The organism is Mycobacterium sp. GA-1841, assembly GCF_001954135.1.
Lineage (GTDB): Bacteria > Actinomycetota > Actinomycetes > Mycobacteriales > Mycobacteriaceae > Mycobacterium.
Genome location: NZ_MBEQ01000074.1, coordinates 1 through 55,338, shown reverse-complemented (window position 1 = coordinate 55,338; position 55,338 = coordinate 1). Strand labels below are relative to the sequence as shown.

Annotated in this window: 47 protein-coding genes and 1 pseudogene; 22 read left to right on the top strand and 26 right to left on the bottom strand. The window is 67.5% G+C overall.

Annotated elements, in window-relative coordinates; genetic code table 11:
* Positions 1–110: 110 nt before the first annotated feature.
* On the top strand, positions 111–953 hold the full coding sequence (locus A5740_RS18610) for a glycine betaine ABC transporter substrate-binding protein (RefSeq protein WP_076196383.1): 843 nt from the start codon (positions 111–113) through the stop codon (positions 951–953).
* Between the two features lie 12 nt (positions 954–965).
* On the opposite strand, the gene A5740_RS18605 is transcribed toward A5740_RS18610, so the two are convergent.
* Together A5740_RS18605 and A5740_RS18600 are read right to left on the bottom strand one after the other, a co-directional pair.
* Positions 966–1,790, bottom strand: coding sequence for an SDR family oxidoreductase (locus tag A5740_RS18605; protein ID WP_076196381.1), 825 nt, complete (start codon positions 1,788–1,790; stop codon positions 966–968).
* 41 nt (positions 1,791–1,831) lie between these two features.
* The gene (locus tag A5740_RS18600; RefSeq protein ID WP_076196379.1) at positions 1,832–2,119 is read right to left on the bottom strand and encodes a helix-turn-helix domain-containing protein; all 288 of its coding nucleotides are present in this window, start codon (positions 2,117–2,119) and stop codon (positions 1,832–1,834) included.
* 67 nt (positions 2,120–2,186) lie between these two features.
* Between A5740_RS18600 and map the strand changes: the two genes are divergently transcribed.
* A complete protein-coding gene (gene map / locus A5740_RS18595) occupies positions 2,187–2,948 on the top strand; it encodes a type I methionyl aminopeptidase (RefSeq protein WP_076196377.1) in 762 nt (253 codons plus the stop codon).
* Here the strand turns inward: map and A5740_RS18590 are convergent.
* The 3 genes from A5740_RS18590 to A5740_RS18580 all read right to left on the bottom strand — a co-directional run bounded on the left by A5740_RS18590 (position 2,914) and on the right by A5740_RS18580 (position 9,018).
* Positions 2,914–4,278: an MFS transporter gene (locus A5740_RS18590; protein WP_371454771.1), complete on the bottom strand. Its 1,365-nt coding sequence runs from the start codon at positions 4,276–4,278 to the stop codon at positions 2,914–2,916. The genes map and A5740_RS18590 overlap by 35 nt on opposite strands.
* Positions 4,279–4,416: 138 nt before the next feature.
* Positions 4,417–8,130, bottom strand: a complete 3,714-nt coding sequence (locus tag A5740_RS18585) for a multifunctional oxoglutarate decarboxylase/oxoglutarate dehydrogenase thiamine pyrophosphate-binding subunit/dihydrolipoyllysine-residue succinyltransferase subunit (RefSeq protein WP_076196374.1) — start codon at positions 8,128–8,130, stop codon at positions 4,417–4,419.
* A 132-nt stretch (positions 8,131–8,262) separates the two neighbouring features.
* Positions 8,263–9,018, bottom strand: a complete 756-nt coding sequence (locus tag A5740_RS18580; RefSeq protein ID WP_175616291.1) for a hypothetical protein — start codon at positions 9,016–9,018, stop codon at positions 8,263–8,265.
* A gap of 119 nt (positions 9,019–9,137) precedes the next feature.
* On the opposite strand from A5740_RS18580, the gene A5740_RS18575 reads away from it, so the two are divergent.
* Positions 9,138–10,361: a multidrug effflux MFS transporter gene (locus tag A5740_RS18575; RefSeq protein ID WP_083654245.1), complete on the top strand. Its 1,224-nt coding sequence runs from the start codon at positions 9,138–9,140 to the stop codon at positions 10,359–10,361.
* Positions 10,362–10,440: 79 nt separating this feature from the next.
* Entirely contained in the window at positions 10,441–12,138 is a 1,698-nt protein-coding gene (locus A5740_RS18570) for an MFS transporter (protein WP_076196370.1), read from the top strand.
* A 4-nt stretch (positions 12,139–12,142) separates the two neighbouring features.
* Here A5740_RS18570 and A5740_RS18565 read toward each other — a convergent pair whose 3' ends face one another.
* From A5740_RS18565 to A5740_RS18550, 3 genes are all read right to left on the bottom strand, one after another.
* Entirely contained in the window at positions 12,143–13,495 is a 1,353-nt protein-coding gene (locus tag A5740_RS18565; RefSeq protein ID WP_076196368.1) for an FAD-binding oxidoreductase, read from the bottom strand.
* Positions 13,488–16,913, bottom strand: coding sequence for a TM0106 family RecB-like putative nuclease (locus A5740_RS18560; protein WP_076196366.1), 3,426 nt, complete (start codon positions 16,911–16,913; stop codon positions 13,488–13,490). Before A5740_RS18560 ends, A5740_RS18565 begins: the two co-directional genes overlap by 8 nt.
* Positions 16,914–17,875: 962 nt before the next feature.
* On the bottom strand, positions 17,876–18,415 hold the full coding sequence (locus A5740_RS18550) for an LppP/LprE family lipoprotein (protein ID WP_076196395.1): 540 nt from the start codon (positions 18,413–18,415) through the stop codon (positions 17,876–17,878).
* Positions 18,416–18,527: 112 nt separating this feature from the next.
* Between A5740_RS18550 and A5740_RS18545 the strand changes: the two genes are divergently transcribed.
* From A5740_RS18545 to A5740_RS18535, 3 genes are read left to right on the top strand one after another with little or no spacing between them, the layout of a single operon-like run.
* On the top strand, positions 18,528–20,261 hold the full coding sequence (locus A5740_RS18545; RefSeq protein WP_076196364.1) for a DEAD/DEAH box helicase: 1,734 nt from the start codon (positions 18,528–18,530) through the stop codon (positions 20,259–20,261).
* Positions 20,258–21,490 (top strand): acyltransferase, encoded by a 1,233-nt coding sequence (locus A5740_RS18540; protein ID WP_076196362.1) that lies wholly within the window; start codon positions 20,258–20,260, stop codon positions 21,488–21,490. The genes A5740_RS18545 and A5740_RS18540 overlap by 4 nt, the downstream gene beginning before the upstream one ends.
* Before the next feature lie 53 nt (positions 21,491–21,543).
* Positions 21,544–22,254: a siderophore-interacting protein gene (locus tag A5740_RS18535; RefSeq protein WP_076196360.1), complete on the top strand. Its 711-nt coding sequence runs from the start codon at positions 21,544–21,546 to the stop codon at positions 22,252–22,254.
* Here the strand turns inward: A5740_RS18535 and A5740_RS18530 are convergent.
* Positions 22,226–22,828, bottom strand: a complete 603-nt coding sequence (locus tag A5740_RS18530) for a TetR/AcrR family transcriptional regulator (RefSeq protein WP_076196358.1) — start codon at positions 22,826–22,828, stop codon at positions 22,226–22,228. The genes A5740_RS18535 and A5740_RS18530 overlap by 29 nt on opposite strands.
* Entirely contained in the window at positions 22,828–24,066 is a 1,239-nt protein-coding gene (locus A5740_RS18525; RefSeq protein WP_076196356.1) for a cytochrome P450, read from the bottom strand. The genes A5740_RS18530 and A5740_RS18525 overlap by 1 nt, the downstream gene beginning before the upstream one ends.
* Before the next feature lie 67 nt (positions 24,067–24,133).
* On the opposite strand from A5740_RS18525, the gene A5740_RS18520 reads away from it, so the two are divergent.
* On the top strand, positions 24,134–24,976 hold the full coding sequence (locus tag A5740_RS18520) for a rhomboid family intramembrane serine protease (RefSeq protein ID WP_175616290.1): 843 nt from the start codon (positions 24,134–24,136) through the stop codon (positions 24,974–24,976).
* Here A5740_RS18520 and A5740_RS18515 read toward each other — a convergent pair.
* Together A5740_RS18515 and A5740_RS18510 are read right to left on the bottom strand one after the other, a co-directional pair.
* A complete protein-coding gene (locus A5740_RS18515) occupies positions 24,973–26,328 on the bottom strand; it encodes an FAD-binding oxidoreductase (protein WP_076196352.1) in 1,356 nt (451 codons plus the stop codon). The genes A5740_RS18520 and A5740_RS18515 overlap by 4 nt on opposite strands.
* A gap of 9 nt (positions 26,329–26,337) precedes the next feature.
* On the bottom strand, positions 26,338–27,582 hold the full coding sequence (locus A5740_RS18510; protein WP_076196350.1) for an MFS transporter: 1,245 nt from the start codon (positions 27,580–27,582) through the stop codon (positions 26,338–26,340).
* A gap of 14 nt (positions 27,583–27,596) precedes the next feature.
* Between A5740_RS18510 and A5740_RS18505 the strand changes: the two genes are divergently transcribed.
* Together A5740_RS18505 and A5740_RS18500 are read left to right on the top strand one after the other, a co-directional pair.
* Positions 27,597–28,442 (top strand): uracil-DNA glycosylase, encoded by an 846-nt coding sequence (locus A5740_RS18505; protein WP_076196393.1) that lies wholly within the window; start codon positions 27,597–27,599, stop codon positions 28,440–28,442.
* A gap of 13 nt (positions 28,443–28,455) precedes the next feature.
* Positions 28,456–29,517: an LLM class flavin-dependent oxidoreductase gene (locus tag A5740_RS18500; protein ID WP_076196348.1), complete on the top strand. Its 1,062-nt coding sequence runs from the start codon at positions 28,456–28,458 to the stop codon at positions 29,515–29,517.
* 11 nt (positions 29,518–29,528) lie between these two features.
* Here A5740_RS18500 and A5740_RS18495 read toward each other — a convergent pair whose 3' ends face one another.
* From A5740_RS18495 to A5740_RS18485, 3 genes are read right to left on the bottom strand one after another with little or no spacing between them, the layout of a single operon-like run.
* Positions 29,529–29,972: a nitroreductase family deazaflavin-dependent oxidoreductase gene (locus A5740_RS18495; RefSeq protein WP_076196346.1), complete on the bottom strand. Its 444-nt coding sequence runs from the start codon at positions 29,970–29,972 to the stop codon at positions 29,529–29,531.
* A gap of 4 nt (positions 29,973–29,976) precedes the next feature.
* A complete protein-coding gene (locus A5740_RS18490; RefSeq protein WP_076196344.1) occupies positions 29,977–30,414 on the bottom strand; it encodes an HIT family protein in 438 nt (145 codons plus the stop codon).
* A gap of 9 nt (positions 30,415–30,423) precedes the next feature.
* Positions 30,424–30,894, bottom strand: coding sequence for a glyoxalase/bleomycin resistance/extradiol dioxygenase family protein (locus A5740_RS18485; protein WP_076196342.1), 471 nt, complete (start codon positions 30,892–30,894; stop codon positions 30,424–30,426).
* 27 nt (positions 30,895–30,921) lie between these two features.
* Here A5740_RS18485 and A5740_RS18480 point away from each other — a divergent pair, with 27 nt between their 5' ends.
* Positions 30,922–31,758 (top strand): helix-turn-helix domain-containing protein, encoded by an 837-nt coding sequence (locus tag A5740_RS18480; RefSeq protein WP_076196340.1) that lies wholly within the window; start codon positions 30,922–30,924, stop codon positions 31,756–31,758.
* On the opposite strand, the gene A5740_RS18475 is transcribed toward A5740_RS18480, so the two are convergent.
* The 3 genes from A5740_RS18475 to A5740_RS18465 all read right to left on the bottom strand — a co-directional run bounded on the left by A5740_RS18475 (position 31,734) and on the right by A5740_RS18465 (position 36,964).
* The gene (locus A5740_RS18475; RefSeq protein WP_139335211.1) at positions 31,734–33,191 is read right to left on the bottom strand and encodes an HNH endonuclease signature motif containing protein; all 1,458 of its coding nucleotides are present in this window, start codon (positions 33,189–33,191) and stop codon (positions 31,734–31,736) included. The two genes, A5740_RS18480 and A5740_RS18475, sit on opposite strands and share 25 nt — an antisense overlap.
* 48 nt (positions 33,192–33,239) lie before the next feature.
* Entirely contained in the window at positions 33,240–36,407 is a 3,168-nt protein-coding gene (locus A5740_RS18470; protein WP_076196338.1) for an adenylate/guanylate cyclase domain-containing protein, read from the bottom strand.
* Between the two features lie 80 nt (positions 36,408–36,487).
* Positions 36,488–36,964: a DNA-deoxyinosine glycosylase gene (locus A5740_RS18465; protein WP_083654247.1), complete on the bottom strand. Its 477-nt coding sequence runs from the start codon at positions 36,962–36,964 to the stop codon at positions 36,488–36,490.
* Positions 36,965–37,234: 270 nt separating this feature from the next.
* On the opposite strand from A5740_RS18465, the gene A5740_RS18460 reads away from it, so the two are divergent.
* The gene (locus tag A5740_RS18460) at positions 37,235–37,849 is read left to right on the top strand and encodes a DUF305 domain-containing protein (protein ID WP_076196334.1); all 615 of its coding nucleotides are present in this window, start codon (positions 37,235–37,237) and stop codon (positions 37,847–37,849) included.
* A gap of 4 nt (positions 37,850–37,853) precedes the next feature.
* On the opposite strand, the gene A5740_RS18455 is transcribed toward A5740_RS18460, so the two are convergent.
* Positions 37,854–38,942 (bottom strand): ATP-binding protein, encoded by a 1,089-nt coding sequence (locus tag A5740_RS18455; RefSeq protein ID WP_076196332.1) that lies wholly within the window; start codon positions 38,940–38,942, stop codon positions 37,854–37,856.
* A complete protein-coding gene (locus A5740_RS18450; RefSeq protein WP_076196330.1) occupies positions 38,939–39,655 on the bottom strand; it encodes a response regulator transcription factor in 717 nt (238 codons plus the stop codon). Before A5740_RS18450 ends, A5740_RS18455 begins: the two co-directional genes overlap by 4 nt.
* A 113-nt stretch (positions 39,656–39,768) precedes the next feature.
* Between A5740_RS18450 and A5740_RS18445 the strand changes: the two genes are divergently transcribed.
* The 6 genes from A5740_RS18445 to A5740_RS18420 all read left to right on the top strand — a co-directional run bounded on the left by A5740_RS18445 (position 39,769) and on the right by A5740_RS18420 (position 45,870).
* On the top strand, positions 39,769–39,975 hold the full coding sequence (locus A5740_RS18445) for a heavy-metal-associated domain-containing protein (RefSeq protein ID WP_076196328.1): 207 nt from the start codon (positions 39,769–39,771) through the stop codon (positions 39,973–39,975).
* Between the two features lie 13 nt (positions 39,976–39,988).
* The gene (locus tag A5740_RS18440) at positions 39,989–40,825 is read left to right on the top strand and encodes a hypothetical protein (protein ID WP_076196326.1); all 837 of its coding nucleotides are present in this window, start codon (positions 39,989–39,991) and stop codon (positions 40,823–40,825) included.
* Positions 40,822–43,038 carry a cation-translocating P-type ATPase gene (locus A5740_RS18435; protein ID WP_076196324.1) on the top strand — a complete coding sequence of 739 codons (2,217 nt, stop codon included), beginning with the start codon at positions 40,822–40,824 and terminating at the stop codon, positions 43,036–43,038. The genes A5740_RS18440 and A5740_RS18435 overlap by 4 nt, the downstream gene beginning before the upstream one ends.
* Complete coding sequence (locus A5740_RS18430; RefSeq protein WP_076196322.1) at positions 43,035–43,421, top strand: hypothetical protein; 387 nt, start codon at positions 43,035–43,037, stop codon at positions 43,419–43,421. Before A5740_RS18435 ends, A5740_RS18430 begins: the two co-directional genes overlap by 4 nt.
* Before the next feature lie 101 nt (positions 43,422–43,522).
* Complete coding sequence (locus tag A5740_RS18425; RefSeq protein ID WP_076196320.1) at positions 43,523–44,611, top strand: PLP-dependent cysteine synthase family protein; 1,089 nt, start codon at positions 43,523–43,525, stop codon at positions 44,609–44,611.
* Positions 44,608–45,870 carry an MFS transporter gene (locus tag A5740_RS18420; protein WP_076196318.1) on the top strand — a complete coding sequence of 421 codons (1,263 nt, stop codon included), beginning with the start codon at positions 44,608–44,610 and terminating at the stop codon, positions 45,868–45,870. The genes A5740_RS18425 and A5740_RS18420 overlap by 4 nt, the downstream gene beginning before the upstream one ends.
* Here A5740_RS18420 and A5740_RS18415 read toward each other — a convergent pair.
* Positions 45,851–46,696 carry an AIM24 family protein gene (locus A5740_RS18415; RefSeq protein ID WP_076196389.1) on the bottom strand — a complete coding sequence of 282 codons (846 nt, stop codon included), beginning with the start codon at positions 46,694–46,696 and terminating at the stop codon, positions 45,851–45,853. The genes A5740_RS18420 and A5740_RS18415 overlap by 20 nt on opposite strands.
* Before the next feature lie 72 nt (positions 46,697–46,768).
* Here A5740_RS18415 and A5740_RS18410 point away from each other — a divergent pair, with 72 nt between their 5' ends.
* Complete coding sequence (locus tag A5740_RS18410; protein ID WP_067769251.1) at positions 46,769–46,972, top strand: hypothetical protein; 204 nt, start codon at positions 46,769–46,771, stop codon at positions 46,970–46,972.
* A gap of 77 nt (positions 46,973–47,049) precedes the next feature.
* Positions 47,050–47,580 (top strand): hypothetical protein, encoded by a 531-nt coding sequence (locus A5740_RS18405; protein WP_076196316.1) that lies wholly within the window; start codon positions 47,050–47,052, stop codon positions 47,578–47,580.
* Here A5740_RS18405 and A5740_RS18400 read toward each other — a convergent pair.
* Genes A5740_RS18400 through A5740_RS18390 form a run of 3 tightly spaced genes read right to left on the bottom strand, consistent with a single transcriptional unit; the run spans position 47,577 to position 53,413 of the window.
* A complete protein-coding gene (locus A5740_RS18400; protein WP_076196314.1) occupies positions 47,577–49,742 on the bottom strand; it encodes a molybdopterin-dependent oxidoreductase in 2,166 nt (721 codons plus the stop codon). The genes A5740_RS18405 and A5740_RS18400 overlap by 4 nt on opposite strands.
* A gap of 36 nt (positions 49,743–49,778) precedes the next feature.
* Complete coding sequence (locus tag A5740_RS18395; RefSeq protein WP_076196312.1) at positions 49,779–51,671, bottom strand: ABC transporter ATP-binding protein; 1,893 nt, start codon at positions 51,669–51,671, stop codon at positions 49,779–49,781.
* A complete protein-coding gene (locus A5740_RS18390) occupies positions 51,668–53,413 on the bottom strand; it encodes an ABC transporter ATP-binding protein (protein ID WP_076196387.1) in 1,746 nt (581 codons plus the stop codon). Before A5740_RS18390 ends, A5740_RS18395 begins: the two co-directional genes overlap by 4 nt.
* 147 nt (positions 53,414–53,560) lie before the next feature.
* Between A5740_RS18390 and A5740_RS18385 the strand changes: the two genes are divergently transcribed.
* The gene (locus tag A5740_RS18385; protein ID WP_076196385.1) at positions 53,561–54,124 is read left to right on the top strand and encodes a DUF3558 domain-containing protein; all 564 of its coding nucleotides are present in this window, start codon (positions 53,561–53,563) and stop codon (positions 54,122–54,124) included.
* The gene (locus A5740_RS18380) at positions 54,121–54,669 is read left to right on the top strand and encodes a DUF3558 domain-containing protein (RefSeq protein ID WP_076196310.1); all 549 of its coding nucleotides are present in this window, start codon (positions 54,121–54,123) and stop codon (positions 54,667–54,669) included. Before A5740_RS18385 ends, A5740_RS18380 begins: the two co-directional genes overlap by 4 nt.
* A gap of 11 nt (positions 54,670–54,680) precedes the next feature.
* On the opposite strand, the gene A5740_RS18375 is transcribed toward A5740_RS18380, so the two are convergent.
* Together A5740_RS18375 and A5740_RS28470 are read right to left on the bottom strand one after the other, a co-directional pair.
* Complete coding sequence (locus tag A5740_RS18375) at positions 54,681–55,187, bottom strand: histidine phosphatase family protein (protein WP_076196308.1); 507 nt, start codon at positions 55,185–55,187, stop codon at positions 54,681–54,683.
* Between the two features lie 14 nt (positions 55,188–55,201).
* Positions 55,202–55,338, bottom strand: a pseudogene (locus A5740_RS28470) (pyridoxal 5'-phosphate synthase lyase subunit PdxS); the annotation flags it as partial.

Genomic DNA, 55,338 nt, shown 5'->3' with positions numbered 1-55,338 from the left:
GATCTGGCCGTCGACCACATCGTGCCCAGCGCCCTGGACCCCCGCGTCGGCCCCGCAGTCGCGGCCGCAGTCGCCGCGGCAGCGGACACCGCAGAGTCCTGAGTTCGCGAATGCGCCGCACCCTGGCGTTGGCGCTGTCGATTCTCTTCGCGCTGGTCGCCGCCGGTTGCGGCGATCGTTCAGCGCCGGCTCCGATGGCGGTCGGGGCGGGGCCGACGCCCGAGTCGGCGCTGCTCGGTCAGCTCTATGCGGCGGCGCTGCGCTATTACGGCACCCCGGCCGAGGTGACCGAGTCCAACGGTGGCCTCGGCGTGCTGGATTCGGGATCGGTGACCGTGCAGCCCGGGTTCACCGGCCGGTTTCTGACCGAGCTGAACCCCACCGCCGCGGCCCGCGCGGATGAGCAGGTGTACCGGGATCTGGTGTCGGCGTTGCCCGAAGGCGTCGCCGCCGGTGACTACACCATGTCGGCTCAGGACAAGCCCGTGCTGGTGACCGACGAGGCCACCGCCACGGCGTGGGGCGGCACCGATCTCAGCGCGGTGCGCCGGCACTGCGCTCAGGTCCGTCCCGGTGCCGTGGCCGGTACCCGCCTGCCCGTCGAGATCGGTTCGTGCCGGCTGCCCAAGCCGGTGCTGTTCCCCGACGACAAGGGTCTGTTCGCGGCGCTGCGCGCCGGAAAGATCAACGCCGCCTGGTCGACGACGGCCGATCCCGGGATCCCGTCGGATCTGACGGTGCTGTCCGACAAGACGGCGTTGATCCGTGGCGAGAACGTGGTGCCGCTGTACCGCCGCAACACCCTGAACGAACGTCAGATCCTGGCGCTCAACGAGATCGCCGGAGTCCTGGACACCGGGTCGTTGGCCGACATGCGCCGCCAGGTCGGCGAGGGGGCCGACCCGCGCGGTGTGGCCGAGGCGTTCCTACAGGCGAACCCGCTCGGCCACTGACCGAAACCAACGTCAGCGCGGCATGGCCCGTGCGGCCACCGAGGCGAACAGCTTCTGGTATCCCGAGCCGGTGATCCGCACGATCACGTCGAGGATCTTGGCATCGGGCCCGACGAGCACCCGCGCCTTGTTCTTGCGGACCGCTTCGAGGATGATCTTGGCCGCGCGCTGCGGCGTGGTGTTGGCGAGCTTCTTGTCGAAGGCTTCGGCGAGCGCCTTCTGGTCCAGCCCTTCGGCAGCGGTGGCATTGCGGGCGATCGCGGTCTTGATGCCGCCGGGGTGCACACAGGTCACCTTGACCGGGTGCTTGGCCACCGCCATCTCCTGACGCAGGGACTCGGTGAAGCCGCGCACGGCGAACTTGGCCGAGTTGTAGGCCGCCTGCCCGGGCACCGAGAAGATGCCGAACAAGCTCGATACGTTGACGACGTGTCCGTCACCCGAGGCGATCAGGTGCGGCAGGAACGCCTTGGTGCCGTTGACGACGCCCCAGTAGTCGACGTCCATCACCCGCTCGATGTCCTTGAACGAGCTGACCTCGACGTCGCCGGTATACGCAATGCCCGCGTTGTTGTAGATCTGGTTGACCTTGCCGAAGTGTTCTTTGACCGCGTCGGCGTAGAGCAGGAAGGCCTCACGCTCGGTGACGTCGAGCCGGTCGGTCTTGACCTCGGCACCGATCGCCTTGAGGCGTTCTTCGGTGATCGCCAGGCCTTCGGTGTCGACGTCGCTGATCGCCAACTTGGCCCCGGACCGTCCGAGCTCGATGGCCAATGCCTGTCCGATACCCGATCCGGCGCCGGTGACGACGGCGACCTTTCCGGCGAAGCCCTCCATAGAACACTCCTTGTGTGGTTCGACGTGTCGAGGTTCCGAGGCTACGCGGTACCGGCGGTCTCGCATATGGCGGCCTCCGTTGCGGCCGCGTCGGACCACACATCGGCCAGGGTCTGCAGGGGAATGCCGAGGGCCGCACTCAACCCGACCACCGTGCCGAACGCCGGGGACGGCAGCCGCCCGGTCTCGATCTTGCGCAGGGTCTCCGGGGAGATCCCGGCCTGCTCGGCGACCTCGTCGAGCGGACGGTTGCCCCGTGCCGCCCGCAGGGTCTCGCCGAGTCGGCGGCCGGCGGCGATCTGGGCGGGGGTGAGCGGGGTGCGAACCACGACACCACGCTAGCGCCGGTATTTATATACCGCTAGTGTTGGTATTTAAATACCGAGGAGGCTGTACGTGATCGAGTTGAAGACCGACGCCGAGATCCAGAACATGCGGACCACCGGACGGTTCGTGGCCGAGGTGCTCACCGCGTTGAGCGGACTGGCCGAGGTCGGGATCAACCTGCTCGACCTCGAACATCATGCCCGGGACATGGTCAAACAGCGCGGGGCCGAATCCTGCTACTGGGACTATGCCCCGTCCTTCGGCAAGGGGCCGTTCCGCAACGTCATCTGCCTGTCGGTGAATGACGCGGTGCTGCACGGCCTTCCGCACGACTACCGGTTGCGTGACGGCGACGTGCTCAGCATGGACTTCGCGGTGTCCATCGACGGCTGGGTCGCCGATGCGGCCCGCACCGTGATCGTCGGTACCCCCGCGGCCGCCGACGTGCGGTTGATCCGGGCCACCGAGGAGGCGCTGGAGGCCGGAACGGCCGCGGCGGTACCCGGCAACCGGCTCGGCGACATCTCGGCGGCCATCGGCGCCGTCGCCGCCGATTACGGCTATCCCGTCAACCTCGAATTCGGCGGCCACGGACTGGGCCGCACCATGCACGAGGACCCGCACGTGCCCAACCGGGACCGGGCCGGTCGCGGCCTGAAGTTGCGGGCCGGGATGACGCTGGCGCTGGAACCATGGTTGGCCGCGGGTACCGACCGCATCGTCTACGACCCCGACGGCTGGACCATCCGATCGGCCGACGGCTCACGCACCGCGCACACCGAGAACACCGTGGCGATCACCGAATCCGGTCCGCTGGTGCTGACCCGTTAGCCGCGGCGCCCAGGTACCGCGGCCGTAGCAGCCACGTGGCCGCGACGCTGATCGCCGCGGTGGCCACCAGATAACTGCACGCATACCAGGGCTTTCCGCCGTTCGCGGCGATCAGTGCGGTCAGGATCAGCGGGGTGAGGCCCGAGGCGTAGACACCGGAGAGCTGATAGACCGTCGACAACCCCGTGTAGCGGGTTCGGGTGGGGAACAGCGACGCGTACAACGTGCCCTGGGCGCCGTAGAACCACGCGTGGATGATGCCGAAGGCCAACACCATCCCGATCGCGTACGCCGTGATGCTGCCGGTGTTGAACAGGGCGAAGGCCGGGAACACCGCGAGCCCGTAGGCGGCGATGCCGGTGCCGTACACCGCCCGCGGACTGAAGCGGTCGGCCAGCCACCCCGACACCGGAAGCAGGACCGCCATCAGCAGCGCCGCGACGGTGACGACGATCAACACGGGAACCTTGTCGAGGTGCAGGGTGGTGGTGGCGTAGGCGATCGTGAAGACACCCCAGGTGTTGTACGCCGCGCCTTCGCCCCACCGCGACAGCAGGCCGAGCACGGTGGACCGCAGGGTTGGAGGCCGGAAGATCTCCTTGACGGGGACCGCCGCACGATCGTCGTCGCGGCGGATCTTCTCGAACGCCGGTGTCTCGGCGACCCGGAACCGGACCACCACGCCGAAGATCACCAGGGCGATGCTGATCAGGAACGCGATGCGCCACCCGTAGGACAGGAACGCCTCGGCCGACAGCCACAGTTGCAGCAGCACGAACACGCCGGTGCCCAGCGCCAGGCCCAAGGCCAGCCCGATCTGCGGGATGCTGCCGAACAGTCCGCGTCGGCCCCGGGGGCTGTGTTCCACGGCAAGGAGCACCGCGCCGGCCCATTCGCCGCCGAGCGCGAAGCCCTGCACGATCCGCAACAGCAACAACAGGATCGGGGCCAGCACGCCGATCTGCGCCGCGGTCGGCAGCAGCCCCATGAGCGCGGTGGCGCCACCCATCAGCAACATCGTCAGGGCCAGGGTGCGTTTGCGGCCGATCCGGTCACCGATATGGCCGAACACGAACCCGCCGATGGGGCGCACCACGAAACCGACCGCGAACGTCGCGAACGCCAGCATCGTTCCGACGAACGAACTCTGGTCCGGGAAGAACGCGTGGTTGAACACTAGGCTCGCGGCAGTGGCGTAGAGGAAGAAGTCGTACCACTCGATCGTCGTGCCGACCACGCTGGCCAGGACGGCCGTGCGGACGGTCTTCGGATCGGGGGCAGACGTCGCCGGACCGTCGTTGACGGGCGCGGCGGCCTGTTGCAAAGTCACCCTAGATGAGTAGCCGCCCGCCGTGGCGGCGACCAGGGTTGCACGCGCGGTGATTCGAAAGCGACGCCCCAGAACAACGAAATGGTCGCTACCGTGGTGCGGCAGCGACCATTTCGTTGATTTTGAGGAGCAGTACGGCTAGCCGAACGCCAGGTCGATGATCTCCTGCTGTTCGACCGCATGGACCTTCGACGAACCCGAGGACGGAGCCGACATGGCGCGCCGCGAGATCCGCTTGATCCCGGTGAAGTACTCCGGCAGCACCTCCGGCAGGGTCAGCCCCAGCGACGGCCACGCGCCCTGGTTGGCCGGCTCCTCCTGCACCCAGAACTTCTCGGTGACGTTCGGGTAGCGGTCGAGCGTCTCGGCCAGCCGCCGCCGCGGCAACGGTGCCAGCTGCTCGAGCCGCACGATCGCCACATCTTCACGGTTGTCCTTGGCCTTGCGCGCGGCCAGCTCGTAGTAGAGCTTGCCGCTGGTGAGCAGGACCCGCCGGACCTTCTCGCGGTCACCCTCACCGTCGGTGTAGACGGGCTCCTCCAGCACCGAACGGAACTTGTTCTCGGTGAAGTCGCGGATGTCGGAGACCGCGGACTTGTTGCGCAGCATCGACTTCGGGGTGAAGACGATCAGTGGACGCTGGATACCGTCCTTGCCGTGGCGGCGCAGCAGGTGGAAGTAGTTCGCCGGGGTCGAGGGCACCGCGATGGTCATCGAACCCTCGGCCCACAGCTGCAGGAAGCGCTCGATGCGGCCCGAGGTGTGGTCGGGACCCTGACCCTCGTGGCCGTGCGGCAACAGCAGCACCACGTCGGAGAGCTGGCCCCACTTGGCCTCACCGGAGGAGATGAACTCGTCGATGATCGACTGGGCACCGTTGACGAAGTCGCCGAACTGGGCCTCCCACAACACCAGTGCGTCCGGGTTGCCCACCGAGTAGCCGTATTCGAAGCCGACGGCGGCGAACTCGGACAGCGCCGAGTTGTACACCAGGAACTTGCCACCGGTCGTCGTGCCGTCGGTGTTGGCGGCCAGCAGTTGCAGCGGGGTGAACTCTTCGCCGGTCTTGCGGTCCACGATCACCGCGTGGCGCTGGGTGAAGGTGCCGCGCTGGGTGTCCTGGCCGGACAGCCGGATCAGCTTGCCCTCGGCGATCAACGATCCCAGCGCCAGCAACTCGGCGAACGCCCAGTCGATCTTGCCCTCGTAGGCCATCTCCCGGCGCCTCTCCAGCACCGGCTTGACCCGGGGGTGAACGGTGAAGCCCTCGGGCACCGCCAGGTGGGCATCGCCGATGCGGGCCAACAGCGATTTGTCCACCGCCGTCGAAAGGCGTTGCGGGATCTGCTGGTCGGCCTCGACCGATTCGCTGGGCTCGGCCGCGTGCTTCTCCAGCTCACGGACCTCGTTGAACACCCGTTCCAGCTGACCCTGGTAGTCGCGCAGGGCGTCCTCGGCCTCTTTCATCGAGATGTCACCGCGGCCGATCAGGGCTTCGGTGTAGGCCTTGCGGGAGCCGCGCTTGGTGTCGATGACGTCGTACATGTACGGCTGGGTCATCGACGGGTCGTCGCCCTCGTTGTGTCCGCGGCGGCGGTAGCACAGCATGTCGATGACGACGTCCTTCTTGAACGCCTGACGGAAGTCCACGGCCAACCGCGCCACCCAGCCACAGGCCTCCGGATCGTCGCCGTTGACGTGGAAGATCGGCGCACCGATCATCTTGGCCACGTCGGTGCAGTACTCGCTGGAGCGCGAATCCGTAGGCGCCGTGGTGAAGCCGATCTGGTTGTTGACCACGATGTGGATGGTGCCGCCGGTGCGGTAGCCGTCGAGCAGCGCAAGGTTCAGTGTCTCGGCGACCACACCCTGACCGGCGAACGCCGCGTCGCCGTGCAGCATCAGCGGGACCACCGGGTAGTTACCCGAACCGTCGGCGTCCTTGTCGGCGTCGAGCAGATCCTGCTTGGCGCGTACCAGACCTTCCAGCACCGGGTCGACGGCTTCGAGGTGGCTGGGGTTGGCGGTCAGCGACACCTCGATGTCGTTGTCGCCGAACATCTGGATGTAGGTGCCGGTCGCGCCGAGGTGGTACTTCACGTCGCCGGAACCGTGTGCCTGCGACGGATTGAGGTTGCCCTCGAACTCGGTGAAGATCTGGCTGTAGGGCTTGCCGACGATGTTGGCCAGCACGTTGAGCCGGCCGCGGTGCGGCATGCCGATGACGACCTCGTCGAGTGCGTGCTCGGCACACTGGTCGATCACGGCGTCCATCATCGGGATGACGGTTTCCGCGCCTTCGAGCGAGAAGCGTTTCTGCCCAACGTATTTCGTCTGCAGGAACGTCTCGAATGCCTCGGCCGCGTTCAGCTTGCTCAGGATGTACTTCTGCTCGGCGACTGTGGGCTTGTCGTGCTTGACCTCGACCCGGTCCTGGATCCACTTCTGTTGCTCGGGTTCGAGGATGTGGGTGTACTCGACGCCGATGTGACGACAGTAGGCGTCGCGCAGCACCGACAGGACGTCGCGCAGTTTCATGTACTGCTTGCCGGAGAACCCGTCGACCTTGAACTCGCGGTCCAGATCCCACAGCGTCAGCCCATGGGTGTTGACGTCGAGGTCGGGGTGACTGCGGAACCGGGTGTTGTCCAACCGCAGCGGGTCGATGTCGGCCATCAGGTGGCCGCGGTTGCGGTAGGCCGCGATCAGCTCGATGACGCGGGCGTTCTTGTCGGCGATCGAATCCGGGTTGTCGGTGCGCCAACGGACCGGCTCGTAGGGGATGCCGAGCTCGCGGAAGATCTCGTCGTAGAACTCGTCGTCGAGCAGCAGGGTGTGGATGGTGCGCAGGAAGTCGCCCGACTCCGCACCCTGGATGATCCGGTGGTCGTAGGTCGAGGTCAGGGTGATCAGCTTGCCGATGCCCAGATCGGCGATGCGTTCCTCACTGGCCCCCTGGAACTCGGCCGGGTACTCCATGGCGCCGGCGCCGATGATCGCGCCCTGGCCCTGCATCAGCCGCGGCACCGAGTGCACGGTGCCGATCGTGCCGGGGTTGGTCAGCGAGATGGTCACGCCGGAGAAGTCCTCGGCGGTCAACTTGCCGTCGCGGGCCCGGCGCACGATGTCCTCGTAGGCCGCGATGAACTGGCCGAAATGCATTGTCTCGCAACGCTTGATCGCGGCCACCACGAGTGATCGATTGCCGTCTTTGCCGGGCAGGTCGATGGCCAGGCCGAGGTTGGTGTGCGCCGGGGTGACGGCGGCCGGCTTGCCCTTGGCCTCGGCGAAGTACCGGTTCATGTTCGGGAACTTCTTGACCGCCTGCACGATGGCATAGCCGAGCAGGTGGGTGAAGCTGACCTTGCCGCCGCGGGTGCGCTTGAGGTGGTTGTTGATGACGATGCGGTTGTCGATCATCGCCTTGGCCGGGATGGCCCGCACGCTGGTGGCGGTGGGCACCTCCAGCGAGGCGTTCATGTTCTTCACCACGGCAGCCGCGGCGCCGCGCAGCACCTGGGATTCGTCGCCCTCGGCGGGAGCGGGAGCCGGCTTGCTCGCCTTGGCCGGAGCCGGCTTGGCGGGAGCCTCCTTGGCGGGGGCTTCCTTCGCCGGAGCTGCCGGAGCTGCCGGAGCTGAAGCCTCCTTCGCGGGCGCTGCCGGAGCCGGGGCGGTCGGAGCAGCTGAGGCCTGACCGTTGGCGACCGTGTTGTCGGTGGTGGGTTCAGGGGAGTAGTCGACCAGAAATTCGTGCCAACTCGGATCCACCGAAGAGGGATCCTCGCGGAACTTGCGATACATCTCCTCGACCAACCACTCGTTCTGACCGAATGGTGAAGGTGAACTGCTCACGGCAGACACTCGCCTCGATTCTTGTGTTCGGCCAGCCGTCACATGCAGGCTCGCCGCTTGTGTTCTTGTCTATGGCGGTTGACCCCGCTCGACCGCCTCATAAAGGCTATCGCCTTTCGTAGTTGCCCGCGCTCACCATCGGTCTGGAGGCTGAGCAGACGGCAACACATGCAACGTTGCCGGCCACCGCGGCGGGGGCGGACCGAAGGCCGCCCGGGCGTTGGTGACAATTTTCTTACCCATCAACCGGTTGCCGACGCCGCCGATGACAGCTCCGATACCCACGGGCAGCATTTTGCCGAAAGCCATCGCACCGCGCTTGAGCGTATATCGCTTCACGAAGTACTTGACCAGCCGGGAGTTGAGCTGCGAGACCGCCGGCAAGGGCAGTGTCGCGGCGCCGTCGGCCAGCCACGCGCCGTTGGTGCGTCCGGTGCCGAGCAGATCGGCGATCGCGTGCTTGCTGTCGTCGCCGACCAGCACGGACAGCACCAGTGCGCGGCGTCGTTCGCGGTGGTCGGCCGGGATGCCGTGCACCTCGGCGACCGCCAGCACGAACACCGACGTGGCCTCGAGGAACACCACCGTCTCGCCGGCCACGGCCGACAACGCCATCAGGGTTCCGATTCCCGGGAACGCGGCGGCCGAACCGACGGCGGCGCCGCTGGCCATCACCGCGGCCAGGTAGTGCTTCTCCAGTCGGGTGACGATCTCGGCCGGGGTGGCGTCGGGCTGCTGGCTGCGCAACCGGTCGACATAGGCCTTGACGGCGGGGGCCTGCACCCGTGCGCTGCCCGCGATGATCGCCGAGAGTGCCTTGGCGGCGGCACTGGGATCTTGGGTCTCTTCAACCTTGGCCGGCAGTGAAGCCTTGGACCGCGCACGCACTTCGGGGCCTCCCACGTGTGAACCCATCGTCGACTGCCAGGCTATCTCAGGGAACAAAACGCAGATCTGCGTCGCTGTTCATCCTCGTGGCATCATCGCCCGACGTGGGCCGTATCCGGATGATCTTGGTGTTGGGCGCCCTGGTCGCGCTGGGTCCGCTGACCATCGACATGTATCTGCCGGCGTTGCCCAGGATCGCCGACGAACTCTCGGTCTCCTCCTCGGTAGCGCAGTTGACGCTGACCGGAACCCTGGCCGGGCTGGCCCTGGGCCAGCTGATCGTCGGTCCGCTCTCGGATTCGCTGGGCCGTCGCCGTCCGTTGATGGCGGGCATCGTGCTGCACATGGTGGCCTCGGTGCTGTGCGTGCTGGCGCCGGACATCGCGGTGCTCGGGGTGGCGCGCGGGTTGCAGGGCATGGGTGCGGCCGCGGCCTCGGTGGTGGCCGTCGCCGTGGTCGGCGATCTGTTCACCGGCACGGTCGCGGCCACGGTGATGTCGCGGCTGATGCTGGTGCTCGGCGTGGCGCCGGTGCTGGCGCCCTCGTTGGGCGCGGCGGTGCTGTTGCACGGGTCGTGGCACTGGGTGTTCGTCGCGCTCGTGGTGGTCGCCGGGGGTCTGCTGGCGATGGCCGCCCTGGCCCTGCCCGAGACGCTGCCGGTTTCGCACCGGCGTCCGCTGGCGGTGCGCGGCATCGTCGGCACCTACGTCGAACTGCTGCGCGATTCGCGGTTCGTGATCCTGGTGCTCGTGGCCGCGCTGGGCATGTCCGGGTTGTTCGCCTACATCTCGGCGGCGCCGTTCGTCCTGCAGGGTCGCTTCGGTCTGGACCAGCAGGCGTTCGCGCTGGTGTTCGCCGCCGGTGCCATCGCGCTGATCGGGTCCACCCAGTTCAACGTGGTGTTGCTGCGCCGGTTCTCGCCGCAGGCCATCACGGTCGCCGCCTTGAGCTGGTCGGTGGTGGCCGGGGTGGTGTTCGTCGGGTTGACCGTGGCGCACGTGGACGGGCTGGCCGCGTTCGTGGTGCCGGTGTTGGCCATCCTGGCCGGGATGGGTCTGGTGCTGCCCAACGCCCCTGCGGTCGCGTTGTCGCGTCATCCCGATGCGGCCGGGACCGCGGCCGCGTTGCTGGGGGCGACGCAGTTCGGGCTCGGGGCCGCGGTGGCGCCGGCGATCGGGACGCTGGGCAACGGTGCGCTCGCGTTGGCCGCGGTGATGACGGCCGGCATGGCAGTCGCCCTGGCGGCGCTGCTGTTGGTCGGTCTGCGTAACGACGACGAGCCGGCCGAATACCAGGACGACGCATTCGACGTCGCGGTCGAGGCGGTCGCCGAGTCGGCCTGATCTCCGCGCGGGTAGCGTCGGCTGCGCCCGCCCCCGTCCCTGCCAGGTCGATCCCGAGGCCCTGACCACCACATCCGACATGTCTCCAGCGCCCAACGCCAGCACCCCGAGCCGGACCGGCAGTGTGCTCGCGCGTCCGGAGAATCCGTGGCACGCGCTGTGGGCCATGATGGTCGGCTTCTTCATGATCCTGGTCGACGCGACCATCGTCGCCGTCGCGAACCCGACGATCATGGAGCAACTCGGCGCCGACTACGACGGCGTGATCTGGGTGACCAGCGCTTACCTGTTGGCCTATGCGGTGCCGCTGCTCGTGGCGGGACGTCTCGGCGATGTGTACGGACCCAAGAAGCTCTACCTGGCCGGTCTGGCCGTGTTCGCCGCCGCCTCGCTGTGGTGCGGGCTGGCCGGCAGCATCGAGATGCTGATCGCCGCGCGGGTGGTGCAGGGCATCGGCGCCGCGCTGCTGACCCCACAGACGCTGTCGACGATCACCCGCATCTTCCCGCCCGAGCGGCGCGGCGTGGCGATGAGTGTGTGGGGAGCCACCGCCGGGGTGGCCACCCTGGTCGGGCCGCTGGCCGGAGGTCTTCTGGTCGGCGGGCTGGGGTGGCAGTGGATCTTCTTCGTCAACGTGCCGATCGGGATCGTGGGTCTGGGCCTGGCGGTGTGGCTCGTCCCGGTGTTGCCGACGCAGCCGCACCGGTTCGACGTGCTGGGCGTGGTGTTGTCGGGGATCGGCATGTTCCTGATCGTGTTCGCGCTGCAGGAGGGGCAGTCGCGGGACTGGGCGCCGTGGGTGTGGGCCACCGGTGCGGTCGGCATCGCGGTGATGGTGGCGTTCGTGTGCTGGCAGGCCGTCAACACCAGCGAGCCGTTGATCCCGCTGCGCATCTTCGCCGACCGCGATTTCGGTCTGGCCAATCTCGGTGTCGCAACCATCGGGTTCGCGGTGACCGCGATGATCCTGCCCTTGATGTTCTATGCCCAGTCGGTGTGTGGGCTGTCGCCGATCCGCTCGGCGCTGTTGACCGCACCGACCGCGATCGCCAGCGGTGTGCTGGCCCCGGTGGTGGGCCGGATCGTGGACCGGGCCCATCCGACCCCGGTGATCGGGTTCGGCTTCTCGGCCATGGCGATCGGGTTGACCTGGCTGGCGATGGAGATGACGCCGACGACGCCGATCTGGCGGCTGCTGCTGCCGCAGCTGGTGATGGGCATCGGTATGGCTTTCATCTGGTCACCGTTGGCGGCCACCGCGACGCGTAACCTGCCGCCGGATCTCGCCGGCGCCGGTTCGGGCGTGTACAACGCCACCCGTCAGGTGGGTTCGGTGCTCGGCAGTGCCGGCATCGCGGCGTTCATGACTTCGCGCATCGGCGCCGAGATGCCCGGAGCCGGGGCGGCGCCGCGCGGCGAGGGGGCGGCCACCCGACTGCCGGAGTTCCTGCACGCACCGTTCTCCGCCGCGATGTCGCAGTCCATGCTGTTGCCGGCGTTCGTGGCGCTGTTCGGCGTGGTGGCGGCCTTGTTCCTGTTGGGGTTCGAGGCCAAGCCCACTTTCGATCCGAATCCGGAACCGTACCTGGACCCACGGGATGACGATGACGACGACTATGTCGAGTTCGTTGTGAACCACGACGACGCCGATGTGCGGGACGACGCGGTGCCGGACGACGAGGCGGCGACGGACTCGTTCCGGGCGCTGCCGGCATCCGATGACCCCGATCAGTGGGAAGACATCTACGCCGAGTTGATGGCCGACCGCGACGAGTGAGCCCTCACCCGAACAGCACAGCCCGGTTGAGGTAGCCGCTCGGATCGAACGCCGCCTTGACCGTGCGCATGGCCGCGATGTCGGCGTCAGTCCGGGACATCGACACATAGTCGCGCTTGCGGGAGCCGACGCCGTGTTCGGAGCTGACGTTGCCGCCGTGCTCGGCGATCAACGCCATCATCGCGGCGTACAACGCGGGTTCGACGCCGGCGGCGCAGCGCAGCACGTTGAGGTGCAGGTTGCCCTCGCCGACGTGACCGAACAACACCGGAATGGCTTCTGGGGCATGGGCAGCGACCAGTTCGGTGGCCGCGACGGCGAACCGTTGGATTGCCGCCAACGGCAGGGCCACATCGAATTTCAGTGGTGGGCCGAACAATCCGAGCACCTCGGCCACTGATTCGCGGACCTGCCACAGCCGCTGTTGGGCGGCGGCGTCGACGCCGACTGCCGGTTCGCCGCAGATCTCGACGTCCTCCAGGGCGTCGGCCAGGCGCTCGGTCTGATCGCTGTCGGCGGCCAGTTCGATCAGCAACTGCCAGGCGCCGTCCACCGGTGCCGCCACCCCGAGATGCTCGGCCGTCAGCGCACTGGCCCGGGCATCGATCAACTCCAGCGCGGCGATGCCGTCGACGTCGCGGAACAGGCGACCAGCGGCGACCAACGCGTCCAGGTCGGCGAATCCGCAGATCGCGGTGACCCGATGAGTGGGGGTCGGATGCAGTCGCAGATCGAGGCCGGTGATCACCCCGAGAGTGCCTTCGGCCCCGACGAACAGTGAGGCGAGGTCGTAGCCGGTGTTGTCGCGGCGGACGTGACTGTGCCGGTGCACCACCGACCCGTCGGGCAGGGCGATGTCCAACCCCAGCACCTGCTCACCCATGTTGCCGTAGCGGACGGTGCGCAACCCACCGGCGTTGGTGGAGGCCATGCCGCCGACCGTGGCCGATTCGCGGGCGGCCAGGTCCACGCCGAAAACCAGTCCGGCGTTGGTGGCGGCGCGCTGCACCGCGGCCAACGGGACGCCGGCACCGACGCGTACCCGGCGCTCGACGGTGTCGACGACGCCGACATCGGTGAGCCGCTCGGTGGACAGCAGGATGTCGTCGTTTTCCGGCACGGTTCCGGCCACCAGTGAGGTCAGGCCACCCTGCACCGTGACACATACTCGGGCGTCGCGGCAGGCCCGCAGCACCGCGGCCACCTCGTCGGCGGTGCCGGGGCGCACCAGGGCGGTGGCGTTGCCGCGGTACCGCCCGGTGTGATCGACGCACCGGCCCGCCAGCACATCGGGGTCGGTGGTCACGTAACCCGCACCGACGATCCCGGCAAGCGTTTCGGTAAGCGTTTCAGTCACCGGATGGGTGTATCACAGGATCGGTCAGGGCCAGGAACGCCCCGAGCGCGACGAGGCTGTCCGGTTGAGCCGGAAGATAGTCGGTGAGCTGTGGTGAGCGCACGATGTAGGCAACGTATTTGGCTCGGCTGATCGCCACATTGAGCCGGTTGCGGTTGAGCAGGAACCCGATGCCGCGCGGCACGTCGGCCGCCGAGGACGCCGTCATCGACACGAACACCACGGGTGCCTGCCTGCCCTGGAACTTGTCCACCGTGCCGGCCTGCACGTCGGCCAGCCCGGCCGCGTCGAGAGCGCGCCGCACCGTGGTCACCTGCGCGTTGTACGGCGTGACCACCAGGAAGTGATCCTGTCCCAGCGGTGTGCTGCCGTGCTCGTCGGTCCAGGTGGTGCCCAGCAGACCGGTGATGGCGGCGACGATCGCGGCGGCCTCTTCGGGACTGTCGGTCGAATTGCCCAGGTGCGCGACCTCGAGCACCCGGACCCCGGGCTCGACACCGTCGAGTTTGCGTGCGGCACTGACCTGTTCGTGGGACTGCAGCCGGCCGTCATAGGACAGCCGCGACACCGGGCCGCACACCGCCGGATGCATCCGGAACGAGCAGTCCAGGAAATAGCCACGCTCGGCCGGCAGCGTGTGTGCGCCCTCGACCAGCCAGCCCAACGCGGAATCGTCGACCGGTGCCGGATGAGTGCCCTGACAGACTTGCGGGAGCTGCTGGGGGTCACCGAGCAGCAGCAGGTTGCGTGCGGCCGGGGCCACCGCGATGGTGTTCGCCAGGTTGAACTGCCCGGCCTCTTCGAGGACCAGCAGGTCGAGACATTGCCGCGGTACCCGCGCCTCGTTCGCGAAATCCCATGCGGTACCGCCGATCACACAGCCGGGATGGTCGGCGATGAACGAGGCATAGTGGTTCTGGTCGATCTCCGTCCACCGTGGGTCCGTGCCCCTGCGTTTCTTGGCGATTCGTTCGGCCTGCACCCCGGCGTCGAGCACTTGATCCAGCAGATGCTCGATCACCGCATGCGATTGCGCGACGATGCCGATCCGCCACCGGTATTCGTTGACCAGCCGGGCGATGATCTGCGCCGAGGTGTGGGTCTTGCCGGTGCCGGGCGGGCCGTGCACCGCGATATAGGAGCTGTCGAGATCCAACAGGGCGGCGATGATGTCGTCGGCGGTCTTCCCGCCGCGAGGCAGCGGGCGGCCGCTCACGGTGCGTGGTGGACGCCGCAACAGGACATCGGTCACTGCGTCGGCGGGCAGGCTCGGCAGACCGGCGGCCACCGTGGAGGCCGTGCCGTCGATGGATGCCTGCAGAGGCTTGGTGTTGATCGGCGGGCCGGGGGTCAACGCGAACGGTACCTGGGCGAAGGCCTCGCCGCCGGTGGGTTGGCGTTCGGTGATCACCACCTCGGTGGGCGCATCCGGATTGTCACAGCTGATGACGGCGGCGCTGCCGAAACCGCGCCGGTCCGGGTCGTCGGACAACCCCGCCGGCGCCGGCGGGGCGTAGAGCGCGTACACCTCGGTGCTCAGCTCCCCGGCGTCGATGGCGCCGGTGAGCGCGACCTGCCGTTGCGGTTTGCGGGCCCGCGGCGGGGTGTGCCAATCATTGACCACCCGAGCCTGTTCGGCGACGAAAACCCCAGTGCTGTCCGCCCATTCGTCGACCGGACTGTTGATCCGGTCGAAATGACCCCACCAGAACGGTTTGTCCTCACGTTTGTAGAAGCCGCGGGCCGCGGCGATCATCGCCACCGCCTGCTGCTCGGCCGAGCGAGGTTCCACCCCGTCGCCGGCGAACTTGAGCAGCTTGCGGTCGACGGCGTCGGCCTTCTCGATCGGCCCGCCGTCACGCACCGGTTGCGGGCCGCGGGGCGGTACGGCAGCTTCGAACGCGCGGTTGATCAGCCAGTCCCGCAGGCGGTGGGTGGACCGGCAATCGTAGCGGTTGTAGTCCTCGATCTCCTTGAGGACGGTGGCGGCCTCGTCGTGCTGGCCGGCGTCGCGTAGTGCACAGAAGCGGGCGTACTCGGTGATCGAATCGGTGGCCTTGGTGACCTCCCCGTCGCGTAGTTCGTTGCCCATGTAGAGCGGCTCCAGCGACTTGATGCTGTAGTTCTCGGTGCCGACGCGAATGCTCTTGCGTACCAACGGGAGCAGGTCGACGAGGACGCCGGCCCGCAACAGGTCGTCGACGTCGTTCTCGCCCACCCCGTAGCGCCCGGCCAGCCGCAGCAGCGTGCTGCGCTCGTACGGCGCGTAGTGGTATATGTGCATCTTGGGAAAACGCTTGCGGCGCTTGCGGACCAGGTCCAGAAAGTCGATGAGCACCTGACGTTCACTGGCCCGATCATGCGCCCAGAACGGCTGGAAATTGCCCTCCGCGCCGAGAACGCCCCAGAGGTATTCCAGGCCCCAGTCCTGACCGTTGGCCGTCCACAGCGGGTCGCCTTCGTAGTCGAAGAACAGGTCGCCCTTGTCCGGGTCCGGGAGAAGCATCAGCGGTTGTGGATCGACCACTTCGTATGGCGGCTTGCCGTCGAAGCGCGGTGCCACCTGCAACCGCGCCTGACCGGTCAGCGCCGTCAGCGCGCGTTGCGCCAGCCCGGGCACCGCGCCGGTGTGCTCGGCCAGTTGACGGGTGGTGGTGACACCGGCCTCGATGAGCCGGGCGCGCTGGGTGGTGCGCATGCCGGCGACCAGGAACAGGTCGTCGGTGGCCCGGACCTGCTGCTCGCATTCGGGGCAGCCGAAACAGGCCCGCACCGTGTCGTCGGACCAGGCCACGGCGGTTCCGGCCGCCAAGTGTCCGTCGAGCAGGGCCTGCAGCGCGGCGCGACGCGGCCGGTACACCGCCAGCAGCTCGTCGACCCGGTAGCTGGCCAGCGTGCCGCCGCCGAGCACCAGGTCGACCTCGTCGGCGACCGGAACGCCGGCGCCGGTCAGCGCATCGGCGTAGGCGGCCAGTTGCAGCAGCGCTTCGACCTTCACCGAGCGGGCCAATTTGGTGTCGCGCAACCGGTAGCGGTCGCCGTCCCAGATCAGGAAATCGGCGAACCCGGCGAACCGGCCGTCGAACATCGCGGCCTGGAATATCACCGGATCCCGTCGCCGCGCAGCCGCCACGGTGGCCGCGGCGGCTGCCGACAGCCCGGCCACGGTATAGGCGGGCCGGCCGATCACGGTCACATCGGCCTCGGCGCTCAGTTCATCGAGATGGCGCCGCTCGTGTTCGGCACCGAGCTCTGCTGTGCGGGCGAGTAATTCGTCTGCATCGGACACCGCAGGCCCCCGGCCGAGCCGGGCGTCGAACGAGCGCAGCAGCGCATATTCGCAGCGGGCGGCCGCGGCCAGGTCTGACGCGCTGTAGATGACCGTCGGCCCCGACGCGCCTTCGTCGGTGACGAACACGCTGCCACTGTAGGTGAGGACACCGACAGTCTTGAGTTCCCTCGCGAAACAGCATTCCGGGTTGCTAAGCCGCGGCCTTGGCGACCCTCACTTCTGTTTCGCGCTGGCTGCACCATGCGCAGTCGCTTGGCGTCCCAGGCGTACCGCTTGCGGTCGGTCTGATGCTGAATCCCGTCGTACTCCAAAGCGATCTGGGGTACCTCCCAGCCCATGTCGAGGTACGCGAACTCGTTGCCGTAGTCATCCAGCACAGGGATCTGGGTCCGGGGCCGCGGGTAGCCGGCGTCCATCACCAGCAGGCGTAGCCAGGTCTCTTTCGGGGAATCGGCGCCGGCATCCATCAGACCGAGCGCTTCCCGGCACCGTCGGACCCCGCGGGCGCCCGCATACCGCTCGGTGAGCGGCAGGACGTGCTCGACTTCGAGACCCGTCGCGTGGGCGAGCGCGTCGAGATGCTCGACGGCGGCACGGCGGGGGAGGAAGCGACCGAGATCGAGCGCCGTCCGAGCGACATTTGTGACGGCCATGCCGTTGATCTCCTCGACTTCGTCAGGAGCGATCCGATCGTTGTGGGTGATGATTCCGCGCGGCGGCCGGTTGTTGGCCCAGATGAGTTCGATCGGCACGTCCTCGTCGACCCATTCGGCACCGTGCAGCGCCGCCGCGGCCCGGCCGGTGACGACTCCTTTCCGCTTGGACCACAACCAGGCGGCGACCGTGTTGGTGTAGAGCGATGGCTCGGCCACCCGAGGTGTGTAGACGTCCGGAAAGATCGCCCGGTAGGCAGCGCGCAGGCGGCCTCTGCTGAGTTCGCCCCGTTCTACGGCTTCACTGCCGACAAATATCGTTCCCATGGGCCGAGAATGCCGTCGCTGGCCGACACCCACCGCGAGAGTGAAACCAGGGTCGCCAAGCCGCCGACTCAACGACTCGGAATGCTGTTTCGCGGCAACAACGAAAACTCAGACGTTGCCCATCAATTCCACACCGCCGCCGTTCCAGCGGAACTTCACGGTGCTGGCCAGCCCGTGGAAGCCGCCGGAGTACTGCAGGGCCACGGTGTCACCGGTGGTCGCGGTCTTGTCGATGCCGTTGAAGCCGTAGGTGTCGGGCACGCCGGTGGGGATGAACTTGCCGAGGTGGAACAGCACCGCGCGGGTGTTCGGATGTTCGGAGTTGGTGTTGGCCCGCACGATCACCGCCGACAGCTGCGCGCACTCGTTGTAGTTGCCGGCGATCGGCTCGGGGCTCCAGGCCTGATTGCTGCGCGGGTCGCGGGGCAACTCCGAGACGGCCTTGGCGATCTCCGGTGCGGCCAGGTTCACCGCGCACGGATCGGCTTCCGGTGGTGCCGAGGTGGGACCGGCCGGCTTCGGGGCGGGCTGCGCCGCCGCCGGGGGTGCGGGATTGGCACTGGGGCCAGGAGTTTTGGAGACCGTCGAATCACCCGATCCGCACCCAACTATTGTGAGTGCGGTCGTCAAGATGACCGCCGGGGTCATCACAACCATCGCGACCCGGTTCACAGTTGGGCAACCCTACCGTGGCCCGGTTGCGGCTTTGTGCAGGCGCGCGGCGGGGGATGGGCCTGTTTGGCACTAGACTTCTGAACCGATGACCTCGCCAGACCCGGATCCGGGGGACGCCGCCCCGACATTTGCCGACCTGCAGATTCACCCTGCGGTGCTACAAGCCGTCACCGAAGTGGGATACGAATCGCCCTCGGCAATTCAGGCCGCCACCATCCCGGCCATGCTGGCGGGCTCGGATGTGGTCGGGTTGGCCCAGACCGGTACCGGTAAGACCGCCGCCTTCGCGATCCCGATCCTGTCCAAGATCGACACCGGTAGCCGCAACACCCAGGCCCTGGTTCTGGCACCGACCCGCGAGCTGGCCTTGCAGGTGGCCGAGGCCTTCGGCCGGTACGGTGCGCACCTGCCCGAGGTCAACGTGTTGCCGATCTACGGCGGGGCGTCCTACACCGTGCAATTGAGCGGTCTACGCCGTGGCGCGCAGGTGGTGGTGGGCACTCCGGGCCGGGTGATCGATCACCTCGAACGCGGCACCCTGGATCTGTCGAACCTGGACTACCTGGTGCTCGACGAGGCCGACGAGATGCTCACGATGGGCTTCGCCGAAGAGGTCGAGCGGATCCTCGCCGACACCCCCGAGTACAAGCAGGTCGCCTTGTTCTCGGCCACCATGCCGCCGGCCATCCGCAAGATCACCACCAAATATCTGCATGATCCGGTCGAGGTCACGGTCAAGGCCAAGACCGCCACCGCCGAGAACATCACCCAGCGCTTCATCCAGGTGGCCGGCGCGCGCAAGCTGGACGCGTTGACCCGGGTGCTCGAGGTCGAGCAGGGCGACGCGATGATCGTGTTCGTCCGGACCAAGCAGGCCACCGAGGAGGTTGCCGAGCGGCTCAAGGCCCGCGGTTTCGCGGCCGCCGCCATCAACGGCGACATCAACCAGGCGCAGCGGGAGCGCACGATCACCGCGCTCAAGGACGGCACGATCGACATCCTGATCGCCACCGACGTCGCCGCGCGCGGCCTGGACGTCGAGCGCATCAGCCACGTGGTCAACTACGACATCCCGCACGACACCGAGTCCTATGTGCACCGCATCGGCCGCACCGGGCGGGCCGGACGCTCGGGGCATGCACTGCTCTTCGTCACCCCGCGCGAACGTCACCTGCTGAAGTCGATCGAGAAGCACACCCGCTCAAAGGTCATCGAGGCCGAGTTGCCCAGCGTCGACGACGTCAACGCTCAGCGGGTGGCAAAGTTCCGTGACTCGATCACCGATTCGCTCAACGGCGACGGCCTCGAGTTGTTCCGCCGGTTGATCGAGGACTACGAGCGCGAGAACGACGTGCCGATGGCCGACATCGCCGCGGCGCTCGCCCTGCAGTCACGCAACGGCGAAGAGTTCCTGATGACGGAGCCGCCGCCGGAGAAGCGCCGGGAGCGTGACCGCGATCGCGGGGAGCCCCGCGGCGAGCGGCCGCCACGCGCCCCGCGGGAAGGCCTGGCGACGTACCGGATCTCGGTGGGCAAGCGGCACAAGGTGGGGCCGGGTCACATCGTGGGCGCCATCGCCAACGAAGGTGGTCTGCACCGTAACGAGTTCGGCCACATCACCATCCGCGGGGATTATTCGCTGGTCGAGTTGCCCGAGAAGTTGCCCAAGAAGACGCTCAAAGCTTTGGAGAACACCCGAATCTCGGGCATGTTGATCAACCTCACTCCGGAACGCGGTGAGCGTGCCCCGCGCCGCGAGTACAAGGAGCGTTCCGGTTATCGCGACCGACCAGGAAAGCCGCACCGGAAGCCCAAGTGACGGTCTCGGAAAATGTGACGGGGCCGTCGGAGCAAGGTGGTCTTGAGTCGGTCGACGCACCGGCCTCGGCGTCCACCCGCGTCGCCGCACTCACCGGAATCCGGGCGGTGGCCGCCATTCTGGTGGTGCTGACGCATGCCGCGTACACCACCGGCAAGTATCCGCAGGGATATCTGGGGCTGGTGTATTCGCGGGCCGAGATCGGGGTGCCGATCTTCTTCGTGCTCAGTGGGTTCCTGTTGTTCCGGCCCTGGGTGAAGGCCGCGGCGAGCCGCGTATCAGATCCGGCGGCGAGCCGCGTATCAGATCCCGCGGCGAGCCGCGTATCAGATCCGGCCGCGACCGAGGGCCAGGCACCGTCGGTGCGCCGCTACGCGTGGCATCGGGTGCGACGGATCATGCCGGCCTATGTGGTCACGGTGCTGCTGGCCTACCTGCTCTACCACTTTCGCACCGGCGGGCCGAACCCCGGCCACTCCTGGACCGGTCTGTTCCGCAATCTGACGCTGACCCAGATCTACACCGACAACTACCTGTTCTCGTATCTGCATCAAGGGCTGACGCAGATGTGGAGCCTGGCGGTGGAGGCGGCCTTCTACGTCGTGCTGCCACTGTTGGCGTATCTGCTGCTGGTGGTGTTGTGCCGGCGACGCTGGCGGCCGGGTCTGTTGTTCTTCGGGCTGGCGCTGCTGGCGGCGGTGTCGCCGCTGTGGCTGACCATCGTGCACGATTCCACCGACCTGCCCGACGGCGCGCGGTTGTGGTTGCCGACGTACATGGCGTGGTTCGTGGCGGGAATGGCGCTGACCGTGCTGGGGCAGTTGAAGGTGCGGGCCTACGGGATGGTGTGTGTGCCGTTGGCCGTGGTGTGTTACTTCATCGCCTCGACGCCGATTGCGGGGGAGCCGACGACGTCGCCGGCCAAGCTGAGCGAGGCGTTGGTCAAGACGTTCTTCTATGCGGTGATCGCGGCATTGTTGGTGGCGCCCCCGGCGCTCGGTGATCGTGGTTGGTTCAACCGGTTCCTGGCGTCGCGGCCGATGGTCTTCCTCGGTGAGATCTCCTACGAGATCTTCCTGATCCACCTGATGATCATGGAGTTGGTGATGGTCGAGGTGCTGCGGATCCCGGTCTACACGGGCTCGATCGTCAGTCTGTTCGTGCTCACCATGGTGTTCACCATTCCGGCGGCCTGGCTGCTGCACCGCTTCACGCGAGTCCGTTCCTGAAACGTTAGTTAGGGTACGCTTACCTAACGAACTGTTTCAGCGGGGAGGTGCGCATGGGTGAGCAGAAGGCGTCGCGCGGGCTGGAAGGTGCCCTGGTCAAACTCTTCCGCGGCGGCGATTACCAACTGTCGGTGACCGGCCGGACGGAGCTCACGCCGAACTACCTCAGATTGCACTTCCGCGCCGAGCGGTTGCTCGCCGAACATCGGGTGCACCCGACGATGTGGGTGCGGGGCTGGTTCCCGCACGACGGCAAGGCGCATCAACGTGGCTACACCTTGGTCAACGCCGATCCGCGGGCCGGCACCGTCGACATCGATTTCGCCATGCACGACGGCATCGCCACCGGATGGGCCAGCGGCGCCCAGCCCGGCGATGTCCTGGATGTGACGGTCCTGGGCAGCAACTTCACCCTTCCCGAGCCGACCCCGGCCGGGTACGTGATCGTGGGGGACACCGCGTCGCTGCCGGCCATCAATTCCCTGTTGGACGCGATCGGCGACACCCCGGCCCGGGTGTTCCTGGAGGCGGGCCACGATGACGACCGGGAGCTCCCGGTCGCCGGGGATGCGGACATCACCTGGGTCGACGGCGCCGACGAGGGCCTGCTGGAGGTTGTCAGCGCCTCGGCGTTCGACGCCGCCGATCACTTCGGCTGGGTCGCCTGCAACAACCGCACCACCCGGGCGGTGGCACAGGTCTTTCGTGAGGAGTACGGCATTCCCCGCCGATCCATCAAGGCACAGGCGTACTGGGTGGCGTGACCGCCTGCTGGGCCGGTATCACGAGCGGGGCGACGAACTCGGCCAGCATCGTGCGTTCGTCGGTCTCGTCGACGCCGGGGAACACCAGGAGCGAGACCATGATTCGCACCAGCCACCGGGCGCGGCGGCCCACCTCGTCGCCCGGGTCGGAGCCCAGTGAGCGCACGAACCCCTCCACCAACGCGCGAATCACCTCGGAGTGTTCGGCCATCTCACCACCGATGGGCGGTTGTGCGGTGGCGAACCAGGACGACAGTGCCGGACTCTGCCGCACCGCCCGCAGGGACGTGATGACGCCTTCGATCAACCGTTCGGCCGGAGCGGTGACCGCCGCCACCTGCTCACTGACCTCTTCGTACAGTCGTCGTGCCTCCCGGTGCACGTAGGCGGTGTAGAGCGCGTCGCGGTTCTCGAAGTAGCGGTACAGGGTGGCGCGGGAACACCCTGCGGCCGCGGCGATCTCGTGCATGCCGACGCCAGCCGCGTCCTGTTTGGTGAACAGGGCGTCCGCGGCGTCGAGGATGTGGTCGGCGGCCACTTCGGACCGTCGCACCGAGAGCCAGTCGCGTGCCATCAAGTGCCGGCCCGGAACGGCACTGACAGCGGCCGTCGGACATAACTACCACCGGCCCACACGACGGCGTCCACATCGACCTCGAATTCGGGATAACGCGACAACAACTCGGTCAACGCTACCCGGGACTGCATGCGGGCCGCCGCCGCACCCAGGCAGAAATGGGCGCCGTGGCTGAACGTGAGAATGTTGCGCGGTGTGCGACGCACATCGAGTTCGGCTGCGTCGGCGCCGAATTCGCGCTCATCACGATTCCCGGACCCGTACAGCAACAGGGTTTTGCGTCCGGCCGGGATCGTGGTGTCGCCGATCGTGACCTCGCGGGTGGTGGTGCGGGCCAAGCCCTGCACCGGGGAGGTGAGCCGCAGGAACTCGTCGACGGCGTCCGGGATGAGTTCCGGATCGTCGATCAGGAGCCGCCGCTGATCGGGCCGCTGCTGCAGCAGTTGCACTGCCCCACCGAGCATTCCGGTGGTGGTGTCGTTGCCGCCGGTGACCATGGTGAAGGTGAACGCCAGGATCGACAGCACGCCCGCGATGTCACCGTCCGACCCCACGCCGGCGGCGACCAGATGGGAGATCGTGTCGTCACCCGGTTCCCGGCGACGCCGCTCGATGAGCTCCGAGAAATAGCCCATCATCGAGGCCACCGCGGCGCCGGCGGTGCCCATCGCCGCGGTGATGCCCCCGGCCGAACTGTTTGCCGCGACGATCGCCTCGGTCCAGCCGTCGAACTGGTCGCGGTCGGCTTCGGGCACTCCGAGGTAATGCGCGACGACCATCGACGGCAGCGGTTTGAACAGTTCGGTGACGATGTCCCCGCCGCCGTTCGAGCGCAACCCCTCGAGGCGCTCGACGACGAACTCCCGCACCTTCGGCTCGACGGCCTCGACCTGCCGGGGTGTGAAGCCCCGGGACACCAGCTTGCGGAACTCGGTGTGCACGGGCGGGTCTTGCATGACGAACGGCGGATTGTCGGCCAGGCCGATCATCTCCAGTTCGCCGTAGGTGATGGTCAGGCCTTGGGCCGAGGAGAAGGTCTCGTGGTCGCGGGCGGCCGACCAGATGTCGGCGTGCCGGGACAGGACGTAGTAGTCGTTCTCGGGCTTGTCGTCGGGCACCACGTGGTGCACCGGGTCATGGTCACGCAGTGCGGTGTACATCGGCCAGGGATCAGCCCAGGTATCGGCGTCGGCAGGCTCGAACCGGGCGGGGCTGTGAGACAAAGTCGCTGACATGTCTTATTCGTACGACGTAGAAACGCGCGGTGTCAATAGCGGGTTTGCCTGGGTAGGCTCGGGCGCGATGAACACCCCAGCGTGTTACCGCCATCCGGACCGTCCCACCTATGTGCACTGCACCCGCTGCCAGCGCCCCATCTGCCCCGAGTGCATGCGCTCGGCGGCCGTGGGCCATCAGTGCGTGGAGTGCGTCAACGATGGCGCGAAATCCGTGCGGGCGCCGCGTACCCAGTTCGGCGGCGTGGCACGGCCCGGAGTTCCGGTGCTCACCTATGCGCTGATCGCGGTCAACGTGGTGATGTTCGTGCTGCAGATGGCCTCGGGAGACCTGGAACAGAAGTTCACCCTGTGGCCGCCCGGCATCGCCGGGCACGACCAGTACTACCGCCTGGTGACCTCGATGTTCCTGCACTACGGCGCGATGCATCTGCTGTTCAACATGTGGGCGCTCTACGTCGTGGGCCCGCCGCTGGAGCAGTGGTTGGGTCGGCTGCGGTTCGGCGCGTTGTATGCGCTCAGCGGTCTGGGCGGCTCTGTGCTGGTGTACCTGCTGTCCCCGCTGAACACCGCGACCGCGGGAGCGTCGGGTGCAATCTTCGGTCTGTTCGGCGCGATCTTCGTGGTGGCCCGCAAACTCAACCTCGACGTGCGGGCGATCGCCGCCGTCGTCGTGATCAACCTGGTCTTCACATTCGTCGGCCCCATGCTCGGCACCGGGGCGATCAGCTGGCAGGGGCACGTCGGCGGCTTGATCACCGGTGCCGGAATTGCCGCAGCGTTCGTATACGCGCCGGCTCAGCGGCGCAACGCGATACAGGCGGGGGTGTCGGTGGCGGTGCTGGTGCTCTTCGCCGCCCTGATCGTCTGGCGCACCAACAACATGTTGGCGCTCTTCGGTGCCGGTTAGATCGCCGCGCCGGGGTTGAGGATGTTCAGCGGGTCCAGCGCCTGCTTGATCCGCTGATTGAGCGCCAGGGCGTCCGGTCCGATCTGCCCGGCCAGCCATGGCCGCTTGAGCCGGCCCACACCGTGCTCGCCGGTGATGGTGCCGCCCAGGCTGATGGCCAGATCCATGATTTCGCCGAAGGCGAGCTGGGCGCGGGCCGCCATGTCGGTGTCGGCCGGATCGAACACGATCAACGGGTGCGTGTTGCCGTCACCGGCGTGGGCGATCACCGAGATCATCACGTCGCGCTGGGCGGCGATCTCGGCCACCCCACTGACCAGTTCGGCGAGCGCGGGCAGCGGCACCCCGACGTCTTCCAGCAGCAGTGAGCCCTTGGCCTCGACGGCCGGGATGGCAAAGCGACGGGCCGCGACGAAGGCCTCGCCCTCGTCCGGGTCGGATGTCGAGAACACCTCGGTGGCACCGTATTCGGCGAAAACCTCGGCCATGAAGGCGGCGTCTTCGGCGCCGGCGGCACCGCGGTCGTCGGAGGCGGCCACCATCATCGCCGCGGCCTTGCGGTCCAGGCCCATCTTCAGCTTGTCCTCGACGGCGTTGATCGCCACCGAATCCATGAACTCGAGCATGGACGGCCGGATCTTGCCGGTGATCTTCACGACCGCGCTCGCGGCGGCCTCCACCGAGTCGAAGGTGGCCACCACCGTGCACGGCACATGCTGGGGCGGCAGTAGTCGCAGCGTCGCCTCGGTGACCACGCCCAGGGTGCCCTCGCTGCCGACGAACAGCTTGGTCAGGCTCAGCCCCGCAACATCTTTCAACCGCGGGCCGCCCAGGCGTACCGCGGTGCCGTCAGCCAGCACGACCTGTAGGCCCAGAACGTAATCGGTGGTGACGCCGTACTTGACGCAGCACAGCCCGCCGGCGTTGGTGGCGACGTTGCCGCCGATGCTGCAGATTTCGAACGACGACGGGTCCGGCGGGTACCACAATCCTTGGGCTGCAACCGCTTTCTTCACCTCGGCGTTGAGCAGCCCGGGCTGGACGGTGGCGGTGCGGGTGATCGGGTCGACGGTGATGTCGCGCATCTTCTCCGTGGACAGCACGATCCCACCGTCAAGCGCCGTCGCACCGCCGGACAGCCCGGTGCCCGCACCACGGGGCACGACCGCCACCTTGTGCTCGGTGGCCCACCGCAGCACGGTCTGCACTTCCTCGGTGCGGGTGGGCCGGACCACGGCCAGCGGCGTACCCGCGGCCGGATCGGCAGCCCGATCCCACCGGTAGGAAGCCAGGATGTCGGGGTCGGTGACCACGACCCCTTCGGGCAGTTCGCTGATTAACTCTGACAGCACACCGCGATCCTACGAGCGGTCCAGCTCGCGCAGCGCCGGTAGCCCGACCGCCACCAGGCCGAGCAGCAGCATCGGCAGCGACAGTGCCAGGAATGTGGCGTGCAGCCCGGCGGCGTCGGCCAGGGGCCCGGCCACGACCAGGCCCAGCGGACCCGCGGCGTAGGCCAGCGAGCCCATCACGCCCACCACGCGTCCGCGCAGGTGCGGTGGAGCGGTGGTCTGCATGACGTAGTTGTAGATCGGCGCGATCGGCCCGTAGACGAAGCCGACGATCGCGCACAGCACCAAGATCACCGGCAGCGGCGGCAGGAAGGCCACGCCCGTCATCGCGACGCCGAGGGTCAGCACGGCGGTGAGCATGGTGGCCCGTCGGCTCATGTACCTGGCCTGATCGACCCCTCGCGGTCGTGAGAGCACCGCGTAACCGAGCGCCCCGAGCAGTCCGCCGATACTCAGCGCCATCAGCACCCAGCCCAGCTCGGCGGGCTCGTCGCGGTCGGTGAAGTACTTCGGGAACAGCACGCTCTCCATCGGCATGTAGAGGCCGGTGGCCACCAGGTCGACGATCGCCAGCGTGCGCAGAACCGGTGTGTACCAGACGAATCGCAGTCCCTCGACGATGCCGGCCCATACGCTGTCGGTCAGTGCCTCGCGGTCGGGGGCTCCGGCACCTTCCAGACGCAGCACCGAGATGGCCAGGATCGAACAACAGAACGCGCCCGCCGTCACCCACATGGTGTCGATGCCGCCGAGGGTGGCGATCAGCAGGCCGCCGATGCCGGGGCCGACGATGTAGGCCAGGTTGAACACCGCCTCGTACACGCTGTTGGCGTGGTCGAGCGTCCAGCCGGCCCGGCCTGCGGCCTCGGGCAACATGGTCTCTCGCGCGGTCATGCCGGCCGGATCGAAGAAGGCACCCAAGGCGGCGAGGACGGCCAGCACCGCGACGTTCACCGCGTTCACGCCGAAGATCAGGGCCAACACCGGAACCGCGGCGACCGACAGCGCCGAGAGCAGATCGGAGATCATCGACACCCGCCGCCGGCCCAGGTAATCGACCGCGGCCCCGGCGATCAGGGTGGCGACCAGCAGCGGCAGCGTCCCGGCCATCGCGACGATTGACGCGTCGAGCGCTGATCCGTTGCGCTGCAACACCAACCAGGGGAAGGCCACGATGCTGATGCCGTTGCCTGCGCCGGCCATCAGGGCGGCGAACAGGATCAGCAGCAGTGGGCCGCGCCTGGTGCCGGTCATGGCACAGTATGGGCATGGAGTTGCCTCATCCGAGGACCGGGGATCTGTTTCCGTCACCGGTCCCACCCGGTTCGGGGTGGCCCGGGGACCCGGCGGACGCGTCGACGCCGGTGGCAAAGACCGCCACCCAGGTGCGGCGCCTGGCGGCCCGGGCGCGCACGGTCGACGACCTCGATGCCTTGATCTCGGTGTGCCGGGCCTGCCCCCGGCTGGTCACCTGGCGGGAAGAGGTGGCCGTCGCCAAGCGGAAATCCTTTGCCGATCAACCCTATTGGGGTAGGCCGGCCACGGGGTTCGGTGCCGAGGAACCCGGCATCATGATCGTCGGGCTGGCCCCGGCTGCCCAGGGTGCCAACCGCACCGGCCGGGTGTTCACCGGGGACCGGTCCGGGGACTTCCTGTTCGCTGCGCTACACCGGGCCGGGCTGGCCAATCAGGCGATATGCGTCGACGCCGCCGACGGGATGCGGCTGACCGACACCCGGATGGCCGCGGCGGTGCGCTGCGCCCCGCCGGCCAACGCACCGACCCCGGCTGAACGGGCCACCTGTGCACCGTGGCTGCAGGCCGAGTGGCGACTCGTCGGGCCGTCGGCACAGGTGGTCATCGCGCTGGGCGGCTTCGCCTGGCGTGCCGCGCTGGAACTTCTCGGCTCGCCCCGGCCTGCGCCCAAGTTCGGGCACGGCGTCACCGCGTTGCTGCACACCGCCCAGGGGCCGGTGACCCTGCTCGGTTGCTTCCATCCCAGCCAGCAGAACACGTTCACCGGCCGGCTCACCCCGGCGATGCTCGACGACATCTTCGTCACCGCCAAACGCCTGGTGGCCGAGGCCCGTGGGAACGAACCGGGCGCCTCGTGACGTTGACGCTGTCATGCGGCTCTCTGTTCTCGACGTCGTCCCGGTGCGTACCGACCAGTCCACCGCCGATGCCCTGACGGCCACGACCCACCTGGCGCAGACCGCCGACCGGCTGGGATTCACCCGCTACTGGATCGCCGAGCACCACAACATGCCGGCGGTGGCGGCCACCAGCCCGCCGGTGCTGATCGCGCATCTGGCCGCGCACACGTCGCAGCTGCGGCTCGGGTCGGGCGGGGTGATGCTGCCCAACCACGCACCGTTGGCGGTGGCCGAGCAGTTCGCCCTGTTGGAGGCCGCCCATCCCGGGCGTATCGACCTCGGGATCGGGCGGGCACCGGGCTCGGATCCGGTCACCTCGATGGCCCTGCGTGGGGCGGCCGGCCGCGACGATCGTGACATCGAGGCGTTCCCGCAGTACCTCGACGACGTGGTGGCGCTGATGAGTGCGCGCGGCGTGCGGGTGCCGTTGCCGCGCGACTTGATGCGCGAGAACTATGTGCTAAAGGCGACGCCCGCGGCGCGCACCGAGCCGCGGATGTGGCTGCTCGGTTCGTCGATGTATTCGGCGCACCTGGCTGCGGCCAAGGGGTTGCCGTACGTGTTCGCCCACCATTTCTCGGGGCAGGGCACCGCCGAGGCGCTCGCCGTCTACCGCGACGAGTTCCAGCCCAGCGACCTGGCATCCGAGCCGGTGACGTTCTTGACCGTCAACGCCTCGGTGGCCGAGACCACCGAAGAGGCCAAGGCGCTGCTGCTGCCACAACTGCAGATGATGGGTCGGCTGCGCACCGGCCAGCCGCTCGGTGCTCTCGATCTGGTCGAGGACGCCGAGGCTGCGGCACAGTCGGGGACTCTCAGCCCACAAGCCCAGGCGGTCGTGGCCTCCGGTCTACGGCGTGCCGTGGTGGGCTCGCCCGCCGAGGCGGCCGCGCAGGTCCGCGCGCTGGCCGAAGAGTTCGATGTCGACGAGGTCATGGTCAACCCCGTCGGATCGGCCCGACGCGGTGCTGACCCGGCATCCGCGACGGCCCGCGACACCACGCTTGAGCTGTTGGCCAAGGAACTGTTCTAGGGGCTGAGCATCTAAGGGCTGAGCACCACGATCGGGATCGGTCGCGAGGTCTTCTTCTGATAGGCCTCGTAGCGGTCAGAGTTGTTGTCGTTGACGATCTTCCACAACCGCTGGTAGTCGGGATCATCGGGCAGCATGGGCTTGGCGGTGACGCTGAGCCGCTTGGGCCCGACGTTGATCTCGACGCGCGGCTGGGCCTTCAGGTTGTGGTACCAGCCCGGCGAGCGGGGTGCTCCGCCCATCGACGCCACCACCAGATAGTCCTGGCCGTCGCGCGCGTAGCTCAACGTGTTGATCCGCGACTGACCGGTCTTGGCGCCGGTGGTCCGCAGCAGCAGGCTGTTCGGGAAGCCCGGCAGACGGTGCCCGATCATCCCGTTGGACTTCTGGTAGATCAGATCGTGGATGTGCAGGAGTCGGAGGCCGAGCTTTGCGATGGGCGACGGGTCACTCATGGGTTCAATCGTGCTCGGACGCGTCGAGTTCTGCCAATGCCGCACGTAGCAGCCGCCCCGATTCCTCACGGTCGGGGTCACGACGCACCATCAGGCCCTTGACGAAGGACAGCTTGTCGCCCGTCTGACGCGGCACCACGTGCAGGTGGATGTGGAACACGCTCTGGAAGGCGGCCTTGCCGTCGTTGATCACGATGTTGTTGCCGTCGGCGTGCAGGCCGGACCGGCGCGCGGCACGGGCGATGCGCTGTCCGATGCGGGCCATCGCGGCCACGGTGTCCGCCGGGGTGTCCGTCAGATCGACCATGTGCTGCTTGGGGATGACCAGGGTGTGTCCGCGGGTGAACGGCCGGATGTCGAGAATGCCCAGGTAATCGTCGTCCTCGTAGATCCGGATTGCCGGGGCCTCGCCGGCGACGATGGCACAGAACACGCAAGACATCCCGCCACGTTAACCGCCGGCGGTGCTCGCCCATTCGGCGACGCGGCGTTCCCGTTCTTGTGCCGAGAGGTTTTCGACGCGGGTCATCACCGTCCAGCGTCGGCCGAACGGGTCGACGATCGAGGCAAACCGGTCACCGGTGACGAACGTCTGCGCAGGCTCGCGGATGGTCGCGCCCGCCTTCTCGGCGCGGGCCACCACGTCATCGACATCCGGGCAGTACAACCCGATCGAATAGGTTGCGGCCGCCCCTGGTTCAGGCGCGGCGATCTGATACGCCTCCTGCGGGTCGCCGAGCTGCAGCCGGCCGTTCCCGAAGTCGAGTTCGGCGTGTGCGACGGTGCCGTCGGGTCCGTCCATCCGTTCGACCACGCGGGCGCCGAAGACGTTCTGGTAGAAGGTGATTGCCTCGGCAGCTCCGTCGACGCAGATGAACGGGGTCAGACTGGTATAGCCCTCGGGAATCGGTGCGACACTCATATCGACCAGTTTCGTAGGCTGTCCTGCATGCCGGCTTGTAAAAACGCGCCAGAGCGGGGAGTGGTGGGTCGTGCCGGCACCGTCACGGCATTCGACCTGCACCGTTGGACGCCGTCGGACGAGGCCGGTCGGTTCGTCGAGCACTTCTGGTCGGTGAGTTGGGACCGCCGGGCGGCAGGTCCGTTCGAGAGCGCCGTGATCACCTTTCCGGCCATGCATCTGACCCGCGAGTGGGGCGACGACGGTGTGCGCCATGGTCATCGGTTGCCGTGCACCTTGCTACATGGGGTGGTGCCGAAGGTTTTCCGGATCACCATCCGCGGGCGCGGTGTTGTGGTAGGGGCCCGATTTCGCCCCGGTGGTTTCACCGCTCGCTTCGGCGGGGACGCCGCGGCGATGACCGGACGCGTGGTTCCCGTGACTGAATTGGCCGGTGCGCCTGTGGTTCTCGGTGAGAGTGGGGAGAGTGCGGCCGCCGCGCATGCCGGCTTGGAAGCCATGATCAGCGCTACCACCGAGCCCGTGGACGATACCTATCGTGCGCTGCGTCCTCTGTGCGAGCGCATGAGCGCGGACGGATCACTGCACCGGGTCGAGCAGGTCATGGAGCTTTCACCGTGGAGCACGCGGACCACGCAGCGGGTGTTCCAGCGCTACGTCGGGGTGACAGTGAAGTGGGTGCTGTGCCGCTATCGCTTACAACAGGCGGCACTGGAGATCGAACGTGCACCCGACCTCGATTTCGCCGATCTCGCAGTGCGACTCGGCTGGTATGACCAGGCGCATTTCACGAAGGACTTCCGGTCCATGCTGGGATGCACACCGGGGGAATACGCCGTTCAGAACGGGGGTGGTGGTCCGTAGTTTTCGGTGAGCCAGATTTGGTATTGGCGTTCGACGTCGAGGGCGTTGTTGATTTCGGCGCGCAGGTGGCGTTCTTCGGCGATGCGTTCTTGGCGTTCTTGTTCGCGGGTGTGGCTGCGTTTGGGCATTTTCATGCCGCGGTGCGGGTTGGCCTGGGGTGTCTTGGGTTCGGGTTCGGGGATCGTCAGGTCCCCGGTGGGCTCGGCCAGGGTGGGGAACATGGCCGCACCGTGGGGTTCGGTGGTGTAGATGTGGCCGGTGGGTGTGCTGACTTCGACGGTGCCGTCGGATGATTGACGGTCGGCCCAGCCAGGGCAGAAAGTTTTCACCAAATGATGTGCACGGCAATAGAGTTTGGTGTTCGACGGATGTGTGGGCCCGCCGGGATAGGGCACGGTGTGGTCGATGTCGCAACGCTGCGCGGGGGCGTTGCAACCAGGGAACCGACACGTCAGGTCCCGCCACCGGATGAACTCTGCGAGTGCCACCGAGGGGCGGTATCCGGGCTCGCTGGCGGCCGTGTCGGAGTCACTCGACCCGGTGGGCACGTGCACCGGTTTGACGGTGGCGGTGGCGGCCAGATCGCGCACCGTCTCGGCGGGCACGATGCCATACCCGCGCAGATACCCCGGATTGTCGGAGGTGCCCTCGACAGTGGATCGGTCGGCCAGCACATGAACCATCGCGGCGTCGGCGGCGGCACGATTCGTGGTGGCGGGGCAGTCGGGTAGCCCGCAGCGGCACGGCAGCTGGGCTTCCATCCGGGCCAATGGTCCGCAGGCATCGGCCCGACGTTGATCGTGGGTGCGCGGATCCTGGGCACATACGGTGCGGGCCAGGGCGTCGAGGCGTTGATCTAGGGCGGTGCCGTCGGCGGCGTCGAGGTTGGCCCACACCGACGCCCTGCCCGGGCTGGCGGGTTCGATCTGGACGAACCCGTCCTCGTTGAGGTTGGGCGGGACCCGCTGCCCGTTGGGGTCGAGTTTGATCACCCATTGGTCGATCCGGTCGCGTAGTTGTCGTTCCGACAGGCGCATCCAGCGATGCGCGCGAGTGGCCAGTTCAGTGTCCAACACTGCCCACACGGAGGTGTCGACGTTGTCGGTGCGCGAGATCAGGGCGCGCACCACCCGGTAGTCGATGTCCCCGGCAGCGAAGCGAGCGGCGACTTGGGGCAGTTTGTCGCGCAGGACCCGGGCGTGGTGGATCTCGGTGCCGGCGCGACGGCGGCTGATGCGTAGGGCGGCCGAGATTTCGGCGGCCACCTCTTCGAAGGGGTCGGTGCGCCAGAAAATGGTGTCGGCCAGCTCAATTTCGCGTTGGGTGTCCAATGCGCCGATCGCGGCCAGGCGGGCGGCGATCGCCATCGATTCCGCGCGAGCGGCTGCGCTGATCTTGTCGATCAGCTCCGCCGCAGAATCGATATCGAACACATGTTCGAGTATGCCACATCGCACGGACACGCGCAGGCATTTCTCGGATCACGGCAGCGCCGCGGCCAGTGCCATGTGCCCTTCGAAGCCGAGGCGGGTCGCCAGCTGGCGGTACTGATCGCGCAGGGCCCGGTAGGGCGCGTCCTCGCCTTTGGCATGTGCGATGAGCGCACGGACCCTCAGCAGCGTGATGTCGCGCAGGACGAGGCCGTCGTCGGCCGGAACCGAGGCCAATCGGGTGATTGCGGCCTCGGCCTCGGCTACATCGCCTGCCCCACCTCGGTCCAGCAGGGTCTCGGCGAGGATTCCCGTGGCCAAGATGTTGTACGCAAGCTGTCCGCTGTGGAACAGGTCGTCGATCGCCTGGCGCAAGACGCGGATGGCGCCGGTGCGGTCGCCGCGCCTGGCCCGTTCTCGCGCGGTGTAGATGTCGATGCCGGCCAGTTCGGACAGATAGAACCGTCCGTTGAGGCACGTCTGCCGGACCTGGCCGAGGATCGTCAGACCCCGTTCGCGGTCCGCCGGGGAGTCACGGTTCAACAGGGCGTATCCCATGGTCAGTCGGGCGAGACCCAGCGCGATCTCGTCGCCGGCTCCCTCGGTGGTCTGTAATGCCTCATCGATGTCCGCCAGTGCCTCGTCACTGGCGAGCAGCACGCCGGAGGACACCGTGGTGAAGTAGGTCCACGTGATGACCAGTGCGTGGGTGAATCTGTCGGTGGTGCGGGCCATCGCCAGCGCGTGGTCGCGGTCCGCGCGCCAACCCTCAAGGCCCAGAGCCCATTTGGCGATGCTTCGACCCGCGAAGGCGACCACCAGTGGTGAGCCCACGATGAAGTTCCCTTTGGTGGGGTCGCCGTCGGCCAGATCGATCGCCATCTGGGACCAGCGCAGTACCTCGCCCATTTCACCGCTCTCGATCTTGAGCGAGATCGGCGACGCCGACAACCCGACGGTGAGCGCGGGATCACCGATGGACTCGATCAGGGTCATGTGCTCGGAAACCTGCTGTGAGGCGTCGCGGACCCGGCCATGCAACATGAGCTCTCCGGTCAGGCCGGCCATGCCGATTGCCAGGGACGCTTTGTCCCCGGCGGCCTCGCACAGCTCGCGCAGTTCCTCGAATCGGGTCCCGGAGACGCTCACCTCGCTCCGGAAACCGTTGCCGCAGACCAGCGTACGCGGAGCGATTCTCATCGCCGGCCGGTCAGGATCGTCGGTGGGCAACCGATCCGCAATCTGACGCGCCCGTTCCCAACACACTTGCGCCGCGGCGACATCGCGGGCATGTGCCCACGCTCCCGCCCGCATGTGCCAGTCGTACGCCGCATGCAGATCGCCTGCGGCCTCCAGATGTTCGGCGATCAACGCCGCATTCTCGTCGGCCAGTGCGGGTTCGCGGGTCGCGATCGCCTCGGCCAGACGTCGATGAAGCTCGGTGCGGTCGGACTTGAGTTGTGACTCGTAGGCGACGGTTCGGACCATCGGATGGCGGAAGGCGTATTCCGCGTACGGCGTGTACTGCACCTGGTCGATCAGGTCGGCCTCGATCAGTTCCTCGAACGCCGGCTCGGTGTCGAGGCAGGCCAACAGGCCGGCGTCGAACCGGGATCCGATGACGGCGGCGGCGCTCAACGTTCGTTTGGCCGATGGGTCGAGCCGGTCGATGCGTGCGGCGATGGTGGCCTGCAGGGTGGCCGGGACACTCACCCGTTCCTGTCGTTCACCCAGCACGTAGGCGCCCCGCTCGCCTTTCAGCAGACCGCGTTCGGCGAGGTCGCGCACGATCTCCAGGGCGAAGAACGGGTTGCCGGCAGCGCGCCGGTTGATGGTTTCGGCAAGAGCCTCAACCCCGTCACCGGTACCGAGCAGCTCGCTGATCAATGCTGAAATCTCTGAATCATCCAACGGCGCAAGCACTATCGTCTGTGCAGCGTGGACCTGTGACAGTGCGCCGTGGTATTCGGGCCGGTAGGTGATCACGACGAGCGACGGAGTCTGCGGGGTGACCGACAGGAAGTCGTACAGCATCGACTCGCTGACGCCGTCGATCCAGTGGGCATCTTCGACGACGTACACCGCCGGTGTGGTCCGGGCCAGTGAGGCCGCATTGACCAGGGTGGTGAGCCGCCTGCGGCGCGCGTCGGGGTCGATGGTCGGCAATTCCACATCGGGTTCGGAGATGCCGAGTAAGTCGTCGAGCAGCGTCAGGTTCTGCGGGTCGTCGTCGGGTACCTGGGCTCGCACTTTCGCGCGTGCTGACTGACGGTCCAGGTCGGCCACGCCGAAGCCGGCTCGCAGCAGGCCCGCGATGGCATGGAACGGGATCTCGCTGGTATGTGACTCGCAGAATGTCGAGTGCACCGGCACACCTCGGGCGACGGCCTTCGCCGCGAGCTCACTCACCAGCCGGCTCTTGCCGAGGCCGGGGCCGCCGGCCAGCAGGATGATGCTGCCGTGCCCGTCTATCGAACGCTCCAGGATGCCTTCGACTGCGGACAACTCCCAGCCACGCCCGACCAGCGTCGACTCACCGACGTTCAGCAGGTTGTGGGTGGTGTTCATCTCCAGTAGGCGCCGGGCCCGGATCGGCTGATCCGCGCCTTTGACCTGCACCATCTCGGGTTCGCCCAGCCGCATGGTGTCTTTGACGAGATGTGCCGTCGATTCGGTGAGCATCACTCCGCCGGGCGGCGCGACGGACTCCATGCGTTGCGCCATCCCGACGTGCTCGCCGATGGCGGTGTAACTCATCGTGTCGGTGCCGACTTCGCCGGTGATCACCTGGCCGGAACTCAACCCGGCCCGCAATCGCAGGTCCAGGCCATCTCGGGCCTTGACCTGAATGGCCAGCTGCGCGGTCTGCTGATGAATCTCCAAGGCGGCCAGACACGCTCTGAAAGCGTGGTCTTCCAAGGCGACCGGCGCTCCGAAGATCGCCATGATGCCGTCGCCGGTGAACTTGTCCACGGTGCCGCCATAGCGGCGGACCACCGCGGCGGAGCGGTTGAACAGGTCGGTCATGATCTCGCGGAGCCGTTCGGCGCCCAGGGTCGACGCGAGGTCCATGGACCGCACGACGTCGGCGAACAGGACGGTGACCTGCTTGTACTCGGCGCCGGGGGAGGGCGTGACGGGTGCGCCGCACGCGTCGCAGTACCGGGCACCTGCCCGCGGCTCCGTGCCGCATGCCCGGCATATCGCAGTTGCCGTCATCTGAAGCCCCCGGCCATCGGAGAACCTGCTGCACCGAGGATAGAACGCAGCAACGGTCAAAGACAGGGGCCGAGCAAGGACTATCCCGTGAGCCCCCGGCGCCACGCCTCGAGTTTGTCCTCGTAACGCATGGTCTGCGCCGGGCTGGTCGAGGGCAACCGTACGCTCGGCAGTGGGGTAGGGCCGAGCAGTCGACGGTAGTTCACCTCGGCCGCTGCGCCGTTGAACACCACCCGTTCGAGCGTCGGGTGCGCACCGAAGAAGGAGAGAAAGTCGTTGGACACCATGCTGTCCCGGTCCACCGCCGAGTCCAGACTGCCCACTCGACGACAACTTCGTAGCACGTCCCAGACGGCGATCGCATGCTCGCCCAGTGCGCGTACCCGCAGCGGGTACGGGGCGTCGGGATCAAACCCGAAGAGCGAACCGGTGATCCGCCAGAATGCGTTGCGCGGGTTGCCGTAGTACTCGCCGCCGGCCAGGGACATCACGCTGGGCATGTTGCCCAGGATGAGCACGCGGGGAGCGTCGCCCACTAGCGGGTCCAGCCCATGGATGTCTCGGCACACCCTGGCATGTATACGCCATGTCGTCGGTCTTCAATTCAGATGCGACGCCAAATACAGTGAGTGGTGCCGGGATTGGTGGAGATGCCGATCCGGTCGTCGTCGACGTGCGGTATACGTTGACGAGGTGGTGGGCTCTCGGCCCGCGCGTCGGGCTTTATCGAATCTTCATCGAAGGACTAGAGCAACCACAGTGATCATGGGCAGGCTCGGTGAGGGAGGGCGTGACGAGCGCCCGACGACGAAAGGAAGCGCGTACCGATGTCCAAACTGATGATGCTGAGCGCCGGCGCGGCAGTGGCGGCCGCCCTGGTCGCCGGTTGTGGCAATGAAAGTGCCGACGGGACCGCCGGTCAGGGGGCGACCCCCACGACCTCGTCCTCGGTGGCCGGCTCGCAGCCGCCTGCCGCCGCCCATAACGATGCTGATGTCATGTTCGCCCAGCACATGATTCCGCATCATCAGCAGGCGGTCGAGATGAGCGACGTGCTGCTGGCCAAGCCCGACATCGATGCGCAGGTGAGGGATCTGGCCACGCAGATCAAGAATGCTCAGGCACCGGAGATCGCGCAGATGCAGGGCTGGTTGACGCAGTGGGGCAACCCGCCGATGCCGCCGATGGACCACGGCGACATGGCGCACATGCAGGGCATGGTCTCGGAGGCCGATATGACGGCGTTGCGTGAGGCGCAGGGCGTCGAGGCGGCCAAGCTGTTCCTGACGCACATGATCGCTCACCACGAGGGGGCGATCACCATGGCCGAGGATGAGATCCGCGATGGCAAAGATCCGGCTGCGGTCGAGTTGGCGCACACCATCGTGAGCACCCAGCAGCAGGAGATCGACAGCATGCACCAGAAGTTGGCTGCGCTGTGAGGCTCTAAGCGGTCGGCAGGGTGATGGTGAACGTTGTCAGTGCGCCGGGCCGGCTCGTCACGTCGATCTGGCCGCGGTGGGCCTCGACCAGGGCCTGAACGATCGCGAGCCCGATGCCCGCGCCGCCATGGTCGCGGTCGCGGGCGGTGTCGGCCCGGTAGAACCGCTCGAAGACATGGGGTAGGTGTTCGGCAGGGATGCCGTCGCCGGTGTCGGTCACCCTCAGCGTGACCGTGTCGACGCCGGCGTGGGCATCGATGGTCACCCGGCCCCCCGTGGGGGTGTGGCGCAGTGCGTTGTCGAGCAGGTTGCCCAGGATCTGGGCCAGCCGGTGCGGATCGGCCCACAGCGGCGGCAGCTCCTCGGGCACCTGTCGGTGCAGCGTCACACCCTTGTCGTCGAACCGGTCATGGGCCGCCGCCACCGCGGCGGACACCACCTCGGAGACCTGGACCGGGGCCGGGGTGATCGTGGCCGGGCTTTCCTCGGCCTGAGCCAGGGCGGCCGCATCGCCGGCGAACCGGACCAGTCGGTGGGTCTGGTGACGCAACATCGAGACGGTCTCGGGATCGAGGGTCCGCACTCCGTCCTCGATCGCCTCGAAGTACGCCTCCAGCACCGAGATCGGAGTGCGGATTTCGTGAGCCAGGTCGCTGAACAGCCTGCGCCGGCCGACATCGACGGCTTCCAGTTGCCCCGCCATCTGATTGAAAGACCTTGCCAGGGAATCGAAATCGTCACCGAGATGGGCAGGTGGTACCCGGGAGTCGTAGTGACCGTCGGCGATGGCGGTAGCGGCCCGGGTGACCGCGGTCAGCGACCGTTGCAGGCGGCGGCCGACGTACCAGGTGACGACGAGGGCGACCAGCGTTGCGACGCACAGCGCGACACCGATCGAGATCACGGTGGCGTAGACGTAGGCCTCTTCGGCGTGCATCTGCTCGGCCGAGTCGCCGGATACTCCGGCGCGGTGCAGATGTTCGCGGAACAGCGGCGGGCCGACGACGGCGGCGACGAGGCCGGTGGTTCCGGCGCCGGCGACCAACACCAGCGCCTGGGCCGAGAGCAGTCGGGTCCGCAGGCCGGCGCTCAACGTCGGGTCTTTCGTCCGGTGCCCATGCGGTATCCGACCCCGCGCACTGTCATCACGTATCGCGGATCGGTCGGGTCGTCGCCGAGTTTTCGGCGCAGGTGACCGATATGGACATCGACGAGGTGTTCGTTGCCCACATAGGTTGGCTCCCAGACGGATTCGAGGATCTGTCGACGGCTCAGGGCAACACCGGGGCGGGCGGAGAGGGCTGCCAGCACGTCGAACTCGGTACGGGTCAGCATGATCGGCTCGTCGTCGACGAACACCTGGCGTCCGTCGACGTCGATGTGCAGCGCGCCGAACGTCCGGCCCCCGGTCGCGGCCGGACCGGAGACGCGCGGTCGGCGCAGCATCGCGCGGATCCGGGCGACGAGCTCGCGGGGGCTGAACGGTTTGGTCATGTAGTCGTCGGCCCCCACTGCCAGGCCGACGATGGTGTCCACCTCGGTGTCGCGCGCGGTGAGCATCACCACGTAGGCGTCGGAAAAGGTGCGCAGTTGACGGCAGGCTTCCACGCCGTCGATTCCGGGTAGACCGAGATCGAGGACCACCACGTCGGGATCGACCTCGCGGGCCAGCCGGACGGCCTCGGACCCGTCGTGGGCGAGGGTGACGTCGAAGTGTTCGCGGGTGAGATAGCTGGCGACGACCTCGGCGAGTGCGGCTTCGTCGTCGACGACCAAGGCTCGGTAGCCGCCTGCGATGTGCTCCATCTGCCCATAGTGCAGGAGTCATGGTGCAGGAGGTGTGGGGGAGCCCACGTTGGAAATACCCTAGGGGGGTATAGTATGAGGCGACAAGCAAGGTTCGTTCGAGGAGGAAACGCATGACCACTCAGACCGTCACCGTGACCGGCATGACCTGCGGGCACTGTGCCACGTCGGTGCGTGAGGAGGTGGGCGCCCTTGCGGGTGTGCAGACGGTCGAGGTCGACCTGTCCACGGGTCTGGTGACCATCGGTAGTGACACTCGCCTCGATCCGGCCGCGATCAACGATGCGGTCGTCGAGGCCGGTTACGCCGTCGTGGGGTAGCGGGAAGTCCGTCATGAGTACGCCGCAGAAGCTGATCGGGTTCGTCGTGGGACTGCTCGTGGTGTTCGCCGTGTCCTTCGGGCTGGGCGCCGCAGTGATGCCCGGCGGCGCGCCCGCGGAAAGCCACGCCGGCCATGACGCGGGCCACGACGCAGGCCACGACGCTGGATACACGCTGCGACTCGACGACGCCGAGTTGGCGTCCGGCGCTGCGGTACCACTGCGGTTTCGCATCGCCGACGCCAACGGCGCACCGTTGACCGATTACGTCGAGAGCCACGAAGAACTGCTGCATCTGATCGTGGTGCGGCACGACCTGGCCGACTATCAACACGTCCATCCGGTGCTCGACGACTCGGGCACCTGGAGCGTTCCACTCGACCTGACCAAACCCGGCGATTACCGGGTCTTCGCGGATTTCGTTCCGGCCGAAGGTGATCCGGTCACGTTGGGCGCCGATATGACCGTGGCGGGCAGGTATGAGCCGCAACCGCTCCCGGCGCCGGCCGCCACCGCGACCGTCGACGGGTACACCGTCACGCTTGCGGGTGTGGCCAAGGCCGGACAGGAGTCGGAGGTGGTGTTGTCGGTGAGCCGGGACGGCAAGCCGGTCACCGATCTGCAGCCGTACCTGGGCGCCTACGGGCATCTGGTCGCCGTGCGCGCCTCGGACCTGGCCTATCTGCACGTTCATCCGATGAGTGACGCGGCTGATCCGGCCACCCCGTCGGGACCGCAAATCGCGTTCCACACCACGCTTCCGAGCGCCGGCGCATACCGGCTGTTTCTGGATTTCAAGCATCGCGATGCGGTGCACACTGCCGAATTCACTGTTGAGGGGGCACCATGACCACCGCCACCGGACACGTCGAACTTGAGATCGGTGGAATGACGTGTGCCTCGTGCGCCGCCCGGATCGAGCGCACGCTCAACAAGCTCGACGGAGTCACCGCGACCGTCAACTACGCGACCGAGAAGGCCAGGGTTGACATCGCCGGCGAGGTGACACCCGATCAACTGATCGAGGCGGTCGAAACCGTGGGTTACACCGCGCACCTGCCGGCCGCCGAAGCGACCGAAGTTCGCGTTGAGGACGATCCGACCGCTGCACTGCGCACCAGGCTGTTCGTCTCGGCCGCACTGACCATTCCGGTGGTGGCCATGGCGATGGTCCCGGCGCTGCAGTTCACCAACTGGCAGTGGCTGTCGCTCACCTTGGCGGCGCCGGTCGTGGTCTGGGGTGCGCTGCCGTTTCACCAGGCCGCCTGGGCCAACCTGCGGCACGGCGCCGCCACCATGGACACGCTGATCTCGATGGGCACCATCGCAGCGTTCGGTTGGTCGCTCTACGCGCTGTTCTGGGGCACTGCGGGAATGCCGGGGATGACACATCCGTTCTCGCTGGCGATCTCGCAGACCGACGGGGCGGGCAATATCTACCTTGAGGTCGCCGCGGGCGTCACCACGTTCATCTTGGCGGGTCGGTACTTCGAGGCGCGGTCGAAGCGACGCGCCGGCGCGGCGCTGCGAGCTTTGCTCGAGTTGGGCGCCAAAGATGTCGCAGTCCTGAAAGACGGTGTAGAACAACGTATTCCCGTGGACGCTCTGGCTGTCGGCGACGAGTTCGTGGTGCGTCCCGGTGAGAAGATCGCCACCGACGGAGAGGTGATCGACGGTTCGTCGGCCGTGGACGCGTCCATGCTGACCGGTGAATCGGTGCCGGTGGAAGTCGGTCCGGGCGATGCGGTGGTCGGAGCCACAGTGAACGTCGGTGGCCGCCTCGTGGTACGGGCCGGCCGGATCGGCTCCGATACGCAACTTGCACAGATGGCCCGCCTGGTCGAGGACGCGCAGTCCGGCAAGGCGCAGGCGCAGCGTCTGGCCGACAAGGTCTCGGCGGTCTTCGTGCCCATCGTGATCGCTCTGGCTGTGGGCACGCTCGGCTTCTGGCTGGGGACCGGTGGATCGGTGGCCGCCGCCTTCACCGCCGCGGTGGCAGTGCTGATCATCGCCTGCCCGTGTGCCTTGGGTCTGGCCACGCCGACGGCACTGCTGGTCGGCACCGGCCGCGGCGCCCAGTTGGGCATCCTGATCAAGGGGCCCGAGGTGCTGGAATCCACCCGGCGGGTGGACACCGTGGTGCTCGACAAGACCGGGACGGTGACCACCGGGGCGATGACGCTGCTGGACGTGATCGCGGCGCCGGGCGAGGATCCCGCCGAGGCGCTGCGGTTGGCCGGCGCCGTCGAGGACGGCTCCGAACACCCGATCGCCAAGGCTATCGCCGACGGTGCCCGCGCCAAGGTGGGCGAGCTGCCCTCGGTCGAGGGTTTTGCCAACGTGGCGGGACTCGGAGTGCAGGGTGTCGTCGACGGTCACGCCCTGGTGGTGGGTCGCCCTGCGCTGCTGGCCGATTGGGGGCAGCAGCTGCCGGTGGATCTGGACACCGCGATGCGTGAGGCGCAGAACCAGGGCCGTACCGCGATCGCCGTGGGGTGGGACGGACAGGCGCGCGCCGTGCTGGTGGTCGCCGATGCGGTCAAGCCCACATCGAAAGAAGCGATCCGACAACTACGCGCGCTCGATCTCGATCCGATCATGCTGACCGGCGACAACGAGGCCGCAGCTCAGGCGATCGCCGAACAGGTTGGTGTGCAAGAGGTTTATGCCGAGGTGCTGCCGCAGGACAAGGTTGGCGTGATCAAGCGGCTTCAGGCCGAGGGCCGCGTGGTGGCGATGGTCGGTGACGGTGTCAACGACGCCGCCGCACTGGCCCAGGCCGATCTCGGTCTGGCCATGGGAACCGGCACCGATGTCGCGATCCAGGCAAGCGATCTGACCCTGGTGCGCGGTGACCTGCGCACCGCCGCCGACGCCATCCGACTCTCGCGCCGCACGTTGTCCACCATCAAGGGCAACCTGTTCTGGGCGTTCGGTTACAACGTGGCCGCGTTGCCGTTGGCCGCGGCCGGCCTGCTCAACCCGATGCTGGCCGGTGCCGCCATGGCGTTCTCGTCGGTGTTCGTGGTCAGTAACAGTCTGCGGCTGCGGCGTTTCCGATGAAACGACTGGCGGCCCTGACGGCGATCGCCCTGTGGGCGGCAGTTCTCGCCGGGCAGTGGCAGGAATCGAGCCACGATCACCCGGTACATCTGCCGCATGCGCTGTCTGCCGCGATCGGTACCGGCAGCGACATGATGACGCTGGACCACGCGCACGTCGGTAAGGGTTCCGTTCCGCACGTTCCGGATGGTTTCACCGCGGCGGTGTTGCCGCGCACCACGGCCACGGCGGCCGCGTTGTCATGGGTCGCATTCCTCGTCGGCGGTGCGGTGATGTGGGGCTGCGCCGTCGTGGTGCGCTCCCAGCGCGGGCCCCCGGACCGTCACGGCATCCTCGTCGCCGGTCGAGAACTTCTGCTTCGGATCTGTATCGCGCGCCGCTGATCGGCGGTGTGGGGCCAAGCGCGTCCAAAGCGCTGTCGTCCCAACGCTGCCCACATCAGTTGCCGTGTGTCCACACGGCTGGATACAGAAACGACGGATCCATGAACCATGTCCTTGCCGCCCGTTCTTTCCACCTGCTACGCCAGAACCGTGGACCCAACACCATGGTCGGCCACACTCCGGCCCTCTGGGTTTCCGCGCCGTTCACCGATGACGGCCGCGGGTTCTGGGCCAAACTCGAAGGATTCAACCCCGGGGGCATGAAAGACCGCCCCGCCATGCACATGGTGGAGCGGGCCCGGGCCAGAGGTGATCTGCGGCCGGGCGGACGAATCATCGAATCGACCAGTGGCACATTGGGGTTGGGCCTGGCCTTCGCGGCAACTGTGTACCACCACCCGGTGACCCTGGTGACCGATCCGGGTCTGGAGCCCATCATCGCCCGCATGCTGGCTGCATACGGCGCCGAGGTTTCCACCGTCACCGAACCGCATCCGACCGGTGGCTGGCAGCAGGCCCGCCGGGATCGGGTCGGCGAACTGCTCGCGACCAACGACAACGCCTGGTATCCCGACCAGTACAACAATCCCGACAACGTCGAGGCCTACCGGCCGCTGGCGCTGGAACTCAACGCCCAGATCGGTCACGTCGGCGTGCTGGTCTGCTCGGTCGGGACCGGCGGCCATTCCGCGGGCGTGGCCCGGGTGCTGCGTGAGTTCAACCCGAAAATGCGGTTGATCGGCGTGGACACCATCGGCTCGACAATCTTCGGACAACCTGCCGCCAGCCGCGTCATGCGGGGCTTGGGTTCGAGTATCTACCCCCGTAACGTGGACTACGGCGCGTTCGACGAGGTGCACTGGGTCGCGCCGGGCGACGCGGTGTGGGCGGCCCGGACACTGGCGTCGACGTACTACGCGAGCGGGGGTTGGAGCGTCGGCGCGGTCGGTCTGGTTGCGGGCTGGGCGGCGCGCAATCATCCCGCGGGCACCACCATCGCCGCGGTGTTCCCCGACGGTCCGCAGCGGTACTTCGACACCGTGTACAACGACGATTACTGCCGTGCGCTCGGCCTGCTCGATCACCGTCCGGTCGAAGAACCCGAGACCATCAGGCACCCCGGCGATCGGGTGGTGCAGTCGTGGACCCGTTGCGAGGACATCGCCGATCCGATGGCGGTCGCCGGATGAGCGGCCTCATCACGCAATTCCGCAGCTTCGACATGCCCAGCCGGCTGTTGATGGTCAACCAGTTCGGCATCAACCTCGGCTTCTACATGCTGATGCCGTATCTGGCCGGCTATCTGGCCGGGCCACTGGGCCTGGCGGCGTGGGCAGTGGGCTTGGTGCTGGGCGTCAGGAATTTCTCGCAGCAGGGCATGTTCATCGTCGGCGGCACCCTGGCCGATCGGCTCGGTTACAAGCCACTGATCGTCGCCGGCTGCCTTCTGCGCACCGCCGGCTTCGGCCTGCTGGTCGTGGCGGACTCCCTTCCGGCGATGCTCATCGCCTCGGCGGCAACGGGTTTCGCCGGGGCGCTGTTCAATCCCGCCGTCCGAGCGTATCTGGCCGCGGATGCCGGTGACCGGCGTGTCGAGGCCTTCGCCACGTTCAACGTGTTCTACCAGGCCGGGATCCTGCTGGGCCCAGTGGTGGGAATGGCGTTGTTGGCCGTCGATTTCCGGGTCACGGCGGCGGTGGCCGCCGGGGTCTTCGCGGTGCTGACCGTGGCACAGTTGCTGGCGTTGCCGCGACATCGGGCCGAGCCCGCGGCTGAGCGTAGTTCGGTTCTCGACGACTGGCGAAGCGTCATCGCCAACCGTGGGTTCGTGTTGTTCGCGGTGGCGATGATCGGGTCCTACGTGTTGTCCTTCCAGGTGTATCTGGCGCTACCGCTGCAAGCGGCGTCGCTACGGCCGGGCGACGAAACCGTGTTGGTGGCAGCCGTGTTCGTGACGTCAGGTCTGATCGCCGTGGGCGGTCAGCTCCGCATCACGCGGTGGTTCGCGGATCGCTGGGGGCCGCGTCGCAGCCTGGTGGTCGGTGTGCTGGTGCTGGCGGCGGCCTTCGTACCGATGGCCGTGGCGCCCGACGGGGACCGATTCGGCACCGCCACGGCGGTGGCCGCCCTCATCGGTTCGTCGGCGTTGCTGGCCCTCGGTTCGGCCGCGGTGTTCCCGTTCGAGATGGACACCGTTGTCGCCCTTTCGGGCGATCGGCTGGTCGCCACCCACTACGGCTTCTACAACACCGTCGTCGGCATCGGGATCCTGGTGGGCAACGTGGCCACCGGCTCGTTGATCGGTGCGGCGCGCGCCGCGGGCCTGGCCGAACTGGTGTGGCTGGGCCTCACGGCGATCGGTCTGGTGTCCGCGGTCGCGCTCTACGCGTTGATGCGGGACGGTGGGAGGCTGGCGCCGAGCGCGTCACTCACTGCATCGGGACCGTGACGCCCTCCGACGGCTGCACGATCACAAAGCCGTTGCCGTGGAATGCAACCTGCAGCGCTTCGCCAGAGCCCCGGCCGATCAGCGCGCCTGCCTTGAAACTGGTCTTGAGTTGTGTCTGTAGATGAGCCGACCAGGCCACCACGGCATTGGTGTCGGCAAAGGTCGGGGCTTCGGAGGCGTCGAGTACCACCGGCGGGCCGTCGGTGGTCAACGCCACCCATCCGTTGCCGCGCAGGGTGGTGTTGAACAGGCCGCCGGTGGCGATACTGCCGCCGCGGACCCGCTCGATGTTCCAGTCCAGACTTGACGAGAACGCCAGCACGTTCTTGCCGCTGACCGACAGACCGGAGTTGGACAGCTGCAACAGGTGCACGTCGAAACCCTGATCGGCGAGGAACACGTCGCCGGAGCCCTGGCAGCGCATCAACGGCAATCCTTCGCCGGTGAGGGCCTTCTTGATGAACTTCGACGCGCCGCCGCCCTCGAAGGCGAAGTCGACGTTGCCCTGATAGGCCACCATGGAGCCCTGGCGGGCCATGAACGGTTCACCCAGACGGACGCGCAGCATCTTCTTGTTCTGATTGGCGATCGGGGTCGCCTCTTTCTCGCTGAACCGACCGTCGACGAGATCCCCGCTGATTCCGGCGAATCCATCGCCCTGCGCTTGGGCGTGGGCTTGCGCCTGTTGCGGTTGGCCGCCGAGCGGTGCCCGGCCGGGTTGTCCTTGATGAGACACCTGGTCGGTCCAGGCTTGCCCGTCCCACCATCGGTATTCGTAGCGGCCTTCGGGATCGGGCAACCAGCCGGGCGGGGTGGGTCCGTTCACAATCACTCCTCGGATCGGGTTTCGGGGATCGACCCTAGTGGCAACCCGATATGCCCTGGCATTCTTGGTGTCATGGCAAAGGAAATCGACCCGATCCGTGCCCAGGGCGCTCTCGCGGTCTTGAGGCAGCACCCCGGCATGGTGCTGTTCGCGGTGTCGCCGGCGATCGTCGCGCTGGGCGCCGTGTGGTGGATCGCGGGCCCGGGTTGGGCCGGGCTGCTGCTGGTCGCGCTGGTGCTGGCCGGTGGTGCCGCGCTGCTGCTCAAGCGCAACTGAACCGCCAAGCCAAAATTTGGGGTTCGCCGGTGGTGAACGCCGTCCCAGCTGCGTTGTAACGGTGTAATCATGTAATCATGACAAAACATCAACACCATCGCCGGTCCGCGGACGAGGCCGCCGAATGGTTCGCGGGCCGGTTGCCCGATGCCTGGTTCGCCGACGACCCGACCGTGATCGTCGACCGTGAAGAGATCACCGTCATCGGCCGACTTCCCGATGCGCAGGGTTCCGAGACCGCTGCCCGGGCGTCTGGGCGGGCCGCGCGGTTCCGGGAAGAGACGCGTGGTGAGCGCATGCGCATCGCCGACGAGGCGCAGGGGCGTTTCGATCGCAAGGTGTCCTGGGGCGTGGAAGTGAGCGACGGTGAGACCGGCACCGAGCGAATTCTCTTCACCCACATCGCCGTACCGGTGATGACCCGGCTCAGGCAACCCGAACGGCTGGTGCTCGACACCCTCGTCGACGCCGGCGTGGCCCGGTCGCGCTCGGACGCGTTGGCGTGGTCGGTGCGCCTGGTCGGTCAGCACACCGAGGAGTGGCTGGACAAGCTGCGCGACGCCATGAAAGCCGTCGACGATCTGCGTGCCGAAGGGCCCGGCGTCTAGATCCGCTCGACCCCGACGTAGACCGAGCCCAACGCGGAGGTCTGCGACAACGGATCGATCGATTCGCGGTCGGCCAGCAGGTTGCGGTTCACGCCGTACGATTGCGGAGCGCCGCCGTGCTGCGGGTCGAATACTCTTGAGCCCCAGCCATGGTCGAGGACGACGACGCCGCGGCGGGGCCGGTCGCTGAGGGTGGCTGGCACCTCCAACTGGCCGGTCGGGGAGAACACCCGCACCCGATCGCCCGCCGCGATGCCCAGGGCCGCAGCGTCCTCGGGGTGCATCAGCAGCTCGTTGTCCTTGCCGCCGGGATGCAGACCCGGCACTTCGTTGAGCCACGAATTCATCGAATGGCGCCGCCGCCGGTTGCCCAGTATGAACGGAAACCCCTCCGGGGCAACAGGAGCCGCAGCCTCGAGCAACTCTCGGGCGCGGGCCAGGAACTGTGCCGGCGCCGCCTGAACCTTGCGGTCCGGCGTCCGCAAGGCATCGCGGAACCGGCCGAACCGCCGCGGCCCGAGCACCAGACCGTGTGGGTGCGCCTTGAGCTCGCGCCAGCGCAGCTTGTGTCCGTCGACTTTTCGCGAGGCCAGGATGATCAGCCGGTCCATCCAGTGCGGTCCGAACTCCAGGCCCGGCCACCGAGTGTGTGCCGCCAGCCATCGGGTGGCACGGACGAACCCGTTGAATCCCCTGGCGCCGAACAACGGACGGCGCATGGCCAGTGCCAGATCGGTGAAGATCCGCCACTCCTCGCGTGCATCGTCGGGCGGTTCGACGGCTCTCGCGCCGTACTGCACATATGGCTCGTCGTGCATGCCGCTGGTGAAGGCCAGTAGATCGTCACGTTCCAGCCAGTGCACCGCGGGCAGCAGCCAGTGTGCGTGCCGGTGGCTCTCGCGCTGCACCAGGTCGATGGCCACCAGAAGATCCAGCTGAGCCAGCGCGGCATCGAGCCGGCCGCCGTCCGGCCCGGAGACCACTGGGTTGCCGGAGTTGATCACCAGCGCGCGGATCTGGCCGTGTCCCGGGGTGGTGATCTCGTCAGGCAGCTCGGCCAGTGCGTGTGCTCCGGCCACCAGCTCCCGCCCGGCGAGCCGGCTGGTGTGCGGGCGGGTGGCGGCCAGCCCGGCCAGTCGCAGGGTGTCGACGTAACCCGGCTCGAAGCGGCGCCCGCCCGGGCGATCCAACCGCCCGGTGACGAGGTTGAGCACGTGGCCCAGCCATTCGGCCACCGTGCCCGCGGCGTGCAGCGAGACGCCGGTGCGGGTGATGACCATCGCCCGTGGCGCCGAGGCGAATTCACGGGCCACGCGTTCGATGGTGGCTCGGTCGATGTCGCAGCGGGCGGCCAGGTCGTCGAGGTCGGCGGCGGCGGTCAGGACCCGAAGGGGCCGCACCCCGGTGGCCAGCTCGGCACAGTCGGCGCGGTGTTCCCGCCCTTCGTCGAGGATCACCTTGACCATGGCCAGCAGCAGTGCCCAATCCTGTCCCGGTCGCACCGACAGATGCAGATCGGCGGCCTGCGCGCTCTCGGTGGCCAGCGGGTCCACCACGACGATGCGGGCCCCCTGCTTCTGCCGGGCCAACGCCCGGCGCCAGCCGCCCGGTACCGACTCCACCCAATTCCAGGCGCTGACAGCGGGATTGGCGCCGACGATCAGGAAGTAATCACAGTTGTCGACGTCGGACACCGGCACCATCAGCGGTGAGCCGTACATGGCCTCGGCGACCACGTGCAACGCGTTCTGGTCCACCGATCCGACCGCATAGCGGTTGTACGTGCCAACCGCATCCAGCCAGGCGTTCATGAACACCAGATTGGACGAGGAGTACCCGGCCGGGTTGCCGTAATAGGCGGCCACCGCGTCCGGTCCGCCGTCGTCGATGATGCGGTTCATCCGTCGGGCGATATCGCTGATCGCCTCGTCCCAGCTCGCCTCGACGTACTTGTCGCCGTCACGGCGCATCGGTGCCAGGATGCGCCGCGGATGCTCCACCACGTGGGCGGCGGTGCGACCCTTCGCGCAGAAATCACCCCAGGTGTGTGGGTTGAGTTTGTCGGCGGCGATCTTGATCGCCCGGTTGTCCTGGACGGTCACCTCGAGGCCGCACGAGGCCAGGCAGTACCGGCAGAAGGTGTGCACGGTACTGGTCGTCATTACACCGACACTACAATTTGTAACGGCTTTGGGGAACTAAACCCGCGTCATCTCCCAATACCGGCCATGGCGGGTCATGAGCTCTTCGTGGCTGCCGCGTTCGATGATCCGGCCGGCGTCCATCACAAGGATCAGGTCGGCATCCCGGATCGTCGAAAGCCGGTGGGCGATGATGAAACTCGTCCGGTCCCGGCGCAGCTCGGCCATCGCCCGCTGGATGAGCAGCTCGGTGCGGGTGTCCACCGCGCTGGTGGCCTCGTCGAGCACCAGCACGCGTGGCCGGGCCAGCACCGCCCGGGCGATGGTGATCAACTGCTTCTCACCGGCGCTGATCGCACCGCCGTCGTCGTCGACGCGAGTCGCGTAACCGTCCGGCAGCGTGTGCACGAACCGGTCCACGTACGCCGCCCGGGCCGCCTGAACCACCTCGTCTTCTGTTGCGTCAGGCCGGCCGTAGGCGATGTTGTCGTAGATCGTGCCGCCGAACAGCCAGGTGTCCTGCAGCACCATGCCGATCGAAGACCGCAGTGATTGGCGGCTCACCGTCGAGATGTCCACGCCGTCGATCAGGATCCGGCCGGAGTCGACGTCGTAGAAGCGCATCAGCAGGTTCACACACGTGGTCTTGCCGGCACCGGTCGGTCCGACGATCGCCACCGTGCTGCCCGGTTCGGCCACCAGCGAGAGGTCCTCGATCACCGGGGTGTCGGGCAGGTAGCCGAAGCTCACCCGGTCGAATTCCACCCGGCCGGAGCGGATCTCCAGTGGCGCGGCCGGCTCGGGGGATTGCTCGTCGGTGTCGAGCAGATCGAAGACGCGTTCCGCGCTGGCGATCCCGGACTGCAAGGTGTTGTACATCCCGGCCACCTGGCTCAACGGCTGGTTGAACTGCCGCACGTACTGGATGAACGCCTGGATACTGCCCAGCGTGATCTGCCCTGTCGCCACCTGTAGTCCACCCACCACCGCGACGGCCACATAGCTGAGATTGCCGATGAACATCGTCGACGGGCCGACCAGGCCCGAGAAGAACTGCGCGCCGATGCTGGAGCGGTAGACCTCGTCATTGAGTTCGTCGAAACGCTGTTGGGCGGCCGCACGGTGCCCGAAGGTCTTGACGATGGTGAATCCGCTGTAGGTCTCTTCGATATGGGCCGCCAGCCGGCCCGTGTTGCGCCACTGCGCGACGAACAGCGGCTGCGAACGCCGGGTGATCCACCGGATCACCCACAGGGACAGCGGCACGGTGAGGACCGTCAGCAACGCCAAGAGCGGCGAGATGGTCAACATCATCACCAACACCGCGAACACCGTCAGCACCGAGGTCAACAGCTGACTGATGGACATCGACACCGAGCCCTGAACATTGTCGATGTCATTGGTGACCCGGCTGAGCACCTCACCGCGTTGACGGGAATCGAAATAGGACAACGGAAGACGGTGCAGCTTGTCCTCGACCTCCGACCGCAACGCGATCATGGTCCGCTGCACCGCCACGTTGAGCAACCGGGCCTGCAGCCAGACCAGCACCGCGGCAAGCAGATACAAACCCAGTGCGAGGGCCAGGGTGCGGGCCACCGCCGCGAAATCCACACCGTGGCCGGGCACCACGTCCATGCCGGACAGCAGGTCGGCGAAGGTGGTGTCACCACGGGCCCGGGCCGCCGCGATCGCCTGCTCCTTGGTCAGCCCCGCGGGTAACTCACGCCCGATCACGCCGTTGAACAGCAGATCCGTTGCGTGTCCCAGGATCCGGGGCCCGATCACGCCGATCGCGATACCGGCCACGCCGAGCAGCACCACGGCCGCGGCCAGACCTCGTTGCGGCACCAGACGTTTCACCAGCCGCAGGGCCGAACCGCGGAAGTCGCGGGTGCGTTCCGGCGGCGCCACCGGGGTGCCGGACCGGCGCAGCACGGGCCCGGTCATCGCGGATCCCCGGCCGTGACGGCCTGCGACGCCGCCAACTCCGCGTACGTGGGGCAGTCGGCGAGAAGCGACTCGTGGGTGCCGACGCCGACGATGCGACCGTCCTCGAGCACGACCACCTGATCGGCCTCGAGCACGGTCGAGATGCGTTGTGCCACGATGACGACGGTGGCGTCGCTCGACACCTCACGCAGCGCAGCACGTACCTGGGCGTCGGTCTGTACGTCGAGTGCCGAGAACGCGTCGTCGAACAGGTAGATCGCGGGACTGCGGATCACCGCGCGCGCGATCGCGAGTCGTTGCCGTTGCCCGCCGGAGAAATTGATGCCGCCCTGGGCCACCGGGCGGTCCAGCCCGTCGGGGTGGGCCGCCACGAAGTCGTCGGCGGCCGCGATCCGCAACGCGGTCCACATCTGTGCTTCGGTGAGCTCCTGCCCCGGCGCGGCGCCGTAGCGCAGGTTTTCGGCGACGGTCCCGGAGAACAGATACCCGCGTTGGGGGACCAGGCCGATCACCGACCACAGCTGCTCCAGCTCGAGATCCCGGACGTCCACACCGTCGATGCGTACCGCGCCGGCGGTGACGTCATAGAACCGGCAGATCATGGCGAGCAGCGTGGATTTGCCCGAGCCTGTCGACCCCACCACGGCGGTGGTGGTGCCGGGCCGCACGTGCAACGAGACCTGCTGCAGCACCGGGCGATCGGCGCCGGGATAGCTGAATGACGCGTCGTCGAAGACGATCTCGCCGATGAGGGCGTCCGGGCGCACGGGCGACAGCGGGTCGGTGATCCGGGGTCGGGTGGTCAGCACGCCGCCGATGCGTTCGGCGCACACCGACGCGCGCGGGAACATCACCGCCAGCACCGTGGCCATCAGCACCGACATCAGGATCTGCATGAAGTAGGCCAGAAACGCGATCAGTGAGCCCACCTGCATGTGGCCCGCATCGATCCGAAGCCCCCCGAACCAGATCAGCGCAACGCTGGAGACGTTGATCACCAGTGTGGTGGCGGGAAGCATCAGGGCCTGCCATTGTCCGGCTTCCAGAGCGGTCGTGGACAGCGCCGTGTTGGCCTCGGCGAACCGGGCTTGTTCGACGGGTTCTCGGGCGAACGCCCGGATCACCCTGATCCCCGACAGTTGATCACGCAGTACCCGGTTGATCCCGTCGATCAGCCGCTGCATGCGACGGAAGATGGGCATCAGGTGTCTGATGATCCAGTAGTTGGCCAGCGCCAGCACCGGCACACTGACTCCCAGCAGCCAGGACAGCCCGGCGTCCTGGTGCAGCGCCATCAGGATTCCGCCGACCGACATGATCGGGGCGGTGATCAGGATCGTGGCGGTCATCTGCAGCAGTTGTTGGATCTGGCCGACGTCGTTGGTGGTGCGGGTCAACAGCGAGGGCGCACCGAACCGGCCGGTCTCCTCGGCCGAGAAGGTGGTGACGTGGCCGAAGATCGCCGAGCGCAGGTCGCGGCCGAAGCCCATCGCCGCGCGCGAACCGAAGAACACCGCCCCGATGGCGCACACCACCTGCAACCCGGTCACGGCCAGCATCACCCCGCCGAGTTCGACGATGCGTCGGGTGTCGCCTTTGGCCACCCCGTCGTCGATGATCGCCGCGTTGACCGTGGGCAGGTACAGCGACGCCAGGGTGCTGATCACCTGCAGCGTCGCGACGACAGCGAGCAGCCGCCGGTACGGCCGCACGTACTGTCGCAGCAGCGCCCTGAGCATCAGGTAACTCTCGCACACCCGTCGATGTCGTCGGAGTGTGCAGCCGCTGTCGTGTCGACACGATGAAAGGCCAGGTCAGTGGGTATGTCCCGATCAGGCTCAGATGCTGCCGCTACAGTGCATGGCGTGACTGTCCGCACGGCCACCATGCCACGAATTTCCCACGCCAGAACCTTGGCGGTCCTGGCTGCGGCCATGGTTCCGGTGTTCGCCGGGTGCTCGAGCGACGAGCCCGCGTCCCCCCAGGTTCCGCAGACCGAGTCACCGAGTGCCGGCGGCGACATCAAACACGGCCCGCACTTTCCTCAGTGCGGTGGCGTGACCGACGAGACGGTGACCCAGTTGACCGAGGTCCAGGGTCTGGTCAACACCGCGGTCAACTCTTCGGGTTGCCAGTGGCTGCAGGGCGGCAGCATCCTGGGACCGCACTTCTCGTTCACCTGGTTCCGGGGCAGCCCGATCGGCCGGGAACGCAAGACCGAGGAACTGTCGCGGACCAGCGTGGAGGACATCAACATCGAGGGACACGGCGGCTTCATCGCGATCGGGGAGAACCCGCTCAAGGCCGGCGACGTCAACCTCTGTGAGATCGGAATCCAGTTCGACGACGATTTCATCGAGTGGTCGGTGAGCTTCGACCAGAAGCCGTATCCGGATCCGTGCGGGGTGGCCAAGGAGCTGACCCGCCAGTCGATTGTGAATTCCAAATGAGCGCGCAGCGTCGAGTTGCCGGGTTGATGGCGGTGCTGGCTGTGTTCGGCGGGCTGACGGGTTGCTCGCGCACGGTCGACGGGACCGCGGCCAAGGAGGGCACCGGTGGTGGCCCCAGCAACAACAACTCCGAGAAGACCTACCCCAACCTGCTCAAGGAATGCGACGTCCTGACCACCGACATCCTGGCCAAGACGGTGGGCGCGGACCCGCTGGACATCCAGAGCACATTCGTCGGCGCGGTGTGTCGCTGGCAGGCGGCCAACCCGGGTGGACTGGTCGACATCACCCGGTTCTGGTACGAGCAGGGCAGCCTGGACAACGAACGTCAGACCGCCGAGAAGCTGCAGTACGCGATCGAGCAACGCCGCATCGCCGGCGTCGACTCGATCATCATGAAGCCCAACGGGCTCAACGGGGCGTGCGGCGTGGCCAGTGACGCGGCGGGCGTGGTGGGCTGGTGGGTCAACCCACAGGCACCCGGCATCGATGCCTGTCCGATGGCCACCAAGCTGATGGAACTGACGCTGGCCACCAACTCTTAGCGGGGTATCTCTCAGCGAGGGATGTGGAAGCGGGCCAGACGTGCCCCGCCCAACCCGAGTCGGTCCCATGGCCCGTCGACGTGCAGCACAGCGATCGCCGAGGTCGGGAACTTCAGCGAAATACGCTCCGCTGCACCGCGGTTCGATCCGTCGGCCAGTCCGAGCGCGACCGCCGACATGGCCGGCTCATGCCCGATCAGCAACACCGTCGCCGGCTCGGTGCCGAAACGTGACGCGACCCCGTTGATTTCGTCGATCACGGTGCCCGGGCGGGCATCGTAGATGCGCTCGGCGTACTGCACGGGTGCGTCGATGCCCGTGCGTTCCAAGGTCTGGCGGGTCCGGGTCGCCGTCGAGCACAACACTGCGTCCACTTCGGCGATGTTGGCCCGGATCCAGTCACCGGCCAACGCGGCCTCCCTGATGCCGCGCGCGGCCAGCGGCCGGTCGTGGTCGGCCACCTCATCGGGGTAGTCGGACTTGGCGTGGCGCATCAGCAGCAGGGTGCGGTGATCCATACGGGTAACGGTAGCTACCAGCCGCGTTCGGCGAGCCGGTGCGGTGCAGCGATCTCCTCGACGTTGATTCCGATCATGGCCTCGCCCAGACCCCGCGACACCTTGGCCAACACGTCGGGATCGTCGTAGAAGGTGGTGGCCTTGACAACGG

Bases quoted from the DNA above. Each gene is read 5' to 3' on its own strand.
- A5740_RS18460 (WP_076196334.1), top strand. From the start codon at position 37,235: ATGTCCAAACTGATGATGCTGAGCGCCGGCGCGGCAGTGGCGGCCGCC.
- A5740_RS18605 (WP_076196381.1), bottom strand. From the start codon at position 1,790: ATGGAGGGCTTCGCCGGAAAGGTCGCCGTCGTCACCGGCGCCGGATCG.
- A5740_RS18495 (WP_076196346.1), bottom strand. From the start codon at position 29,972: ATGAGTGACCCGTCGCCCATCGCAAAGCTCGGCCTCCGACTCCTGCAC.
- A5740_RS18410 (WP_067769251.1), top strand. From the start codon at position 46,769: ATGGCAAAGGAAATCGACCCGATCCGTGCCCAGGGCGCTCTCGCGGTC.
- A5740_RS18400 (WP_076196314.1), bottom strand. From the start codon at position 49,742: ATGACGACCAGTACCGTGCACACCTTCTGCCGGTACTGCCTGGCCTCG.
- A5740_RS18395 (WP_076196312.1), bottom strand. From the start codon at position 51,671: ATGACCGGGCCCGTGCTGCGCCGGTCCGGCACCCCGGTGGCGCCGCCG.
- A5740_RS18530 (WP_076196358.1), bottom strand. From the start codon at position 22,828: ATGGCACGCGACTGGCTCTCGGTGCGACGGTCCGAAGTGGCCGCCGAC.
- A5740_RS18510 (WP_076196350.1), bottom strand. From the start codon at position 27,582: ATGACCGGCACCAGGCGCGGCCCACTGCTGCTGATCCTGTTCGCCGCC.
- A5740_RS18570 (WP_076196370.1), top strand. From the start codon at position 10,441: ATGTCTCCAGCGCCCAACGCCAGCACCCCGAGCCGGACCGGCAGTGTG.
- A5740_RS18535 (WP_076196360.1), top strand. From the start codon at position 21,544: ATGGGTGAGCAGAAGGCGTCGCGCGGGCTGGAAGGTGCCCTGGTCAAA.
- A5740_RS18505 (WP_076196393.1), top strand. From the start codon at position 27,597: ATGGAGTTGCCTCATCCGAGGACCGGGGATCTGTTTCCGTCACCGGTC.
- A5740_RS18385 (WP_076196385.1), top strand. From the start codon at position 53,561: ATGCCACGAATTTCCCACGCCAGAACCTTGGCGGTCCTGGCTGCGGCC.
- A5740_RS18430 (WP_076196322.1), top strand. From the start codon at position 43,035: ATGAAACGACTGGCGGCCCTGACGGCGATCGCCCTGTGGGCGGCAGTT.
- A5740_RS18550 (WP_076196395.1), bottom strand. From the start codon at position 18,415: ATGACCCCGGCGGTCATCTTGACGACCGCACTCACAATAGTTGGGTGC.
- A5740_RS18375 (WP_076196308.1), bottom strand. From the start codon at position 55,187: ATGGATCACCGCACCCTGCTGCTGATGCGCCACGCCAAGTCCGACTAC.
- A5740_RS18610 (WP_076196383.1), top strand. From the start codon at position 111: ATGCGCCGCACCCTGGCGTTGGCGCTGTCGATTCTCTTCGCGCTGGTC.
- A5740_RS18485 (WP_076196342.1), bottom strand. From the start codon at position 30,894: ATGAGTGTCGCACCGATTCCCGAGGGCTATACCAGTCTGACCCCGTTC.
- A5740_RS18440 (WP_076196326.1), top strand. From the start codon at position 39,989: ATGAGTACGCCGCAGAAGCTGATCGGGTTCGTCGTGGGACTGCTCGTG.
- A5740_RS18545 (WP_076196364.1), top strand. From the start codon at position 18,528: ATGACCTCGCCAGACCCGGATCCGGGGGACGCCGCCCCGACATTTGCC.
- A5740_RS18575 (WP_083654245.1), top strand. From the start codon at position 9,138: ATGATCTTGGTGTTGGGCGCCCTGGTCGCGCTGGGTCCGCTGACCATC.
- A5740_RS18490 (WP_076196344.1), bottom strand. From the start codon at position 30,414: ATGTCTTGCGTGTTCTGTGCCATCGTCGCCGGCGAGGCCCCGGCAATC.
- A5740_RS18425 (WP_076196320.1), top strand. From the start codon at position 43,523: ATGAACCATGTCCTTGCCGCCCGTTCTTTCCACCTGCTACGCCAGAAC.
- A5740_RS18520 (WP_175616290.1), top strand. From the start codon at position 24,134: ATGAACACCCCAGCGTGTTACCGCCATCCGGACCGTCCCACCTATGTG.
- A5740_RS18405 (WP_076196316.1), top strand. From the start codon at position 47,050: ATGACAAAACATCAACACCATCGCCGGTCCGCGGACGAGGCCGCCGAA.
- A5740_RS18420 (WP_076196318.1), top strand. From the start codon at position 44,608: ATGAGCGGCCTCATCACGCAATTCCGCAGCTTCGACATGCCCAGCCGG.
- A5740_RS18380 (WP_076196310.1), top strand. From the start codon at position 54,121: ATGAGCGCGCAGCGTCGAGTTGCCGGGTTGATGGCGGTGCTGGCTGTG.
- A5740_RS18435 (WP_076196324.1), top strand. From the start codon at position 40,822: ATGACCACCGCCACCGGACACGTCGAACTTGAGATCGGTGGAATGACG.
- A5740_RS18450 (WP_076196330.1), bottom strand. From the start codon at position 39,655: ATGGAGCACATCGCAGGCGGCTACCGAGCCTTGGTCGTCGACGACGAA.
- A5740_RS18390 (WP_076196387.1), bottom strand. From the start codon at position 53,413: ATGCTCAGGGCGCTGCTGCGACAGTACGTGCGGCCGTACCGGCGGCTG.
- A5740_RS18480 (WP_076196340.1), top strand. From the start codon at position 30,922: ATGCCGGCTTGTAAAAACGCGCCAGAGCGGGGAGTGGTGGGTCGTGCC.
- A5740_RS18500 (WP_076196348.1), top strand. From the start codon at position 28,456: ATGCGGCTCTCTGTTCTCGACGTCGTCCCGGTGCGTACCGACCAGTCC.
- A5740_RS18525 (WP_076196356.1), bottom strand. From the start codon at position 24,066: ATGTCAGCGACTTTGTCTCACAGCCCCGCCCGGTTCGAGCCTGCCGAC.
- A5740_RS18470 (WP_076196338.1), bottom strand. From the start codon at position 36,407: ATGACGGCAACTGCGATATGCCGGGCATGCGGCACGGAGCCGCGGGCA.
- A5740_RS18445 (WP_076196328.1), top strand. From the start codon at position 39,769: ATGACCACTCAGACCGTCACCGTGACCGGCATGACCTGCGGGCACTGT.